Genomic DNA, 57,671 nt, shown 5'->3' on the forward strand with positions numbered 1-57,671 from the left:
CGAGCGTCGCCGCCCGTACCTCGTCGATGCGCTCGTCGGTGGCGTGATCCACCCGGTCACGCAACGCCGCCACCTCGTCGGTGAGCCAGCGGACATAACCGTCGACGGCGGCGCGCTTGAGAGTCGCCGACCGCGCCGTCGCCGCGGCGGCGAGACCGCGGGTGCCCGCGGCGACGTCGGCGAGCGACTCGCTGCGTGCCCTCGCGAGCCCGGCTCGCGCCGCGGCGAGCCGGTCCGCGCGACCCCGGTCTCGGGATTCCAGCAGAGCCCGCCGTCGATCGGCCAGCCGATCGACCGTCTCCGACGCCGCATCGGGATCGGTGGCCCGGGTGAGTCCGTCCAGGGTTCGTTCGACGGCCCCGAGCGCCGCGGCGACCCGCACCCGTTCGCGCCGGACCTCCGAGGGTGCCGCGAGACACCCGGTGATCCACTCCATCAGCGCGGGCACCCCGGACTCGTCCGCCGCCCCCGACAACGCAGCCGCCGACGAGACCGCGAACACCGGGAGTTGCTCGAACGGGTCGAGCAGGGCGCGATGCGCGCGCAGGATGCGGGGCCAGTCCCAGAAGGCGTCGATCTTGGACCCGACCAGCGCGACGATCCCGAACCGCGACCGCAGTTCGTCGACGGCCTGCTTCTCCTCGTCACCGACCGACGACGACGGGTCCACCACCATCAGTGCGATGCCGACCGACACGTCGTCGGCGCGACCGCCCCAGCGTCCCTCGACCACCGGCGACGCCGGATCGACCATCCGGCACGCCTCGATCAGGCTGGTCACCCCCGTGCCGCCGATCCCGTACACCGCGACTCCGGTTCCGTTGCCTGCCAGAGCCGCGGCATCGAATCCGGTCAGGCCGTGGACGTGGGAGACGGCGTCGGGCACGGACGGCGCGGTGCTCACGCCACCTCACCGTCCCGCAGCAGCTGTTCGATCACATCGCGGTCCCATCCGCGGGCCGCGACGATCTCCAGCCGAGACCGCAACTCCGTCAGCCGCCAGTACCGGACCAGGTCGACCCGCTCCCGGATCGACGTGACGAGCTGATCGATGCCGCTGCGCCCGTGCAGGGCCGTGTTGAGCGCCGAGACGTCGGCGGCGGCCTGGTCGTCGGCGGCCAGCAGGTCGAGCGCGACCTCGATGCCACGTCGATCGACACGGCGCAGCAGACCGGCCCGCAGTACCCGCTCGTCGCCGCGGAACGGGCCGGCGCCATCGGGGGCCGGTTGCCCGGTCAGGGTGGGGGTGAGGAACTGCCCGGACATCGACGGCATCGTCTGACCGGCAGCGACCAGGCGGCGCAGGAGGTCGAACTCGTCGTCGGAGAGATCCGCACAGGCCAGCAACTGCGACACCGCCTGCACCGGGACCCCGAGGTGTTGGGCGCACTCGGCGGCGACGTCGGCGGCGGCATCCGGGGATCCGTGGGTGTCCGCCTTGCCGAGCACCACCACCGTACGATCCGCGGGCATCTGCGCGAGCGCCGTCCGATCCGCAGCTCGCGCCGGTCCCGACAACACGTACATCCACAGGTCGGCGGTCCACGGATCGGCGGTCCACGGATCGGGGGCGTCGACATTCCCGTCGGCCTCGCCCGGGCCGATCGCCGTCACCGACAACCGCTCCCGCAGCGCACGGGCGAACGTATCGCGCCCGGTCCCGGGCCGGCCGCCGACCTGGACCTGCAGGGGTCGGCCGTAGCGACGGACCGCCACGTCGAGCTCGGCACGGGCCGGCGACGACGGGTCGACGAGCGCCACCAGACGACCCGACTCGACGACCCGCTCCAACGCGTTCGTCGATGGGATCATCGGGGCGTGCGACATGCCTGGCAATCTAGCGTCCCGACGCTCGCGCCGTGCCGCTGACCGGCGCAGAATCCGTGTCGACTGTTCCCGGCGGGCACCGATGCGCAACGATGGACCGGTGAGCGAGAGTCTCGATCAGTCACGTCGCTATCCGCGGGTCACCAGTTTCCGGTTCCGTCGCGGCTCTTTGACGTCGGGTCAGCAACGGAATTGGGAAACCCTCTGGCCCCGATTGGGCCGCGACCTGGACATCGGGGTCGACCGGGTTCCCGAGGACGCCGTCGACCTTCCCGACTTGTTCGGCCGCGACGCCCCTGCCGTCCTGGAGATCGGCAGCGGTACCGGTGTCTCGACCGCCGCGATGGCCGAGGCCGAACCCGACGTCGACGTGCTGGCGGTGGAGGTCTACAAACCCGGGCTCGCCCAGCTGCTCGGGCTCGTCGACCGTGGCGGACTGACCAACGTCCGGATGGTCCGTGGCGACGCCGTCGTGGTGCTCACCGAACTGTTGCGGCCGCAGAGTCTGACCGGGATCCGGGTGTTCTTCCCGGATCCGTGGCCGAAATCACGGCACCACAAGCGCAGGCTGGTGCAGAGCGGCACCCTGGAACTGATGGCCGACCGCCTCAAGCCGGGCGGCATACTCCACATCGCCACCGACCACGCCGGCTACGCGGAGTGGATCGCCGAACATCTCGCCACTCAGCGCCCCGATCGGCCGCACGTGATCCAGCTGACCCGGGACGCCCCGATCCTGCTGGACCGGCCGACCACGAAGTTCGAGGGCCGTGCCGAGCGCGAGGGACGCGGCGTCAACGAGTTCGTCTACGTCCGTCCGGATCTCCCCACCCCTCCAGCCACCGAAGGCGGCGACGCATGAGCGACGACTCCACGAAATCGGAGATCATCACTCCCCCACCGGTTCCGGCCACCGGAAAGGGATTCTCGGAGACCATCGCCGGCCAGAGTGCGGCGTCGCGGTTCCTCCTCGTCTGGGACGCCCCCAACATGGACATGGGGCTCGGGGCAATCCTCGGCGGACGCCCGACCGCGGCCCATCGTCCGCGCTTCGACGCTCTCGGCCGTTGGCTGTTGCAACGAACCGCGGAGATCTCCGGACACACCGCCGACAGTGAAGCGCCTCGGCGGGTGGAGCCCGAGGCGACAGTGTTCACGAACATCGTGCCGGGTAGCGCCGACGTGGTGCGGCCCTGGGTCGACGCGTTGCGCAATGTCGGATATGCGGTTTTCGCGAAGCCGAAGCTGTCCGATGACAGCGATGTGGATGCCGACATGCTCGACCACATCGAACTTCGCAGGCACACTGTGGGACTAGCTGGCCTGATCGTCGCCTCGGCCGACGGACAAGCATTCCGGGAGCCCCTGCTCGACGTGGTGTCGGACGGCATACCGGTCACCGTGATCGGGTTCCGTGAACATGCCAGCTGGGCATTGACCACCGAAGAGTTGGAGTTCGTCGACCTCGAGGACATCCCGGCCGTGTTCCGTGAGCCCCTCCCGCGCATCGGGCTCGACTCGCTGCCCGACGACGGGGCGTGGCTCACACCGTTCCGACCCCTGCAGGCACTCCTGCACTGACACCGAATGCACTGATCACCGACACGACGTGTCGACTCAGGGACAACTCAGGACGGCCTGACAGAATCAACGGTCATCCGTCGATGCGACAACGATCGACGAACCCGTACCAACGACCCCGACCCGACGACCCAGATCCCGCGACGAGGAAGGAACCACGGCGTGTTCGGAGCCATCGGCACTTTCGTCTATCGAATGCGCTTCGCCGTCATCGGCGTACTCATCGCCCTCATGGCGGGGCTCGGACTCTACGGCCTCGACCTGTCGAAGCATCTCAGCCAGAGCGGCTGGTTCGATCCGACTTCGGAGTCGTCGCAGGGTTCGGTCGTCGCCGACACCGCGCTCGGCCGAGATCACCGCTCGGACGTCATCCTGCTCATCACCCCGCCCGCGGGCACCAAGGTCGACGACCCGCAATTCGGCGCGAAGGTGGAGAACTTCGTCGACGACCTGATCTCCCAGCACGGCGACGTGGTCAATCGCGAGGATCCAGGCCTCATCGACCCGTTCTACCTGCGTGATCAGAGCGCGACGTCGAAGGCGGCCCAGGACACCATCCGGGCCAGGACATTCAGTCCGGACAAGACACATGCGTTCATCAGCATCGGCGTCAAGGGCGACGACGACACGACGGTCCTGCAGAACTACAAGACGATTCAGCCGTCCTTCGACAACATCCCGGAGAGATTCAACCTCGAGGGGACGAATTTCGAACTCGCGGGCCTGCAGCCGGTGGCAGGCAGTATGGCCGACGGCATGGACAAGGACATCCACCGAGCCGAGGTGATCGCGCTGCCCTTGGTGGCGATCATGCTCTTCTTCATCTTCGGCGGTGTGGTCGCTGCGTGTCTTCCGGTCCTCATCGGTGGTCTCACCATCGCGGGCTCGCTGGGCATCATGAAGGTGCTCGCCCAGATCACCGAGCTCAACATCTTCGCCCAGTCGGTGGTCACCCTGATCGGGCTGGGCATCGCGATCGACTACGGCCTGTTCATCGTGAGTCGCTTCCGGGAGGAACTCGCGGAGGGATATTCCACCAAGGCCGCGGTACGAAGAACCGTGATGACCGCGGGGCAGACCGTGGTGTTCTCGGCGACCATCATCGTCGCCGCCCTGGCGTGTCTGCTGATCATGCCGCAGGGCTTCCTGAAGTCGGTCGCCTACGGCGCGATCGCCTCGGTCTCGCTCGCCGCCATCCTGTCCCTCACCGTGTTGCCTGCGATCCTGAGCATCCTGGGCAAGCGGATCGACGCGCTGGGTCTGCCCTTCCTGCGCCGCACCAAGACCCGCCAGGAGGTCGAGGACGGCTTCTGGGGCCGCCTGTCCGGCTGGGTGATGCGCCACCCGATCGCCACCGCGGTACCGACGGTGCTGATCCTGCTCGTGCTGACCATCCCGTTCGGCGGCATCAAGTTCGGCGGCATCAGCGAGGCCTACCTGCCGCCCGACAACCCGAACCGGGTCGCCCAGGAGAACTTCGACAAGTACTTCCCGACCGAACGCACCGAAGAGATCAAGCTGGTCGTCGCGTATGACCCGAACGACAACGACAGCGGCGACAAGATCAACGACATCGCCAACGAGGCCAACAAGATCCCGGGCTTCACCAAACAGTTCAGTCCGTCCGCCGACAACGGCGCGCTGACCGGCCAGTACGGCGACAACGGGCCACCGGTCATCCAGATGTCGGCAGGTCTGGTGAACCGGGACACCGCCGCGGAGGCCATCAAGGAACTGCGCGGCATCGACACGCACGGCCTGAAGATGTGGGTGGCCGGTACCCCCGCGCTCACCCAGGACTCGATCGACGCGCTGATGTCGCGGCTGCCGCTGATGGCCGTGTTGTTGGTGCTGGTCACCGGATTCCTCATGTTCCTGGCATTCGGGTCGGTGGTGCTCCCGATCAAGGCGGCACTGATGTCCGCGCTCGGCCTCGGCGCCACGCTGGGCATCCTCACCTGGATCTTCGTCGACGGGCACGGTGCCGGCATCGCGAACTTCACGCCCGGCCCGCTGTTCGCCGCCGTCCTGGTGCTGATCATCGCGATCGTGTTCGGCCTGTCCACCGACTACGAGATATTCCTGTTGTCGCGAATGGTGGAGGCCAGACAGAAGGGCGCGTCCACCACTGAGGCGGTACGCGTCGGTACCGCACACACCGGCCGCATCATCACGGCCGCCGCAGCCATCCTCGTGGTGGTCACCGGGGCGTTCGGCCTCTCCGAGATCGTCATGATGAAGTACATCGCGTACGGCATGATCGCAGCGCTCATCCTCGACGCCACCATCATCCGTATGCTCCTGGTGCCGTCGGTGATGAAGCTCCTCGGCGACGACTGCTGGTGGGCGCCCCGCTGGATGCGTGTGCTCCAGCAGAAGATCGGCCTGGGCGAGACCGTTCTCGACGACGAGCCCGACGAACTCCGTGACGGTGCCGTGGCCGCCCGTTCGCGGTCGGTCGGCACGTTGGCGGCCGAGGCACCCACCTCGGCGATGTCGGCAGCACCCCGCGCCGTCGCGCGTCCGGAGACCGCCGCACGTGCGACGACGCGCCCAGAGGCGAACCGGACGGCGGCCCAGCCGGCCCGGACCGTCGCCCAGCCTGCTCAACCAGCCCAACCCGCTCAATCAGCTCAGGCGGCCCAATCAGCTCAGGCGGCTCAGGCGCGGTCGAACCGTCGGGCACCGGACCGCGGGGCCCCCGCTCCCGGCCGACCGCCTGCACCCCGCCCCGACATGGCCGCCGGCCCTCAACCGGGCGCATCCGCGGCACCGGCGAGCGGAGCACGCGTCGGCCCGTCCGCCCCGCCCTCGGGCCCGCAGGGACGGCCCGCCACCGCACCCCCGGCCCCGGCAGCGCCACCTGCCCCGCGCCTCGGGCGGACCGCGCGCGATCGTTCGTCGGGACCGGACACCGGCAGCTGGCGTCTCGGCGCAGGCGGTATCCGTCTGGCCGCCGATGAACCGGCCCGCCCGTCGGCGTCGCAGCCGGCCACCGTGCGTCCGTCCGGACCGCCACCCAAGCCACCGCAGCAGCCGCGGACGCCACCCGGCGCACCGACGTCGCATCCCGGTCCCGGACCGGTACCGCCGCAGGCCAACCCGGGGCGCGACGATTCACCGCTCGGTCGACGTCCCGCGCTCGACACCACCGGCAAGCGTCCGCTGGCCGCGTCGTTGTCGCCCGAGGGGCACCGCTCCGCTTCGCCGTCGCCGCGCTCCGGCGGATCGCCGATGGACCGCGGCCTGAGCGACTCGCACCCGTCCGCCGACGGCGACGAACGTCCGTCCCAGGACGGCCGGCGCCGCGGATCGGACCGGCACGCCCGGTCGGAGGCCGACGGGGACGGTTCGCAGATCAGCGTGCAGGACCTGTTGCGGCGCAGTCGTTCGGACAGCTGAGCTCCCCGGAGCCGCCAATGCTCGCCGGAGTCGTCAATCCCGCGCGGTGCGAGAGCCGATCGGGTTACGTTTGGCCCGAGGGGTCGTACACCGGTTGGGTCGCGGCCCCGGCACGAATCGCATGACCGTCGTCGCACGTTGACGACGGAGCGGGGGGACCACACGGCCCGACCTGCACGCGAGGAGGCACTCACATGTCCGCGTTGGATGTACCGATCGTCGCAGCGGTGGACGGTTCGGAGACATCACTCGGAGCGCTGCGCTGGGCGGCCGCGGCAGCCGATCGGGAGAAGCGGCCGCTGACAATCGTGCAGGCACTCGAGAAACCCACCGCCGAGATCGCACGCGGCGTGGTGTTCAAACAGGGTGTCGTCGACGCTCTGCGCGTCGACGCGGAGAAGGTCGTCCAGGACGCCACCACACTCGCCGAGGAGCTGGCGCCGGGCGTCACCACCACGGGCCGCGTGGTCGACGGCAAACCCGCGCTCGTGCTGCGGGAGGTCTCGGGCCACGCACACCTTCTCGCGATGGGCAGCCGCGGCCTCGGTGGGGTGCGGGGCCTGCTGCTCGGCTCGGTCAGCACCAACGTGACCGCCCATGCCGACTGCCCGGTCGTGGTGATCAGCGGAGATTCGCCTGCGACCGGACCGGTGGTGGTCGGCGTCGACGGTTCGCCGGTGTCGAAGGCAGCGATCGGGCACGCGCTCGAGCAGGCGTCGTTGTTGAACACCTCCGTCGTCGCCGTACACGGCTACCCCGGGTTCACCAGCCAGATGTTCTACGGCCAGGCCGAACAGCTGTTGCGGCAGCTGCACGAGGAAGCCATCGAGTTGGTGGGCGAACAAGTGGCCGGGCATCGCGAAGACCACCCCGACGTCGAGGTCGAAACCGTCGTCGCCGCCGAGCCGGCCGCACAGCGCATCCTGGAGGCCGCTGAGGGCGCACAACTCGTGGTACTCGGCAGCCGTGGCCGTGGCGGGTTCCGCGGGTTGCTGCTGGGCTCCACCAGCCGAGCCGTTCTACACGTCGCGCCCTGCCCGGTGATGATCGTCCGGAGTCACCCGGAGACCTGACCGCCGGGCATCCGACCCCTCACTCGTCCAACCCGTGCTCGATCGCGTACCTCGTGAGCTCCACCCGGTTGCCCAGTTGCAGCTTGCGCAGGGTGGCCTGCACATGGTTCTCGACGGTGCGGTGACTCAGTGACAGTCTCGTGGCGATCTGCTTGGCGCTCAACCCCTTTGCGACATGACGCAGCACCTCGGTCTCGCGATCGGTGAGTGAGGGCCGGAGGTGGCCGGGATCGGGTTCGGCCGACATCCTCCGGTACTCACCCAGGACCAGGCCCGCGAGTCCCGGCGTGAACACCGCCTGACCGTCGGCGATCGCACGCACTGCGGCCACCAGCTCCGCCTTCGACGACGACTTCACGAGATATCCACTCGCCCCGGCCTTGACGGCCTCGAGGACGTCGTCGCGCTCATCGGAGGCCGACAGCACCAGCACCCGTGACGACGGCGACACCTCGAGCACCGCCGCCGTCGCATCCGCCCCGGTCCCGTCCGGCAGCTGCATGTCCATCAGTACGACATCGGGTGTCACCGCGGCGGCCCGACGCCGGGCACTACCCACCCCGTCGGCGGTCGCGACCACCTCGAAGCCCTCGTCGTCGAGGTCCCGGGCCACGCCGTCGCGCCAGATCGGGTGGTCATCGACCACCATCACCCGTACCGCGCGGGCCGACCCTGCGTCCGGCGCACCGGTCCGTGCGTCGTCGGCTGTACTGTCCGTGGTCGCCATCAGGCCTCCCGCTCGACCGGAATCGTCAGTTCCCATTCGGTGCCGGCGCCGGGTCCGGAATCGAGTATCGCCGTCCCACCGAGCGCCTCCACGCGGCCGACAATCGACGTCGAGATCCCCATGCGCCCCTGGCGTCTGGCCTCCTCGACCCGGCCGGCCGGGATCCCGACCCCGTCGTCGCGCACACTCACCACCACGCGATCACCGAGATCCTCGAGCAGCACGAAGGCCTGTGCGGACGCACCCGCATGATGGATGACATTGTCGAGCACGTTCCGTACCGCCGCGCGGATCTCCTCGGCGACAACGACATCGACGACCACAGGCGTCGCGGGTGCGCTGACCGACACCCGCTCGGTGGCCGACCTCCGCAGGATCGCACCGAGGTCGGCCGTCCGCTCGGTGCCGGTGCGGGAGATGCCGGTGCGTGAGATGCCGATCCGGTCTGCGTCGGAGACGAGTTTGCGCAACGCCCGCTCCTGCTCACCCGCCAGCTCGGCGAGTTCGGTGGTGGGACCGCCGATCTCCCGGCCGCGTCTGGCGATCAGCGCGAGTACCTGCAGCACCCCGTCGTGCACTTCGCGCGACAGCCGCTCGCGCTCTTCGGTGGCCGCGGCGATGCCTGCCGCCCGGACCAGGACGGCGTGGGCACGCCGCGCGATCACCGCCGCGAGCCCGACCGCCATGCCGGTCGCCACGATGATGATGATCGTCGCGTTGCGACCGAGGTTCAGGTCGAATGCGCCCTTCACGAATGCACTGGTGCCGCCGACCAGCAGACCCGACCCCATGCCCCAGATCGGTCCGGCGAGCAGCGCAACCGAGATGACCGCGTTGACCGCCCACAGCGTGGTCGGCCACGTCTGATTGTTCAACGCCCAAGCCGTGTCGGCCACATACGACGTGGTGAGCATCAGGCCACAGGCGACCGCGACATCGGCCCCCACCCAGTACCGATTACGGCCGAAGCCCGCGTAGTAGGCGATGCCGCTGACGAGCGACCAGGCCGAGAGCACACCGAACAGCGCCCATGCCACATCGTCGTGGCGGAGGTCATCGTTGACGGCGATCTGGAAGCCGAGGGCATAGAGGTACGAGAGAAACCGGAACAGCTGCGCGGCGCGCCACAACGGGCCGACCGGGTCGGTGTCGGTCTCCGTGGCGAGCAGGCGCGCCCGGCCGGGATCACGCGGTTCGGACACTCGACGGGAGATCACCTGCGTCTCACCCGTCGTCGCGGGGCGTCTGCTCCGTGGATGTCACGTCGTCGCCCGTGTCCGACCGCCCTGATTGGTCCGGCCGGTCATCCTCACCCGACTCCGCCTCGTCGACGGCGGCCCGACGATCCCACTTCGGCTCGTCGGGCTCGGCGGTGTAGAGCGGGCCGGTGGCGCCATCGATTCGCTCGCGTGCCCGTACCGAGCTGCCGGCCAGATGCCGAACCGCGGTGTTGCCGAAAGCGATCAGCGGCACCGCGAGCAGACCTCCCACGATGCCGGCGGAAACGATCCCGGCCGCGATCGCGAGCACCACGGCGACCGGATGCAGTCGTACCGACCGGCCGAGCAGGAACGGTTGCAGCACATGGCTCTCCACCTGCATCACCCCGACCACGATGGCCAGGGAGATGACCGCCGCGATCCAGCCCTGGGTGACCAGGGCGACCACCACGGCCAGAGTGCCCGTCACCAGGGCGCCGACGATCGGGATGAAGGCCCCGAGGAACACCAGTGACGCCAGCGGAAGTGCCAGCGGGACACCGAGGATCGCCAGGCCGACGCCGATGCCCAGGGCATCGACGAACGCCACTGCCACGGTCGCGCGCACATAGCCGACGAGTGTGCCGAACCCGGCGGTGCCCGCGGCCCGCACCCGACCACGCGTCTCGTGCGGCACGAGCTTGGTGACGAACGTCCAGATCTGTCCGCCGCCGTAGAGGAAGAAGATCAGCAGGAAGACCGTGAGCAACGCGCCGGTGACGATCTCGGTTGCCGTGGTGGCGGTCGCCAGGGCACCGCTGGTGACCTTGTCCTGGTTGTGCTGGAGGAAGTCGGTGATGTCGTTGCCGATGTTGCTGACCTGGTCGTCGTCGACCTTCAGCGGGCCGTCGACCAGCCAGTCGCGCGAGCGATCGATGGTGACGGTGATCTGCTTGGTCAGTTCGGGAAAGCCGCGGATGAACTCCTGCACCACGAATGTCATCACCAGGCTGAGCAGACCCAGCGCCACGACGATCGTGATCAGCACCGCGAGCGACCGGGGCACGCGGTGACGATCCAGCCAGTCCACCACCGGCACCAGCATCGCCGCGCCGAGAATCGCCAGGGCCACCGGCACCAGCACTTCCTCGAACTCCTGGAAGGCCATCAGCAGCACGTAGACGACTGCCGCGATGACCAGCAGTCGCCAGCCCCATTCCGCACCGGCCCGAACCAGCGGATGGACCTTCTCGCGATCGACGACGGCCACGTTCAGCGGGCTTCCGATGCGGCCTCCACGACCATCGTCGGCACGGACCTGGGCGCCTCGGTCGCGGGCATCATCGTCCCGCGCGCGGCCGGCGGTGTCGGCATCGCTCACAGGTGCCAGCCTAGCTGTGGATATGGTGTGGGCTATGTCGACCGACAGACCAGAAGCGGGGCGCGTCGCGCCCCGTCGGCGTTTCTGGTGGCTGCGGTGGGTGTTGCTGACCGTCGTGGTGGCGGTCCTGGCCGTCGAGGTGGTCCTCATCTCGCCCAGCTTGGAAGAGGCGTGGCACCGGATCGGCGACCTCGACTGGGTGTGGATCGTGGCGAGTATCTTCGCCGCGCTCCTGTCGATGGACAGCTTCGCCCAGGTACAGCGCGCGCTGCTGCGATCCGCGGGTGTCCGGGTCACCCAGTGGCAGTCGCTCTCGGTGGTCCTGGCCTCCAATTCGGTGAGCCAGACCATGCCGGGCGGCCCCGTGCTCTCGCCCGCGTTCGTGTACCGGGAGACCCGCAAATGGGGCGCCACGCCCGTGGTCGCGTCCTGGCAGGTCGTGATGTCGGGCCTGCTGGCCGGTGTCGGGCTCGCAGTGCTCGGTTTCGGTGGTGCGCTCCTCGCCGGCGCCAAGACCAGTCCGTTCTCCGTGTTCTTCTCCGTCGTCGGGTTCATCGCGGTGGTCGTGGTGTTCCAGTACCTCGCCAGCCACCCCGAGTCGCTGCAGAGCACGCTCCTGCGCATCCTCGACTGGCTGAACCAGATCCGCAACAAGCCGAAGCATCATGGACATGAGCGGGTCGTCGAAGTCCTCGAGCAGCTGCGTGCCGTCCAGCTGTCCCGGCGCGATCTGACGATCTCGTTCGCCTGGAGCATGTTCAACTGGGTCGCCGACGTCGCCTGCCTGGCGTTCGCCTGCTGGGCCGTCGGTGCCCACCCGGGCATCGCGGGCCTGATGGTCGCCTACGCGGCCGGTAAGGCGGTGGGCACCGCGATCCCGCTGCTGCCCGGCGGGATCGGCGTGGTCGACGCCGTCCTGGTGCCCGCCCTGACCAGCGCCGGGATGCCTGCCGCCGACGCCATCACCGCGGTCCTGGTCTACCGGCTGATCAGCTACGTGTTGGTCGCGGCGATCGGCTGGGTCGTGGTGCTGGTGATGTTCCGCAACAGCTTCCGCAAGGGCGAGACGCTCGAGGAGGAGATGGAACACGACATCGACGACGGCACGCCGGATCAGACGACCGAGCCCGACGCGGGCGGGGAGAGTTCCCGCAGACCCGACGACCCGCTACCGTGACAACCATGTCGAGGTCCACGCCTGTCGCCGCGGACGCCGCACCGACGTCGCACCGGTCGCTGCCCATGCCGGCGACCGCGGTGATCGACCTCGTCGCGGTGACCGTGTTCGTTCTCATCGGCCGGTCCAGCCACGAGGAAGGCCTCGCGGTCGTCGGGATTCTTCAGACGCTGTGGCCGTTCGCGGTCGGCGCGGCCGCCGGCTGGTCGATCGCCTACGTGTTCTCCCACGTCCGGTCGAGCGACTGGTTCGGCCACGACTTCCGGCCCGAGCAGATCGTCCCCGCGGGCGTGGTCATCTGGTTCTGCACCGTCGCGGTCGGCATGATCCTGCGCTACCTGCTCCACCAGGGAGTCGCGGTCAGCTTCATCATCGTCGCCACCATCTCGCTCGGTGTCTTCCTCATCGGATGGCGCGCGGCCGCCGGGTTCGTCGCCCGGCGCCGGATTGCCTGACTACCTGATCCGGAAGTACTTCTGCGCGACCTGCAGTGCCGCAGTGCCCGACTTGTCGCCCTCGCAGTAGATCACCAGGACCTTGCCGCCCTGCAGGCCGAGGAACCAGCCCGGCCCCTGCGGGCCGTTGGTGCCGACGAGCGCCCGCAGGCCGGGTGCCCCGGTCAGGTCGCTGGCGTCGCCGGTCTTGGCGGTGGTCGCCATCGCCTGCAGGATCGGTGCCGTCGTCGCGGCGTCGAGTTCGCCGAGCTTGCCGCCGACGATGTTGGTCGGTGCACCCTTGATCACGAACGGCGGCACCGAGCTCATCTGGCCCATCGAGCTGCGCGCCAGCGCGACGCCCAGTGCGCCCATGTTCATCATCGAGGCGTTCAGGTCGCCGGGGCGGAAGTCCACCGTGGTCACACCCGGCTGATCGGCCGTCGGCGCGCTGGCACCGGGGACGGTGAACTGCACACCGAGACCCAGCCGATCCATGATGGCGTCGTTGGATTCCTGGTTGGCCGTTGCCGTCCGATCGACCTCGCCCAGCACGGGATTGAGCGTGCTGCCCACCGGATGAACCGAATCGGCGTTGATGCCGCGTTCGACGGCGTAGCTGTTCTGAGCCATGCCGAGGATCGCCCCGCTGCCGGCGTCGAGGGCCATGATGGTGGCGGGCTGCCCGACCTCCACAGCTGCATCACCGAGGGTGAGCTGCAGATTCTGGTCGATGGTGGTGTCCACGCTCGGTCCCGCCGGGCCCTGGTCGCCTGCCAGCTTGCGGGGCTTGATGCCCGGACCGACCATCTGGACCTGCCACCCGGCGGTCGCGTCCCGGATCGCCTGCCAGTAGTTGGTGAGACCGGGCTCGAGCGGCGACGACAGCCGACGATCGGCCATCACGAGCATGCCCGCCTTGCGTACCGTCACGCCCGGCACCGTGCCCGGATCGGACGTCATGACCTCCATGTCGGGATCACGCAGCGTGACCGCAGTGATCGGCTTGCCCTGGGACTGCGCGAGCTTCTCCGAGATCACCTGGGTCGTCACCAGCGGCGCGATCGGCGCGAGGGTACGGGCCAACGCCCGCGCGGACTGGTTGACGTCCTTGGTCCGGTTCGGATCGAGGATGATCTCGTTGACCGGCTGGAGGTACATGAACGTCTTGCCCGACTGGCTGCGAACCGTCGGGGCCGGAGTCGCATCGGTGCGGATCTCGCGCAGCTGACCGCCATAGGGCAGCCCGGGATAGATGATCGACGGCTCCCAGGTGAGTTTCCACCCGGTCGACAGATGCCGCGCAGTACCCGAGCTGGTCGTCACGAAGGTGCGGTCCTTGGCCCATCGCCATGTCGTCTTCAAGGAGAAGGACGCGGTCCCGTCGCTGTACTCCACGGGTTTCACCACGTTCACGTCGACGTGCTCGGCGTTCATCGCCTGCAGAGTCTGGGTGAGCGCCTCCCCTGCCTGCCCCGGCGCGGTGGTGAACCCGGCGGCGCCACCGGCGTCCTGCCGTTCCATCGCGGCGGCGAACTGTCTGGCCGCACCGGCCACACCGTTGTCGTCCCCGCCGCCGATGCCACATGCGCTGAGCACGACGACGGCGACGCTGCAGGTTGCCGCTGCGCAGGCCATCTTCGGCGCACGCTTCGCCCAGATCTTCATAGTCTCAATTTTCACTCTTGTCACACTGGATTTCGATGCCGCCAGCTTCCATTCGGGGATCCGAGCGGTCACGATCGGGTCTCGGAGTTCTGACGACGTGACGGGGCCCACAGACGACGGCGTCACCGGCGCGGAGTCTGCCCATAATGTGGCATGGACTTTCGAGTGATTCCGGCCGGAGACCGTGCGGTAACGACGACCGAGTGGCTCACGTCCCGCCATGCTTTCTCCTTCGGCGATCACTACGACCCATCCAACACCCATTTCGGTGTTCTGTTGGTGAATAACGATGAAATCGTCGCGCCGGGTGAAGGCTTCGTTACACACCCGCATCGCGAGTCTGAAATCGTCACGTGGGTCACGTCCGGTTCACTGGTTCACCAGGACTCGGAAGGCCACGCCGGAATCGTCTATCCCGGACTGGCACAACGGATGAGCGCCGGAACCGGGATCGAGCACTCCGAACGCAACGACCGTTGGGCACACCGGGCCCAGGCGGGCGTGGCGCCCGTCCATTACGTGCAGATGTGGGTGATGCCCGACGAGCCGGGTCTCACACCTTCCTACGACCAGCGTGACATCGACGACGAGCTCTCGCCGGGCCGACTGGTCGCGATCGCGTCTGGCGACCCCGCCCGCGATTCGGCCATCCGGATCGCCAACCGGTCGGCAACCCTCTACGCCGCCCGATTCGCGGCCGGGTCGTCGATCGACCTCCCTGCCGCACGGCACACTCACCTCTTCGTCACCCGCGGCACCCTCGACCTCGCAGGCACCCGCCTCGACGAGGGCGACGCGGTCCGCGCAGGTGACCTCGGAGGTGAGTCGCTGACCGCGCGCACCGACGCCGAAGTGCTCATCTGGTCGATGGATCGCGATCTGCGCGACCTGATGTCCTGACCCGCCGACGGCAACCGAATTCCCGCCGACAGCAACGGCATTTCCGCCGAGAGCAACTGCGCTGCCCTACCGCACGGTGTCACGTCCGTGCAGATTCTTTGCGGTCGGTGATGCCGGCACCGACGCCGGGTCCGGATACGTGCGCAGCAGGCGGTCGGCCGTACCGGACGTCGTGACGGTGAACCAATAGTGCTCGTTGCGGTAATGATGGAAACGGTGATTGCGCCATGTGGCCCGGTACAGACGCGAGCGCGGTCGGTAGTCGGTGTGGATCAGATAATGCGTCCACTCATAGACGATGCCGAGGACCCCGAGAACGACGAGGAAGGTCAGTCCTCGCTCGACGCTGCGGAATCCGAGGAACGCGACCACGAGCGCCGCGACCAACACCGGGATCAGGGCCCGCCAGGGGATGAAGATCAGCGGGATGTCGCGCGGATCGTTGTGGTGCTCACGGTGTTTGCGCGCCAGCAGGGTATCGAGCGTCACGGGCCCGAGCCGTCTGGGACGCCAGTGCAGGATGAACACGTGGATCAGCCACTCGGCCACCGGGAACACCGCGAGCATCACGACCGGCACCAGCAGGTCAGCCGGCCCCCACCGACCGACCCACACGCGGGCGACCACCGCGCCGACGAGCAGTCCGGCGATCATCCACGGCGACGGATGCCGCACGAATTCTCCGAAGGCCGACCGTAATGTGACGTTCCGGCGACTCGTCCGTAACCCTTTCTCGTCGGCATCGACGCGGCGACGCGCCCGCACCCCGACGGCCTCCCCGACCGAATACGACATCTGCGGTTTCCCTCTACTTCTCGATGGATTCATGGCCGCTCATCCGAGGCGCCAGACGAGTCGACAAGCGCTTCGCACAGTTCGAGGAGCGCCGCGGTCGCCGGCGCGAGCAACGCGCGGGCCGCCACGTCGGCGTCCGGCGACCGATGCTCGGCGATCGCGTCGACCACGGCTCGATAACCCGTGACGTTGCCGACCTCGGGTTCGAGCACCGCCGCGAGCGCGGGCAGCGCCGGCTCGTAGGCGGCCCGCAGCGAGTTGTACATCAAGCGGAAGGCGATCGAGTCCGCCGCGTCGATGACGCGGCTCCAGAACTCCAGCGCGACAACCTGTTGGGCCACCGGGTCGGACTCGGCCGCGAGATCCTCGACGCAGGTCCGGAGAGCCTCGACCTCGTCGTCGCCCGCCCGCCGCGCGGCGAGTTCGGCCACCTTCGGCCCGATCAGTGCCCGAGCCTCGACGATCGATCGCACCACCCCGGGGACCAACTGCCCGTTCCGCACCAGAAGTCGCGGCAACAGATCGAGTCCGCCGGTCATGACCGGATCGAGCACACGGGTGCCCTGCCCCTGCCTGATCGACACGAGTCCGGCGCCCGCGACCCGGCGCAGCGCTTCCCGGACCGCGGGCCTCGACACCCCGAGCACCTTTGCGAGTTCCCGTTCGCTGGGCAGCGTCTCGCCTGCCGGCAGGTCTCCCGACAGCACGCCCTCGACGATCTGCTCGTAGACATCCTCGGGCACGCTGCGCGGTGCGATCGGCTCGAACGGCATGGCGCCCACGCTACGAGCCGCCGGTCAAGTGGTCAAGTGGTCAGACCAGTTAGATCGCGTTCAATGCAACTGTTCGAGCAGCCGCAGCCACACCTCGCTGACGGTCGGATACGACGGCACCGCATGCCACAGCCGGTCGATCCGCACCTCGCCGACCACCGCGACGGTCGCCGAATGGACGAGTTCGGCGGTGTCCGCGCCGACGAACGTGGCACCGACCAGGACGTCGCGCGACCGGTCGATGACGAGCTTCGCGTGACCGGCATAGTCGGGCGACACGAGGTACGAACCGGCGACGGCGATATCCGCCTCCGCGATCACCACGTCGACGCCGTCCTCGCGAGCCTGCGCCTCAGTCCTGCCGACCGACGCCATCTCGGGCCGGGTGAACACCACCTGCGGGATGGCGTCGCGGTCGGCCGATGCGGTGAACCGTGCGCCGTCGAGCGGCCGTCCCTGCGCCCGCGCGGCGATCACGTCGCCGGCCACCCGGCCCTGGTATTTGCCCATGTGTGTCAACGCGACCCGCCCGTTGACGTCGCCGACCGCGTAGAGCCACCGGTGGCCCGGAACGGTCATGTGGTCGTCGACCCGCAGCGGGCCGGAGTCGGTGACACCCAGCACATCGAGACCCAGATCGCTTGTCGCCGGGGCCCTTCCGGCTGCCACCAGGATCTCGTCGACCTCGAGCACCGAGCTGCCGCCCCCCTCGTCCACCGTCACCCGCGCCGCACCCCCGTGGATGCGCCCGTAACCGGTGTCCGCGACGTCGGGCCGTTCGACGGCCGAGATCTGTGCGCCGAACCGGATGTCGACGCCGCGCCGGACGAGTCCCGCGGCCACCTGCTCGCCCACGAAGGGCTCGGCCTTGGGCAGCAGGCGGTCGCCGCGGATCACCATCGTCAGGTCCCGGACCCCGAGGTCGAGCAGCCAGGTGGCGGCCTCGCACGCGACCACCCCGCCGCCGAGAACCACCATCCGTCCCGGGACGTCGAGCATGTTGGTCGCATCCCGCGAGGTCCACGGCCGCGCCTCACGCAGACCCGGGATCGGCGGCACCGACGCCGTGCTCCCCGTCGCGACGACCACCGCCTCCCGCGCGACGATCCGGCGGTGACTAACCTCGACCTCCCGCTCGCCGACGATCCGACCGTGCCCGCGGATCACGTCGATCCTCGCCCCCGACGCCCACTCGACCTGGGAGCTGTCGTCGCGCTGATGAGTGATGGTGTCGCGCCACCCCAGAACGGCATCCACGTCGGGAGTGGGCTGGGTCAACCGCTCCCGCGCACCCGGCAGCCCGGACGCGGCCGCCAGCGCGGCGCCGGGACCGAGCAACCCCTTGCTCGGCATGCACGCCCAGTACGAACACTCGCCACCGACGAGCTCGTGCTCGACGATCGCCGCCGTCCGGGAGCTGCCCTTGATCGCGTACTCGGCGGCATTCTCGCCCACCGGTCCGCCGCCGATCACGACGACGTCATATGTACTCACGTCCGCTGTTCCGGTCATGACACCCACGGTAGAGCGATTGCGCCACGAGCAGAGCCGGCTGACGAATCGCGGATGCAATGCCAGGATGGACGGGTGACCGCTTCACAGACAGACACCACGCCCGATTCCGGTATCGATCTCAGCTGGGTCGACGCCGACGTCCGCGTGCAGGACGACCTGTTCACCCACGTCAACGGCCAGTGGCTGCGGAGCCACGTGATCCCCGACGACCGCTCGGTGGACGGCGCCTTCCACGTCCTGCGTGATCGCGCCGAGGAGAACGTGCGCGACATCATCACCGCGTGCGCCGGTTCCGACCCCGAGAGCGGCACCGACGCTCAGAAGATCGGTGACCTCTACGCCTCGTTCATGGACACCGATCACATCGACGCCCTCGGGATCGGTCCGATCCGCGGCGAGCTCGAGAAGATCGCCGCGATCAGTTCGACCGACGAGTTGAGCACCCGTCTCGGCCGTCTCCAGCGCCATGGCGTCGGCGGCCTCTTCGGCTTCTACGTCGACACCGACGCCAAGCAATCCGACCGCTACCTCGTCCACATCGTCCAGTCCGGTCTCGGGCTGCCCGACGAGTCCTATTACCGCGAGGACAAGCACGCCGAGACCAGGGACGCCTACGTGGCCCACGTCGGCCGGATGTTCACGCTCGCCGGGTACGACGATGCCGACGCCCGCGCACAGACGATCCTCGACCTCGAGACCGCCGTGGCGGCCGAGCACTGGGACGTGGTCCGTCGCCGCGACGCCGACCTCACCTACAACCTGATGACCCTGGCCGACTTCACCGGCGCCGCAGGTGCATTCGATGTCGACTCGTGGCTCGGCGGGCTGGGCACGACCGGCGACGCAACGTTCGGCGAGGTCGTCGTCGGACAGCCGTCCTTCATCACCGGCGCAGCGGAGTTGATTGCATCGCGGCCGCTCGAGGACTGGAAGACCTGGCTGACGTGGCGGCTGCTCAGGTCCGCCGCGGGCTACCTGTCGTCGGAGTTCGTCGACGAGAACTTCGACTTCTACGGCCGCACCCTCACCGGCGCCGAGGCGATCCGCGACCGGTGGAAGCGCGGCGTCGGCTTCGTCGAGGACGCGATGGGCTTCGCCGTCGGGAAGCTGTACGTCGACAAGCACTTCGGCCCCGAGGCCAAGGCACAGATGGACGAGCTGATCGACAACCTCGTGGCCGCCTACCGCCGCAACATCTCCGACCTGGAGTGGATGACGCCCGCGACCCGGGAGAAGGCACTCGCCAAGCTGGGCAAGTTCACTCCCAAGATCGGCTTCCCCGCCCACTGGCGCGACTACGGCACGCTCACTGTCGACCGCGGCGACCTGATCGGAAATGTCGCCCGCGCTTCGTCATTCGAGCAGGACCGCGAGTTCGCCAAGATCGGCAAACCGGTGGATCACGACGAGTGGTTCATGACACCGCAGACCGTGAACGCGTACTACAACCCGGGGATGAACGAGATCGTGTTCCCGGCCGCGATCCTCCAGCCGCCGTTCTTCGACCCCGACGCCGACGCCGCGGCCAATTACGGCGGGATCGGGGCCGTCATCGGTCACGAGATCGGGCACGGATTCGACGACCAGGGTGCCAAGTACGACGGTGACGGCAATCTCGTCGATTGGTGGACCGACGACGACCGGACCGAGTTCTCCGCGCGCACACGCAAACTCATCGAGCAGTACAGCGAGTTCACGCCGGAGGGGCTCGACGAGCAGTACAAGGTCAACGGCGAGTTCACCATCGGCGAGAACATCGGCGACCTCGGAGGTCTGTCGATCGCACTCGTCGCCTACCGACTCGCGACACAGGGCGTCACTCCCCCGGAGATCGACGGACTGTCCGGAGTGCAGCGGGTCTTCTACAGCTGGGCCCAGATCTGGCGCACCAAGACCCGCGACGCCGAGGCGATCAGGCGGCTGTCCATCGACCCGCACTCCCCGCCCGAGTTCCGGTGCAACGGCGTGATCCGCAACATCGACGCCTTTTACGAAGCCTTCGACGTCTCGTCGGGGGACAAGCTCTACCTCGACGAGTCGGAGCGCGTCCGGATCTGGTGAACCCCGTTGAGCGACAATCCGATCGGTGCGGGTGAGAGCCGGGCACTGACGCAGCGGATCGGGCGGAGACAGGTCACCCTGGCGATCGTCCGCCCGATCGTCGCCGCGGCCATCCTGCTGACCGGCTATTTCCTGCTGCCGATCGCCAAGGAGAGCTCGGCGAACCTCATCGGTCTGATGATCGGCGCACTGCTGCTCGTCGCGTTCTGCGCCTGGGAGGTCCGACATTTCGTGCATTCGGAGTATCCGGTCGCCACCGCGGTCGAGATGCTGGTGGCGATCGCCGCGTTGTACATCGTGGCGTTCGCCACCACCTACTACCTGTTCTCCGAGTACGCCGACGGCAGCTTCAACACCCACCTGACCCGGATCGATGCGCTCTACTTCTGTCTCACCGTCTTCACCACGACGGGATTCGGCGACATCGCCGCGGACTCCCAGGCGGCCCGTGTCGCGGTGTCCATCCAGATGGCCAGCACCCTGATCCTACTCGGGTTGGGCCTGCGGTTTCTCAACGTGCTGGTGACCGCACGCGTCCGGCGCTGACGGCCCTCTGGCTGCCCCGACGGCCACCGGCCTAGGCTGGGCACCGTGACCATGAACGACGGAATGATGCCCGACTTCTGGGCGTCCTGGACCGCGACACCGATCGTCTGGGCGCTGATGGCCGTCGCATCCCTGGCCTATGTCGCCGGGGCGATCCGCATCGGTCACTGGCCGGTGTCACGGACCGCGTCCTGGCTGCTCAGCATGGTGCTGCTCGTCGTCTCGCTCAATTCGGGCGTGGCGATGTTCGCTCACCACCTGTTCTGGATGCACATGGTGCTGCACCTGCTGATGATCACCGTGATCCCGCTGTTCCTCGTGCTCGCCCAGCCCATCCGGTTGTCCGCGTCGGCACTCGGCCCCCGCGGCGGCGAGACGGTCGAACGGATCATGACCAGCACCGTGATCCGGTTCATCACCGCGCCGATGTTCACTGTGCCGCTGTATGCGGCCGTGCTGGTGCTGACCCACCTGACCGGTTTCCAGCAGCAGATGGCCGAGCACATGTGGATCCACCACAGCGAGCTCGTGCTCTACCTGGTGAGCGGTTACCTCTTGCTGCTCCCGCTGATCGGCGACGAACTGACCGGCCATGACTACAGCTACGCCGCGCGGTTCGTGACACTGCTGGTGGCGATGGGCGCCGACACCTTCGTCGGGGTGATCCTGATGCTGACCAGCTACGAGATCGCGCCCGATTTCTCGGCCTCACGGGCCGGCTGGGGCGCGGAATCGGTCCTCAACCCATCGGCGATGACCGACCAGAGTGCCGCCGGAGCGATCATGTGGTGGGCGGGCGACGGACTCATGATGTGCCTGCTGGTGTTCCTCGCCTGGGAGTGGATCCGGGCCGAGGGCCTCGGCCGAGGGCGGCAGGACTCCGCGTCCCGGCATCTGGGCAAGGCCCGGCCGTCGTTCCTCGAGTCGGCCCGACGCGATGCGCTGGGCACCGACTCCGTGGACGTGGACGACGACGATGCCGTGCTGGCTGCATACAACGCCCGGCTGGCCGCCATGCACGGACAGCAGCCCGCCGGGACCGAGGGCGGCCGGCGCGCGGGGCAGGACCCGCACGCCGAACCACACCGCGATCAGTAGTCGTCGTCGCCGTAGACGATCATCCCGCGGATGTTGTTACCCGCCAGCATGTCGTCGTAGGCCTCGTTGATCTGGTCCAGACGATAGGTCTGGGTGACCAGGTCACCGAGGTTGAGCTTTCCGGCCCGGTACTCGTGGAGCAGCGTCGGGACCTGGGTACGCGGGCTCGCCCCGCCGAAGATGGCGCCCTGCACCCGCTTCTGGAGCAGCGTCAGCTCGAAGAGGTTCATCTGGGCATCACTGTTGGCGAAGTTGCCCATACCGGTCACGATCACCTGCCCGCCCTTGCCGGTGAGGCTCAGCGCAGGCTGGATCATCGAGCCGTCGATCTCGCCGACGGTCAGGATGGTGGTGTTGGCCATCTTTCCCCAGGAGATCTCACCGATCACCGGGAGCGCCTCCTCCATCGAGGAGAACGTGTGGGTCGCGCCCAGCTTCTCGGCCATCTGCAGCTTGAACGGCACCGGGTCGACTGCGGCCACGATCCGCGCACCGGCCGATGCGGCGCCCTGGACCGCGTTGATGCCCACACCGCCGATCCCGACCACCACGACCACGTCACCGGCATGTGTCGCGCCGATCTCGACCGCCGAACCCCAACCGGTCGCCACACCGCAGCCCAGCAGCGCGGCCTCCTTCAAAGGGATGTCGTCCTCGACCTTCACCAATGACGCCTCGTTCACCGTGATGTACGGCGCGAAGGTGCCGAGCAGGCACATCTGGGTGAGACCGGCACCATCGCTGGTGTGGGCACGATGCGTGTCGTCGGAGATGGCGAGCCCGCTGAGCAGGCGCGCACCTTCGTCGCAGAAGTTCTGATCCCCCCGCGAACACGGCTCGCACACACCACAGGCCGGGATGAAGGCGGTGACCACGTGGTCGCCTTCCTTCAGCCGCGTCACGCCCGGCCCGACCTTCGTCACCACGCCTGCGCCCTCGTGCCCGCCGAGGACCGGCATCGGAGCCGGACTGTCGCCGGTGCGCAGATGGTGGTCGGAGTGGCACAGACCCGAGCTGACCAGCTTGACCTGCACCTCACCGGCCACCGGATCATCGAGTTCGAACTCTTCGATCTGCCACTTCTCGCCCGGGTTCCGGAGGATTGCCCCCTTGGTTTTCATCTCGTACGCACCTTTCTCTCGGACAGCGATATGAGACCTCGTCCACATCGTTGTCCCGTATGCACCAACGCGCATACGAAATGGCTGGTCACGTTGTGGCGGTTGGGTTTTCGGCAGACCGATCGCACGTTCGGGAGACTTCGGCCTGCGCGCCCTCCCCAGCGCCATCTCGTGCCCGCCCTCCCGACATTTCGGACACCGGTTCATGGCGTGTGCCACCGGCCATGACAGGATGGCGCCATGGCGACAAGGCCCCGGCTTCGCTGGCTGATCCCCGCGCTCCTGTTGCTTCTCTGGATCGTCATCGGAGGTGTCACCGGCCCGTACGCCGGCAAGCTGGCGTCGGTCTCCAGCAACGACAACACCACGTTCCTGCCTGCATCGGCGGAGTCGACCGAGGTGAACAGCCTCCTCGGCGATTTTTCGGACACCGACACCCTGCCTGCCATCGTGATCGCCGAACGCACCTCCGGCATCACCCCGCAGGATCTGGAGTTCCTCGCCACCGCGACCCGGCCGTTGCAGGGGACCGCGGGATTCGGTCCGGCGTTCTCGCCGCCGATCCCGTCGGCCGACCGCCAGGCCGCCCAGATGTTCGTCCCGGTCGCGACCGACGGCGAACCCGAGGACGCCGTCGAACAGTTGCGAGACACCCTGGACGGGGCACCGGCCGGGCTCGTCGTGAAGGTGACCGGCCCGGCCGGTCAGGCCGCCGACCTCAGCGACGCGTTCAGCGGCATCGATGGAATCCTGCTGCTGGTGGCCGGGTCCGTCGTGATCGGAATCCTGATCGTCGTCTACCGCAGTCCGATCCTGCCGTTCGTGGTCATCGTCTCCGCGGTGTTCGCCCTCGGCCTGGCCTCCGGTCTCGTCTACCTGCTCGCCAAGGCGAACGTGCTCGAACTCAACGGGCAGAGTCAGGGCATCCTGTTCATTCTCGTGTTCGGCGCCGCGACCGACTACGCACTGCTCCTGGTGTCCCGGTTCCGCGAGGAACTCACCCGCACCGATGACAGATACGCCGCGCTTCGCGGCGCCTGGCGCGCCACCATCGAGCCCGTGGCCGCGTCTGCCGGCACCGTCATCCTGGGCGTGCTCTGCCTGCTCTTCTCCGATCTCAACTCGAATCGCAGCCTGGGCCCGGTGGCCGCGCTCGGCATCGCGGCGTCGTTCCTCGCGTCGATGACGTTCCTGCCTGCGGCACTCGCACTCCTCGGACGCACGGCCTTCTGGCCGTTACGGCCCGCACACACCGACGACTCCGAGCCCGGCAGTGCCCATCGCCTCTGGGCGCGGATCGCCGACCGCGTCGCGGCACGCCCCCGCACGATCTGGATCGTCACGCTCGTGGTCCTCCTCGTCGGCGCCGCCTTCGCGCCCACCTTCAAGGCGGACGGCATCGCACAGACGGACTTCTTCATCGGTTCGGTGGAGTCCGTCGAGGGCGCCGACATCCAGGCCCGACATTTCGACGCCGGGAGCGGCTCACCGACCTGGGTGATCGCCGACGAGGCCGCAGCAGATGACGTGCTCACCGCGGTCCGCGACGTGGACGGGGTCGCAACGGCCGAACTGGTCGAACGGTCCGGCTCCCCGCTGGTCGTCGACGGCCGCGTGGCCGTACAGGCGACGCTGACCGACAATGCCGAGTCCCTGGCCGCGCAGGACACCGTCACCCGTATCCGCGATCGCGTCCATGCCGTCGACGACGCGAACGCACTGGTGGGCGGCAGTACGGCCACCGACCTCGACACCAGGACCACGGCCATCCACGACCGCAACCTGATCATCCCCATCGTGCTGCTGGTGGTTCTGGTGATCCTGATGTTGCTGTTGCGGAGCGTCGTCGCGCCGGTGCTGCTGCTGGCGACGACGGTGCTCTCGTTCGCCACCACTCTCGGCGTGGCAGCACTCCTGTTCAACGGGCCTTTCGGCTTCGCGGGCGCCGACCCGGTGGTACCCCTGTTCGCCTTCGTCTTCCTCGTCGCCCTCGGCATCGACTACAACATCTTCCTGATGACGCGCGTACGAGAGGAGTCGCGCACCCACGGCACCCGGTCGGGAATGATCCGCGGGCTCACCGCCACGGGCGGCGTCATCACGTCCGCGGGCGTGGTCCTCGCCGCCACATTTGCCGCACTTGCCGTGATCCCGCTGCTGTTCCTCGTGCAGATCGCCTTCCTCGTGGCCTTCGGCGTCCTCATCGACACGCTCATCGTCCGGTCGCTGCTCGTACCCGCCCTGACCCTCGACATCGGCAAACGGGTGTGGTGGCCAAGTCGACTGTCCCGCTGAGGATTCCGAACTCGAAGCAACCAGATGCCGACCCACCGGCGCGATCGACATCAAATCGCGATCCTGAGAGTTCGGTGAAATAAACACGTTTGGGTGCCGCGCCGACTAGCGTCGACTTCATCTCTCCCAAATGATCGTTAGCGGGTGATCACCATGACTCTGGCCGAACACAAGTCGCGCGGGCGTGAAGACTTCGCGTCGCTACGCAGCGGCGGCCTCAACTGGGAGTCGTTTCCGTTGCGGCTCTTCATCAAAGGGAACGCCCGGTTCTGGGATCCGGCCGCCATCGACTTCCGCCGCGACAGCCAGGACTGGACCGAGATCACCGACGAGCAACGACGCAGCACCACCTTCCTCGTGAGTCAGTTCATCGCCGGCGAGGAAGCGGTCACCCAGGACATCCAGCCGTTCATGAACGCGATGGCGGCGGAGGGTCGGTTCGGCGACGAGATGTATCTGTCGCAATTCTGCTTCGAGGAGGCCAAGCACACCCAGGTCTTCCGGATGTGGATGGATGCCGTCGGGCTGACCGGCGACCTGCAGTCGTTCGTCGCCGACAATCCGTTTTACCGGCAGCTGTTCTACGAAGAGCTCCCGTCGTCGCTGCAACTCCTCGACAGCGATCCGTCGCCGCGCAATCAGGTCCGGGCGAGTGTCACCTACAACCACGTGATCGAGGGCAGCCTCGCCCTGACGGGCTATCACGCCTGGCAGACGGTGTGCACGCGGCACGACATCTTCCCCGGGATGCAGAAGCTCATCCGCTTCATCGGCAACGACGAGCGACGGCACATGGCGTGGGGCACCTTCACCTGCCGGCGCCATGTGGCCGCCGACGACTCGCTCTGGGATGTGGTCACCGCTCGGATGGCGGAGCTGATGCCCCTGGCCCTCGGCATGATCAACTGGGTCAACGAACAGTTCGAGGTCCAGCCGTTCGGCCTGGACAACAGCGAGTTCATCGCCTATGCCGCCGATCGCGGACAGCGCCGACTGAGCGCGATCGAGTCGGCGCGCGGTCGGCCGGTGGCCGAGATCGATCTCGACTACTCACCGGAGACCCTGGAGGAACAGTTCGGCGAAGAGGACCTGAGCTCCATCGGCCGCTGAGCTGCCCCTCCCCGGCTACCACCCGTGACAACAAACTAGAACACGTTCTACCCTGGTGGACGTGGATGTCTCCTTCGACGCGACCAAACGCGAACTGAACACCGACCAGGGCGTACTGCGCTATCACGAAGCAGGCGATGCCGCCGCGCCGCCGTTGATCCTGCTGCACGGGTCCGGCCCCGGCGTCACCGGCTGGCGCAACTACCGGGGCAACCTGGACTTCTTCGCCCAGACCCACCACTGCTACGTGGTCGAGTTCCCGGGCTTCGGCGTGAGCGATGCCGTGGAGGGCCATCCGGTGCTCACGGCCGGGTCGTCGGTGATCCGCTTCATGGACGCCCTCGAGATCCCGTCGGCTCCGATGATCGGCAATTCGATGGGCGGCGTCGTCGGCGTCAACCTGGCGATCAAGAAGCCCGACCGCGTGGAGAAGCTGGTGACCATCGGCGGCGTCGGGCCCAACGTGTTCAGTTCCAGCCCTAGCGAGGGCCTGCGGTTGCTGCAGGAGTTCACCGACAATCCCGACAAGGACAAGCTCGTCCGCTGGCTGACCGCGATGGTCCACGACCGGAAACTCGTCACCGAGGAACTCATCGAGGAACGCTGGGAAGCGGCGATCCATCCCGACGCCCAGAAGACCGCGCAGATGATGTACGGCTCGGCAGCCTTCGAGATGCAGCAGCAGTTCATGGCCGCCTCCGACACCCCGCCGTACTGGGCGATGATGCACAAGGTCGCCTGCCCGACCCTGCTCACCTGGGGCCGCGACGACCGGGTGAGCCCGCCGGACATGTCGATGGTGCCGATGCGCCTGATCCCCGACGCCGAGCTGCACATCTTCCCCAAGTGCGGTCACTGGGTGATGATCGAGGCCAAGGAGGCGTTCGAGGCGACGGTGCGCGCATTCTTGCTGCGTTGACCCCCTTTCCGCGACCTCATCTCGCAGGTGCGACTTCGGCCGAGGTCGCGAACCCGAGGTGAGGTCGCGGAATGCGAACTACGCAACGATGAGCCCGAGACGGACCAGCCACGGCCGCAGCAACTCGACCAGCCCACCCTTCTCGAGTACCGCCCAGGTCCACCGGATGACCATCACACCGATCGCCCGCAGGTCGTCCTCACGTCGCTTCTCACGCATCAGGGTGTCGCGCACGCTCTCACCGGACCGGAGCAGGCGACCGTACTTGGTCATCCCGTCGAACTCACCGACAAGTAGGCCGTCCCAGTCGTAATCGGCTCGATAGAGCTTGTCGCCACAGCGGTACTCGCGCTGCAACCGCGGCACAGGCAGCTCGCCCTCGATCATCTGCGCTCGGCTCCAGGATTCCCCCACACTCTCCGACAACGCATCGGCCAGTGGTAGCGCCCGTCGCGCCGGGCGCGCCCCGCGACGACGACGATCCAGGATGTCGGCCATCAGCGTCCGGTCGGCGTCGAGCCGGCACGCGGCGTCGAAGACCGTGAGTGCCTGCGCGAAGCTGCCTGCGCATGCCACGTCGACAGCGGTTCGCTCGAGTGACGTGACCGCGACGCCGTCGACGACGACGACCTCTTCCGGGTGCAGGGACCCAGGATGAACATGCCGGAGCCCACGGACGAATCCTCCCGCAGTGAGGCCGTTGGTGAAGTGCACTTTCTCGCGATCGGATGCGAGCGTCGCCAAACCGTGGATCGCGGCCGCCGAGCCGTGACTGAGCGCGGTGCCCCGGCCATCTCGCTCCGAGGTCGCGACGGCGATAGAACGCAACCGGTAGAGGGTGTCCTCTCCGGCGGGACCCTTGAACTCGTCACTCGCGGGTACCAGCACACCCGGGGCGAGCCTCACGAGGTCGCCGCGGCGCTCGGCGGCCGCGAGCTGGTCGTCCGAGATGTCGCGGGCCAACGCCCGTTCGCGCCGTACCAAACCGTAACGGTCCGTGGGAAAGTCGATCATGCAGTGTTGGACGCAGCGCGGCCGCGATCGGTTTCTGTTCGCCCTTCCTGCGACCTCGTCTCGTGCTCGCGACCTCGGCCGAGGTCGCGTCGTCAGAATGAGGTCGCACGACGACAGAGGCCCCGACCGGAACGTGTCCGGCCGGGGCCCCTGTTCAGCTCAGCTCAGAACTTTTCGCCCCTAGAACTTTTCACCACGGGCTGCCTTGTCGACGAGCGACTGCGGCGGTTCGAAGTGCTTGCCGTACTTGGACGCAAGATCCTTGGCACGGTCCACGAAGCCCTGCAGGCCACCCTCGTACTGGTTGATGTACTGGATGACACCGCCGGTCCACGCCGGGAAGCCGATGCCGAAGATCGAGCCGATGTTGGCGTCTTCGACGGAGGTGAGCACACCCTCGTCGAAGCACTTCACGGTCTCGAGGGCCTCGGCGAAGAGCATGCGCTCCTTCATGTCCTCGAACGGGATCTCGGTGGTACCCGACTTGAAGTGGTCACGCCCACCCGTCCACAGACCGGTGCGCTTGCCGTTCTCGTCGTAGTCGTAGAAGCCCTTGCCGTCCTTCTTGGCGGTGCGGCCGTTCTCGACCATCCAGTCGACGACGGCGTTGCTGCCGTGTTCCGGGATCGACTTGCCCTCGGCCTTGAGCGCCGCCTCGGTCTCCTTGCGGATCTTCTGCGGCAACGTCAGGGTCAGCTCGTCCATCAGCTGCAGCGGCGCCGCCGGGTAGCCGGCCTGGGTGCCCGCATGCTCGATGAACGCCGGCTCCACACCCTCGCCGACGGCCGCGACGGCCTCGTTGATGAAGGTGCCGATCACACGGCTGGTGAAGAAGCCACGGCTGTCGTTGACCACGATGGGGGTCTTGCGGATCGCCATCGTGTAGTCGATGACCTTGGCCAGCACCTCATCCGAGGTCTTCTCACCGCGGATGATCTCCACCAGCGGCATCTTGTCGACCGGGGAGAAGAAGTGGATGCCGATGAAGTCTTCCTGGCGCTTCACACCCTGCGCAAGGCTGGTGATCGGCAGGGTCGAGGTGTTCGAACCCAGGATCGCATTCGGCTCGACGATGTCCTCGATCTCCTGGAAGACCTTGTGCTTCACCTCGACCGACTCGAACGCGGCCTCGATGACGAGGTCGACGCCCTTGAAGTCGGCGGCGTCGACGGTGGGCGTGATCCGCGCGAGCAGAGCGTCGCTCTTCTCCTTCGAGGTCTTGCCCTTGGCGAGCGCCTTCTCCTCGAGCTTCTCGGAGTACGCCTTGCCCTTCTTGGCGGCGTCGAGGTCGATGTCCTTGAGCACCACCTCGATACCGGCCTTGGCCGACACATACGCGATCGCCGCGCCCATCATGCCCGCGCCGATGACACCGACCTTCTTGGCCTGGTACTTCGGGTATCCCTCGGGGCGCGACCCACCGTTGTTGATGTGCTGCAGGTCGAAGAAGAACGCCTTGATCATGTTCTGCGCGACCTGACCGGTCACCAACGAGACGAAGTAGCGGGTCTCGATGATGTCGGCGGTGTCGACGTCGACATAGGCACCCTCGACAGCGGCGGCCAGGATGGCCCGCGGCGCAGGCATGTTGGCGCCCTTGATCTGCTTGCGCAGCAACGCCGGCAGAGCAGGCAGGTTGGCGGCGAAGGCCGGGTTGGTGGGAGCACCACCCGGGATCTTGTAGCCCTTCTTGTCCCACGGCTGCGCGGCTTCGGGGTTCTCCTTGATCCACGCCTTGGCGGCCGGGATCAGCTCCTCGATCGAACCGACGACCTCGTCGACCAGGCCGGTCTCCTTGGCCTTGGTCGGGTTGAAACGCGTGCCCTGCAACAGGACACCCATCAGGGCGTTCTGGATGCCGAGCAAACGGACGGTGCGGACCACGCCGCCACCGCCGGGCAGCAGACCGAGAGTCGCCTCGGGCAGACCGATCTGGACACCCTTGACGTCAGCAGCAACGCGGTAGTGGGTGTGCAGGGCGATCTCGAGCCCACCGCCGAGAGCGGCGCCGTTGATCGCGGCGACGACCGGCTTGCCGAGGGTCTCCAGCCGGCGCATCACCTTCTTCATCTTGTTCGTACGCTCGGTGATCGCGGTCGCGATCTCCTCCTTGGACTGGGTCCGCTCAGCGGTCATGTCCTTGAGGTCGCCACCGGCGAAGAAGGTCTTCTTCGCCGAGGTGAGCACGACACCGGTGATGTCGTCCTTCTCTGCCTCGAGCCGATCGACGATCCCGGGCAGCGAGGTCATGAACAGTTCGTTCATGGTGTTGGCGCCCTGGTTGGGGTCGTCCATGGTCAGGACGACGACTCCGTCGGCGTCCTTCTCCCAGTTGAACATGTTGTCACTCATGTGTTTCGACGATTCTTTCTGTGAAGTGAACGGGTCAGAGACGCTCGATGATGGTCGCGACGCCCATGCCGCCGCCGATGCACAGGGTGACGAGGCCGTAGCGACCGCCGGTGCGCTCGAGTTCGTCGAGGCAGGTGCCGAAGATCATCGCGCCGGTCGCGCCGAGCGGGTGGCCCATGGCGATCGCGCCACCGTTGACGTTGACCTTCTCGTGCGGGATCTTCAGATCCTTCATCCACTTCATGACGACCGACGCGAACGCCTCGTTGAGCTCGAAGACGTCGATGTCGTCGACGGTCAGTCCGGCCTTCTTCAGAGCCAGCTCGGTGGCCGGGGTCGGGCCGGTGAGCATGATGGTCGGCTCGCTGCCGATCTCGGCGAAGGTGACGATGCGGCCACGCGGGGTGAGGCCGTTGCGCTTGCCCGCCTCTTCGCTGCCGAGGAGCACCAGACCGGAACCGTCGACGATGCCGGAGCTGTTGCCGCCGGTGTGGACGTGGTTGATCTTCTCGACCGAGTGGTACTTCTGCAGCGCCACGTCGTCGAAGCCTGCCATGTCCGCGAGCGCCTGGAAGGCGGGCTTGAGCTTGCCGAGGCTCTCGACGGTGCTGCCGGGACGGCGGTGCTCGTCCTGATCGAGCACGATGACACCGTTGATGTCACGCACCGGGACCACGGACTTCGCGAAGTAGCCGGAGGTCCAGGCCTTCTCGGCGCGGGCCTGCGACTCGGCGGCGAACGCGTCGACGTCCTCGCGGCTGAAGCCCTCGATGGTGGCGATCAGGTCGGCGCCGATGCCCTGCGGGACGATGTAGTTGTCGTACGCGGTAGCCGGGTCGGTGAACAGTGCGCCACCGTCGGAGCCCATCGGCACGCGCGACATCGACTCGACACCGCCGGCGAGAACCAGGTCGTCGAAGCCGGACGCGACCTTGGCGGCAGCCAGGTTGGTGGCCTCCAGACCGGACGCGCAGAACCGGTTGATCTGCGTGCCGGGGACACTCTCGGGCAGACCGCTGTTCAGTGCCGCGGTGCGAGAGATGACCGCGCCCTGCTCGCCGACCGGTGAGACGACGCCGAGAACGACGTCGTTGACCTGGGCGGGATCGAGACCGCCGTGACGGGACAGGACCTCGTCGATCAGCCCGGAGACCAGATCGACCGGCTTGATGCTGTGCAGCGAGCCGCCGCGCTGCTTGCCACGGGGCGTACGGATCGCCTCGTAGATGAATGCTTGATCAGCCACGTTGAGTGTTCCTTTCGCATGAACCATGTGTGGTTACTGAACCAGGCTAACGCGGAATAACTTGTTTGGCCATACCGGGTGGTCAGGTGCCCACTCCGCGAGCGAAAGATGCGCTATGGTCGATTCACCATGTCTACCCCGAAACCCGGCAGGCGCACGCGTCCGGCCGATCGCAAAGGACAGCTCGTCGACCACGCGGCGACGCTGTTCCTCGAGCGCGGCTACCCGCAGGTGTCGGTTGCCGACATCGCACGTGCCGCGGGCGTGACGGCGCCGTCGGTGTACCGGCATTTCGCCGACAAGCAGTCGCTCCTCGCTGCCGCCGTGCTGGCCGGTGTGGACGATCTCGAGGCCTGCACCGACCGGGCCTTGAGTGCCGCGCCGACACCGGGAGTGGATCGGCTCATCGCCGCCGTGTGCACCCTGGGCGTCCGGCGCCCGGAGGCGACGTCGCTGTGGCGGTGGGCCAGTCAGCACCTGACCGACGACCAGAACCGTGAGGTCGTCCTGCGCACCCGCGAGATCCTGCACCGGTGGGCGGCCGCGCTGTCCGACGGCACCGACCTCACCGATCGCGAGGCGGTCACCCTCGCGTGGGCCGTCCTCAGTGTCGCCGGGAGTCTCTCGGTGCACAACATCCGGATGTCGGCCGGCCGGGCTCTCGACGGGCTCGACACGCTGGTGCGCCGGGCGATCGCCTTGCACCCTGCGGGGGCCCCACCGCTGCCGCCGATGCCGCCGCCCGGCGCGGGACCGTCCACCCGGCGCGACGAGATCCTCGACGCCGCCGCCGCACTGTTCGCGGTGCGCGGATACGCCGGAGTCGGGGTCGACGACATCGGCGCGGCGGTCGGGATCACCGGACCGAGCGTGTACAAGCACTTCAGTTCCAAGTTGTCGATCCTGCTCGGCATCGGCCAGCGCAGCGCCGCCCGCCTGGAGGCCGGCGTGATGGCCGCCTGGGCGACCACCGCCGACCCGGCGAAGTTGCTTGCGTTGCTGGTGGATTCGTACGTCAACGTGATCACCTCAACTCCGGATCTCTCCGTCGCGTTCAACAACTCGTTCGCTCTGTCGGGGCAGCCGACGGCATCGGATCTCGTCGATGTGCAGCGCCGGTACGTCGCGCGCTGGACGGATCTGCTGCTGCAGATCCATCCCGACCTGACGCGCGACCGCGCCGCTGTCGACGTCCACGCAGCACTGAGCATCGTCAATGATGCGATCCGGATGCGACGCGGCACGCGACGAACCGAATTCGGTGCGCAGATGGCATATCTGATGAAGGGCGTGCTGGCCATCTGAGGCGCGGTCTCGATACGCCGCCTCGCTACGCTCGCCGGCTACTCGACCGGCGGTTCCCCTCGCCGTTCGAACCCACCCCCCACCGGTCGAGCAGGCACCCTCGGCCGGTCGAGCAGGCACCCTCCGCCGGACGAACCCGCCCCTCCGCCGGTCGAGTAGGCACCGAGCGCAGCCAGACCCCCCCTCCGCCGGTCGAGTAGGCACCGAGCGCAGCGAGGCGCCGTATCGAGACCGCACACCCCCACCGTTCTCTATGCTGAATCCGTGACCGGACCCGACGGCGAGACACCTGCCCGCTACACCCGCGACGAACTGATCGCCGAGCTGGGCCTCTCCCCCGAGTATGCGGAAAAAGTCTGGAACGCTTTCGGTTTCGCACGACGGTCGACGCCGGACAAGATCTTCAGCGACGCCGACGTCGCCGCGCTGCGCCTCTTCGCCGATTCCGAGTCGACCATGCCGCAAGAAGCGCAGGTGGCCACCGCCCGTGCGATCGGTCAGACCATGTCGCGCCTCGCGGACTGGCAGGCCGACCAGCTCCGTGAGCTCGACCGCAACCCCGACGTCCCGTGGTCGATCAACCAGATGGCCGGCGCACTCGGGCAGATCCAGCAACTGATCTGGCGCCGACATCTCGCGCTGACCCTCGAACGCGACGTCGAACGCGATACCGACGAACGTCTCGATCTGGTGGTGGGATTCGCCGACATCGTCGGCTACACCAGCCTTTCCCGCCGCATCGCACTCGAGGAACTCGAGGAACTCCTCGAATCCTTCGAAGAGGACACCTTCGAGATCGTCGCGACCAACGGCGGGCATGTCGTGAAAACCCTTGGCGACGCGGTCATGTTCACCTGCCATGACCCGGCATCTGCCGCAGCCATCGCGATCGCATTGCACGAACTCTCCGCCGGAGAACGGATTCCACCGCTACGCGCCGGCATGGCCCGAGGCCGCGTACTGAGCCGCCTCGGCGATGTGTTCGGCGAGCCCGTCAACATCGCGGCGCGGCTCGCCGGATCGGCTCACCCCGGCACCACCCTCGTCGACGAGGCGCTTGGCGACAGTCTCAGCGACGACGACCGTTTCTATCTGAAGTCGGTGCCCACCTTGAGCGTTCGCGGCTACAAGCGACTGCGGGCGCGCGCCCTCGAGTTGAACAGACGTCTCGACGAATCGTGAGCCTCCTGAGCCGACGCGTGGCGCTCTCAGTACACGCGCACCGCACTCGCCTTGACCGCGAAGTAGACGCGAGCACCGACCACCAGCGACAATGCCGCCACCGCGGCGCCGGTGACCTCCGCACCGATCACATGTCCACCGACATCACCCCGCACCACCATCCGATCACCGTGCGGGATCACCTGGGCGACCGACGCGGCGAACACGTTGCGGAAGCTCGCATCCGACGGAGGTGAGGTGAACACCGCGACCACATCGGGCGAGAAGACCGCCGTCGCATGACGACCGGTGTGGACGGGCTCGGCGACGGTGCCCGCGACGGCGATCCCGTCGGTGACCACGCTGGTCCCGTCCCATCGACCGGACACGAGGTTGAGACCGGCCAACCGCGCGACGAAGGAGTTGACCGGGTTGGCGAGGACCTCGGCCGCAGGCCCGCTGTCCACGGCATGCCCGTCATCAACCACCACCATCTCCTCGGCCAGCGTCACCACGTCGACCACATCATGGGTGACCATGATCGTCGTGCGCGAACGGTCGTCGAGCAGATCTCGCAGCAGGGCGCGGAGCCGTCCGGCGACGTCGACGTCGAGAGCTCGAAATGGTTCGTCCAACAGCAGGATTCGCGGCTGCGCGGCCAGCGCACGCGCGATCGCGACACGTTGGGCCTGCCCACCCGACAACTCGTCGGGCTTCCGGTCGGCGAGTTCGGCCACTTCGGCCGCCGCCATCCATCGATCCACCCGGGCGGCGACCTCGGTACGTGAAAGTCGTTGTGCAGATGGCGCGAATGCGACATTCGATCGCACGGTGAGGTGCGGGAACAGCCGCGCATCCTGAGACAGCAGCGCGACTCCGCGGCGATGGGCCGGTACGGAAGTACGCTCGTCGCACAGCATTTCGCCGTCCAGAGATATCGTCGAGCGGCCGCCGGTGACCAACCCGGCGATCACCCGCAGCAGAGTGGTCTTACCCGCACCGTTGGGGCCGACGACGGCCGTGGTGCTACCCGAGGCGAAATCATGGGTGACCCGCAACGACGGCAGCACGTTGTCGATGTCCGCGTGCAGCCCGGAACCGGGCGGCGCGCCGATCACAGCGCACCCCGCCCGACGACACGACCCCCGACGCCGCGCCGCGCGTGGACCGCGACCACGACGATCAGCGATATGGCCACCAGCACCAGCGACAACGGGATGGCTGCCTGTGGATCGTCGATCTCCGCGACGTAGATCGCGAGCGGCGCGGTCTGTGTGATACCCGGCGCGTTACCGGCGAACGTGATCGTCGCCCCGAACTCGCCCATAGCCCTGGCGAATGCGAGCACGACGCCTGCCAGGAGCGACGGCACGATCAGGGGCAGGGTGACCCGCCAGAGCGTCCGCGACGGGCCGGCCCCGAGGGTCGCGGCCACCTCCTCGTATCGCGTCCCGGCCACCCGCAGCGCCCCCTCGACACTGATGACCAGAAACGGCAAGGCCACAAAGGTCTGCGCCACGACCACCGCGGTCGAGGTGAACGCGATGTCGATGCCGACGGCACGCAGATGTTCGCCGACGATCCCGAGCCTGCCGAACGTGTAGAGCAGCGCGATCCCGCCCACCACCGGTGGCAGCACGAGTGGCAAGAGGACCAGCGACCGCAGGATCCGGGTGACGATGCCGTCGTGCCGGGCGAAGACCACTGCCATCGGCACCCCGAGCAGCACGCACAGTACCGTGCTGACCGCCGCCGTCTGCAGCGACAGCACCAACGCCTGCCGCGATGATTCGGAGCCGACCTGGTCGAGGAACGTGGCCCACGGCGTCTGCGCGAGCAGCGCGATGGGGGGCAGCACGATCAACGTGATGCCCAGCGCGGCCGGGAGATACAGCCAGGCGGGCAGCCCGGCAGGGATCGACGGTCGGCGGATCAAGGCTTTCCGAAGCCCGCTTCCTGCAGGATCTGTTGCCCGGCAGGGCTCAGCACCGCGTCGATGAACTCCGTGCCAACCGACTCGTTCGCGGCGTCGCGAACCGTGGTGATCGGATAGGAGTTGACCACTGCCGCGAAAGCCGGGTCCACCACCGTCGCGACCTTGTCGCCCGCTCCCTTGGCATCGGTCACGTACACCACACCGGCGTCGGCCTGCCCCGACGTCACCTTGGTGAGCACCGCGGTGACCGACTGTTCCTCCGACGCCGCATCGACGGTGATCCCGGTGTTGCGTTCCACGGTGTCGGTCGCGTTGCCGCACGGCTGCGCCGACTGGCACACGACGGTGGTCACGCCGGGCTTGTTCAGGTCGGCAAAGGACTTGATGCCCTTCGGGTTACCCGGTGCGGTCACGATCACCAGGGTGTTGGTCGCGAAGACCTTCGGGTCGACGGCCGACTCGCCGAGCTTGGCCATGTTCTTCTCGTCCGCACTGGCGAAGACGTCGGCGGGGGAACCCTGCTTGATCTGGTTCACCAGGGTCGAGGAGCCGTCGAACGACAGCGACACCTTTGTTCCCGGATGCTGCTTCTGGAACTCATCCGCGATCGCGCTGAACGTCTTCTTCAGTGACGCGGCGGCGGACACGTTGAGCGTCGTCTGCGTCGCGGACGACGACGGGGACGAGGCGTCCTCCGACGACGAGCACCCGGAAGCGACCGCCATCACCGATGCAGCAACCGCGACGGCGGCCAGGACCTTCTTCACTGTCCATCTCGTTTCGTCTCGACGATCACGGTGGTGGCCTTCACCACCGCGGTGGCGACCGATCCCGGCGCCAGGTGGAGCTCGCGTGCGGCATCGGCACTCATCAACGAGGTCACCTCGAACGGACCGCACTGCATCGTCACCTGTGCCATCACCCCATCGATCGACACCGCGGTGACCAGACCGGCGAACCGATTGCGCGCCGATCGCAGCACCCCGTCGTCGACCGGCGGCGCCGCGGCACGCTGACGGGCGAGTGCCGCCAACTCCGCACCGTCGACCGCGGTGACCTCCCCGTCACCGGTGGATACGGTCAGCTCGCCTGCGGCGATCCAGCGACGCACGGTGTCATCGCTGACGCCGAGCAGCCTGGCCGCGTCACGCACTCGAATGACAGCCATTCGCTCACTTTATCCGCAACTGCGCCCGAGATGCCTACCAAGATCCGCATACGCGGTGGTTCGCTGTCTGATCGTTGACTTCATGTCCACATGAACTCCTAGCGTGGACACCGGCCATCGACGACGTACCGATGAGTTCTGGATGTCTCCATGGTCTGCACTGATGCCCTCACGGCAAGGTCCCGAGGGCCGAAAAATTAGGTCGCTGGATGTCCGAATTGCACCGTAGTGTGGAGAAACATGAGCTCACCCACCGCCCCCGCCGTAGCGTCACGAGATCGACACGCGACGCAGGACGTCGCCATCGAGGCCGTCGACCTGGTCAAGAAGTTCGGTGATTTCACCGCAGTCGACGGCGTCAGCTTCACCGTGCCGCAAGGCTCGGTACTCGGCCTGCTCGGCCCCAACGGAGCAGGCAAGACCACCATTGTCCGCATGATGACCACGTTGTCGCCGCCGACCGGCGGTTCGGCCACCATCGCCGGCTACGACGTCGCGACCCAACCCGAGATGGTCCGCCGCAGTATGGGATTGACGGGTCAGGCCGCCACGGTCGACGAGATCCTCACCGGACGCGAGAACATCAGGATGATCGGGGGTCTGTACGGCATCGGTCGCAAGGAACTCAACCGTCGAGCCGATCGGCTCCTCGAGCAGTTCTCGCTGACCGAGGCCGGCAACAAACAGGTCAAGTCCTACTCGGGCGGCATGCGACGACGCCTCGACCTCGCGGTCAGCCTGTTGGCCGCGCCGCCGGTGCTGTTCCTCGACGAGCCGACCACCGGCCTCGATCCGCGCAGCCGACAGGAACTCTGGGATGTGTTGCGCAACCTCGTCGCCGACGGCACCACGCTGTTGCTGACCACGCAGTACCTCGAGGAGGCCGACCAGCTCGCCGATGACATCGTCGTGATCGACAAAGGCAAGATCATCGCGCACGGCACGTCGCTACAGCTCAAGCAGCAGGCCGGCGCGGCGAGCCTGGTTCTCACCGTCTCCGACCCCGACGACATCCCCGAGGCGGAGGCGCTGTTGCGCAAGACCGGCACCGAAGTCTTCATCGATCACGGCGCCCGACGACTGACCGCACCCGCCGACGGACTCGGCGATCTCACCCGCGTCGTCGCATGGTTCGACGAGAGCGGCATCGCCGTCGATGACCTGGGGCTGGCCCGACCCAGCCTCGATGACGTCTTCCTGTCACTCACCGGCCACCGCGCCGAGGACGACTCGGCCTCCGAGGAGGAGCAGACCGCATGACCACCACCGTCACCTCCGATCCCCTGGTCGCACAGCGACCCGAGATCCATCAGACAACCATCTGGCAACAGTCATGGATCATGGTGAAACGCAACATGATCCACACCAAACGGATGCCGGAGATGCTCTCCGACGTGACCATCCAGCCGATCATGTTCGTGCTGCTGTTCGCGTACGTCTTCGGCGCGTCGATCACCAACACGGGTGGCGTGTCCTACAAGGAGTTCCTGCTCCCGGGCATCATGGGCCAGACCATCGTGTTCACCGCGTTCATCGTGGCCACCGGCATCACCGCCGACCTGGAGAAGGGGATCATCGACCGCTTCCGCTCACTGCCGATCCGTCGATCGTCGGTGCTGGTCGGCCGGAGCATCGCGAGCCTGCTGCACTCGTCGATCGGCATCGTGGTCATGGCCATCACCGGACTCGCGATCGGCTGGCGCATCCACGGCACGTTCGGCGAGGCGGTCCTCGCCTTCGCCCTCGTCCTGCTGTTCGGCTTCGGGATGATCTGGTTCGGCATCCTCATCGGTTCGTGGCTGAGTTCGGTCGAGGCCGTGAACGGTTTCATGTTCACCACGCTGTTCCCGCTCACGTTCCTGTCCAACGCCTTCGTCCCGACCGCACCGATGCCGACATGGCTGCGGACCATCGCGGAGTGGAATCCCATCTCGGCGCTCGTCCAGGCGATGCGCGTGCTGTGGGGCAACGGGCCGGCCGCAGGACCGGATTCGCCATGGCCGCTGCAGCACCCGGAGGTCGCGACCCTGATCTGGGCGGTTGTGTTGACGCTGGTGTTCGCGCCGTTCGCATTGCGCGCCTACAACAAACGCACCTCCGACTGAGCCCCCTCCCTCCTCTCCCCCCACCTCCCGCACCCTCTCCGCAGCCGCGACGGTTCCCGGCATCCGCGACGCCTTTTCGGGGGCGCGGTTGACGGGAACCGTCGCGGCTGCGGGGTGGGTTGGGGGGAGGAGGGAGGGGGTTTGGGTTGGGGGGGTTAGGCAGTGGCGGCGAGGGCTTCGAGCGGATCGGTGTAGATCGCGTCGAGGGAGACCGCACCGGCGGCTTGCTGCTGCACGGTGGTTCCCGAATGTGACACGCGCACATCACGATTGGCCACCACAGACGTCGTCTTGACGGCCTTCGCGACGGTGGGCAGCGTGGCCGGGAAATCGGTGAATGCCTGACCACCGAGCACGATGTGATCGGGGTTGAAGATATCGGCGATCAGCGCGACGGTCCGGCCGAGGACCTCGGCGCGCTCCTCGAGCAGCGCGCGTGCGGTGGCGTCGCCGCCACGGGCGAGATCGTGCACGCCCTCGATGGCGTCGACCGAGAGCCCGAGCGCTTGCGCGGCGTCCACCACGCCGGTGTCACTGGCGGTCGGCTCGAGGCGCCCGGTCTTCTCCGGATCGAGAAGCGTGGTGGGTCCGGTGGGGAAATGTCCGATGACCGGCGGTCCTGCCGTCGGAGTGTGCACGGTGCCGTCGACGCAGAAGGCGGTACCCACCATCTCGCGGGCATAGAAGTACAGGAAGCTCGACTTCTTCTGATCGGGATTGACGACGAGTTCTGCGGCGGCCATCGCCTCGACGTGCGAGGCGACCGAAACCGGCAGACCGACGGTCTCGGCGATGATCCGGCCGACCGGCGCCGCCGACCAGCCGAGGCGTGGGTGATCCACCGATCCACCCGGAGCGACGCGACCGCCGAGGGCCACACCGGCCCAGAGCACACGGCGACCCGCCCAGCGCCCGACGAATCGGCGAGCACTGACCCCGATCGCCTCGAGGGTCTCCTCCGGGCTGTCCGCGGCAGGCGTGGGGATCTGGATGGCACCGACCACCCGATGCAGGAGGTCGTGGGTGGTGATCGAGGTGACCTTGTAGCCGATGTGGATGCCCAGTGTGAGGAAATCGGCGACGTTGAGTTCGAAGGGCAGTCGCGGGCGTCCGATGGCGCCTGCGGGGGCGAGATCGGCCCGTTCGCGGATCAGACCGGCCTTGAGCAGGGCGCCCACCTGCCGGTTCACGGTCGAGATGCTCAGCCCGGTGTGCTCGGCGGCGTCGTCGCGGAACACCGGCCCGGACAGACGCGCGGTGCGCAGTACCAGCGCGGCAGGTTTCGATGACAGCTGCAGCTGCGGCGTGGCGATGTGAATGGCGGACGCTCCCTTACGCGGTGACCCGTAGGCAAGTGGGCGGGGAACGCGGGCGGCGGGCCGGTGTCCCTGGGGACGATGTCCCTGGGGACGGGGATCTTGACTTCGGTGTTCTTGAGGTCGGGGCGCCGGCGGTCGGGCGGGTTCCGGGTTGGTGGTGCTGCGATGGTCGAGTGTTGCGGTCATCTGTGTGTCCTCATCGAATGTGCCACATCCGAGCCGGGTCGGCGCCGTGGCGCGACCGAGTCACTCGGATGAGCGGAAAGTGAGTGGGCCGCCTTTGGCCCGGGATGAATGCTGAGATCAGCGCATTCGGCAACAACACAGAACACGAGCGAACGGCAGCCGACAGCCCAGAGCGGTCGTCACATAGGTGACCTCTGGGACGTAGGGCTGGCGGCTCGTCATGTCCATCAAGCTAGCAACGGGCGAGGGCCGCTGGCAACCTCGGACGGCCCACCACCGGGTACATCGGCGGCACGCAAATATAGGCGTTCACCGGCGATGATAGGACTGCGACGACGTCCTGGCCTCGGTTGCGCGCAGCCTGATTCAAACCCGCTCCGGACGCACCCGAGCGCCCTCGATCCGCCCGGCAGGCCCGGCGATCCCCCTCACGACCGCCGGGCCGGCGCGGCTCATCCGGTGCCTGCGCACCGGACCTCCATCTGACGCAGCAGACCCGGTTTCGGTTCCGTCGAACGGTCGACTCGAGGGGCTGATCTTGTCGGACCCTTCCCGTAATCTGGGACACATGTCCACCACGACTGCGCCCAACGCGTCCGACGCCGAGTTTCTCGAGGTCACCGAACCGTTCCGGCGCGAGATCCTGGCACATTGCTATCGGATGATGGGGTCTCATCACGACGCCGAGGACCTCACGCAGGAGACCTATCTGCGCGCGTGGCGTGGCTACGCAGGTTTCGATCGGCGCGCGTCGGTGCGCACGTGGTTGCACAAGATCGCCACCAACACCTGCCTCACCGCACTGGGGAGCCGACAGCGGCGACCGCTGCCGTCCGGACTCGGGGGTGACGCCTTCGACCCGACCGACGACCTCCTGCAAGACCACGAGGTCCCCTGGCTCGAGCCGTTCTCCGGCACCGTCGACGAGATCACGCCGGGCGACGATGCCGATCCCGCCTATGTGGTGGGTGCTCGCGAGTCGATCCGCCTCGCCTTCATCGCCGCCCTCCAGCATCTGCCGGAACGTCAGCGTGCCGTCCTGATCCTCCGTGACGTCCTGCAGTGGCGGGCCGCAGAGGTCGCCGACACCATCGGGGTCACCACCGCAACCGTGAACAGTCTCCTGCAGCGGGCCCGAGAGCAGCTGAAGAACACTGCGCCCGAGAAGGATTCGCCGAGCACGCTCGACGATGCCGCAAAACGTGAACTGCTCGCCAAGTACGTGTCGGCCTTCGAACGGTACGACGTCGATGCGATCGTCGACCTGTTCACCGACAAGGCCATCTGGGAGATGCCGCCGTTCACCGGCTGGTATCAGGGCGCCGGCGCCATCGGTACGCTCATCCGCCGCAATTGTCCCGCCGAGAAAGACGGCGATCAGATCCTCCTGCCCACCACGGCGAACGGGCAGCCGGCGTTCGGCCTCTACATGCGCGAGCCAGACGGCGTCCACCGACCGTTCCAGCTCCAGGTTCTCGACCTCGACGCCGACGGCAAGGTCTCCTATGTCGTTGCCTTCTTCAGCGACACCCTGGAGGAGGATTTCGCACGGTTCGGGCTGCCCGCCACACCGTACGAGGCACCCCAGCGCACCGCGCCGAGCCCATTCCACTGACACGGATCACGAGCGTTTCCGCTGCCGAGCCCGGTGTTCGAGCTCGGGCGGCTACGTCGAGGAGTCGTCGTCCGCCGGGATCTGCGAGGCGTCCATCCAGACGACCTCCCACGCGTGGCCGTCGAGATCGCAGAAGCTGCGGCAGTACATGAACCCGAGATCCTCGGGATCACGCAGTGCAGAGCCGCCATGCGTCAGCGCCGCATCCGCGCACCGATCGACCTCGGACCGCGAGCCTGCCGACACCGCCACCAACGATTCACGTCCGACGTATGGGTCAGCCACCGCGCCTGCCGCATATCCCGCGAACCGCTGCGCGGCGTGGAGCACCACCCTGCTGCAGTCGTTGATCTCCATGCAGACGGTGCCCTGATCGCAGAACATCGCGTCGAACCGGAAGCCCAGGCACGTGAAGAACGCCCGCGAACGCGCCACATCGGCCACGGGAAGGTTGACGAACAACATCGTCGACAATTCGGACACTCCTCGATCGCGTGGTGATCCCACGATGTATCGACCGGCCGGACGGCCCGAACTCATCGCGCGCCCGCGCGAGGCCATAAGGTGTGACGCATGGGCGTGATCTATCTGGTCCGGCATGGACAGGCCGACCCCAATGCGTACGGCATCCAGGGCACCGACGATCCGGCGCCCAACGGGCCGGGTGGACTCACCGACACCGGCGTGATGCAGGCCAGACTGACCGGGGCGCTACTCGCCAGTCTGACCGACAAGGTCACCGCTGCGGTCAGCGGCGATCTCCCCCGGCAGTCGCAGACCCTGGCCGGGGTACTCGCGGCCTTCGACTCGGCCCCCACACCGGAGGTCGATCCGGACTGGAACGAATATGCGCTGCCCGCCTTGGTCGGCTCGGCCAGCGCCGAGGAATACCGTGACGGCCGCAGCTACCAGCAACGTCTCGACGCCGGTCTGGCCGAATGGATTGCCGATACTGCCGAACACCACGAGGCCGGCGGCGAGACCTACCGGGACTTCGACGCCCGGATATCCGCTGCCGCCGCCCGGGCCGTCGCCCTGGCCGGATCAGGGCAGACGGTTGTGGTGGTCTCCTCCGCCGGCTCCATCACCCGATGGCTCGGCCAACTGTGGGACATCCCGGCGCAGACCTGGCCGTTGTTGTCCCGCACGATGGTGAACGCCTCGGTGTCGAAGCTGATCGTCGGACGCAGTGGCGTCTCGGTGGTCTCGTTCAACGAACACGCCCATCTCGCGGATCGGGACGGTGGGGTCGCGACGTTCCGCTGAGGTGCATGATATCGATACGGATTCTCGCTCCGCTCGGTTCCTACTCGATCAGCAGTGGGCAGCGCCACCACACTCACGCCCGATGCAGATTGCTCCCCGGACGCGTCAGGATCACGTTGGGCAGCACCGCGAATCGCGACAGCTGGGTCACCGAGTGCGCGATGGTGGCGACATCGCCGACGGTGATCATCTCCGCACCAGGGACCTGATCCTTGAGCCACTCGGACATGTCCGTGTCGACATATCCGGGTGCGATGGTCGTCGCGCTCACTCCGTTCAACGACTCCTCGAGGTTGAACGTCTCGCACAGCGAGATCAGCGCCGCTTTCGTCGACCCGTATGCCGACAGCTCCGGCTCCGGGTAGACGCCGGTGATCGAGGCGACGGCGATCACCTTCGCCACACCGTTCGACCCGGCCGTGGCACGCAGCGTCGGCAACAGTGACTGCAAAAGGATGTACGGCGCACGGACATTCACCTGATAGAGGCGGTCGAAACGACGGACCGGCAGTTCCGCGATGGCGCCCTTCTGTCCCATCCCGGCGTTGATCACCAGGGCATCGCACCTGCCGAATGCCTCGGCATGTCCCGCCGCCAGATCGGCGACGGCATCCGCGTCGGTCATGTCCGCCGGGATCACCTCGACGTGCCTCGCCCCGAGCTCCGAGAGCTCACCTGCCCTGCGTTCCAACGCTTCTCGCCCGCGCGAACTGATGGTCAGACTCCACCCGTCCGCGGCGAATCGCTCGGCGATCGCCGCACCGATACCCCGCGAGGCACCGGTCACCAACGCGACCCTGTCATCCGACATTGCTTGTCCCCCTCAGCTGTTCGAGACCTGCGGCGATGAATTCCGCGGTCGCCTCACCGGCGCTCTCGGCGCCGTCGGACGATGCGCCGGCACGCGCCCGATGCGCAATGCCCTCCGCGACCACTCCGAGCTTCAGATTCGCCAGGGCCAGGTAGAAGTCCCAGTCCCCCAGGTCACGTCCGGTCCGCGTGGCGTAGCGCTGCGCGATGTCGTCGGCCGACGGATAGCGATCGCTGGTCCAGGCCGCTTCGAAGCCGACCACCTGGTCGAAACCGGGACGGCGGTACACACACATGAGCGCGATATCGGTGAGCGGGTCGCCGAGCGTCGACAACTCCCAATCCACCACCGCCCGGACAACTCCCGGGTCGTCGGCCGATGTGATGGTGTTGTCCACCCGGTAATCGCCATGCACGATGGTGTTGCGCGCCTCGGTCGGGACGCGCTCGGCCAGTGCGGTGACGAGCCTGTCGACATCGTCGAGTTCGCGGCTCTTCACGTGCCCCCACTGACGGGCCCACAGCTTCACCTGACGTGCGACGAAGCCATCCGGCCGACCGAACTCGCCGAGTCCGACAGCCTGGTAGTCGACCTCGTGCAGCCGGGCCAGCGTCTCCACGAGACCATCGGCGTTGCGTTCGACATCACTGTCCGACAGCGCCTTCAGATCATCGGCGGTCCGGATGACCGGCCCGTCGACGAACTCGACCACCGTGAACGGAGCGCCGAACACCTCGCCGTCGGAGTCGATCGCGACGGTGCGCGCCACCGGGACGTCGGTGTGCTGGAGGGCACTCGTCACGGCCCATTCGCGGTTCATGTCATGTGCCGACGGGGTGAGCCCACTCGTCGGCGGGCGCCGCACCACCCAGTGCGTCCGATCATCGCGCACACTGAAGGTCAGATTGGATTTGCCGCCACTGATGAGATCCACGTGGAGCCCGCCGACCACGTCGACTCCTCGGCCTACCAGGAAGTCCCGCAGCAGAACCGAATTGAGTGCCGGATGTTCGCTCACCGGTTCGACTCCGACGCAGCGGCGTCTGCCGACCGGGCCGCTTTGCGGGCCCGGCCGATCGCACGGCGCGCGATCGCCCACCGGTGCACCTCCGACGGACCGTCGTAGATCCGGAACGGGCGCAGTTCACGCTGCAGCCGCGCCAATGGCAGGTCGTCGGAGACGCCCATTCCGCCACACATCTGGATACTGCGATCGGCGATCCGCGTGTATGCCTCCGCGGCAAAGGTCTTGGCGATCGACGTCTCGTTCGACGCGTGGTTACCCAGGTCGAGTTCGTGGCAGGCCTTGACCAGCAGTGCGGTACTGGCGGCGAGGTCGATCTCGTTGTCGGCGACCATCTGCTGGATCATGCCGAGGTCACCGAGCTTGCCGCCGAACCCTTCTCGTCGTGACACGTAGTCGACGGCGACGTCGTGACAACGCTGCGCCGAGCCGAACCATCGCATCACGTGGGTCATCCGCGCCGGGCCCAAGCGCACCTGCGCATAGCGGTAGCCCTCGTCGACCTCGCCGAGGATGTCCTCGTCCGGGACGAAGACATCGGTGAAGCTGACCTCACAGTGCCCGCCGATCATCGAGCGGTCCGTCGTCACGATATGGCGATCCACGGAGATACCGGCGGTCTCTGCCGGAGCGAGGAACATCGTCGCACCGCCTCGGTCGCCGGGTGCCCCTGCGGTCCGAGCCATGATGATGAAGAACCCGGCCCCCTCGGCGCCGGTGATGAAGCGCTTCTCGCCGTTGATCTTCCAGCCGCCGTCAACCTTGACGGCACTGGTGCGCAAGGCATTGGGATCCGAACCCGCCCCCGGGGAGGGCTCGGTCATCGCGAACGCCGACCGGACGTCACCGGTCGCGAGAGGGGCGAGATACCTGTGCTTCTGCTCATCGCTCGCGACGTGCGCGAGCATGTGGACATTACCCTCGTCCGGCGCACCGATGTGCAGTGCAACCGGCCCGAACGTCGAGTATCCGGCAGCCGCGAAAACCGGTGCCCGGTCGGACATGTTCAGGCCGAGCCCGCCGAACTCCACCGGCGCGTGCGGCGCGAAGATCCCCTCCGCCTTCGCCTTGGCGTTGAGTTCCCGACGCAGTTCGTCACCACCGGCCGCGGTGATGTCTCCGCCATGGGCGTTCTCGATCGGCAGGACGTGGTCGCGCACGAATCGGCTCGTCTTGTCGACGATCGCCGAGACGTCCGGGGCGTAGCTCAGGTCAACGGGCATCGGATCTCCTCATGGTTCGCCGACCGAGCGATCGTTCGGCGACCGTCACGATGCCAGCCGGAACCGCGACGGTCAAGTCAGGAGGAGGCCACCAGTGGCCGCATCAGCCCGACCCTACGTCGGTGCGGTACCCGACGAGAGCACGCGCGAGCTGCAGGTTGCGGGAGATGAGTTCGTCGGCGCCGAGCTCACCGTCGAGTTTGAACCATGTCGACACCCCGACACACATCGTCGCGACGGCCCGACTCGCATCCTTGGGATACCGGGTGGAGAACACCCCGGCCTCCACCCCGGCGAACACCACCTCGTCGACCATGTGCTGTTGCCGGTCTCGGTGCCCGATGTAGGTCTGCCGGTAGCTGTCGTCGAGACTGCGGATCTCGGTGGACCCCACGAACGCCTGTTCGCGCCGGTACATGTGGAACCTCAGGAGCGACTCGACAACGGCGTCGAACTGGTCCACCGGACGGTCACCCGCCTCGGCGATGGCACGTTCGGACCGACTCAGCAGGTCGGTCATGGTGCGTTCCAGCAGACCCTGGAGCAACGACTGTTTCGACGGATAGTGGTGATAGAGCCCTGGTACAGAAAGATTCGCGCGCGAGGCGATCTCTCGCACCGACGTTCCGTGATAACCCTGCTCGGCGAACGCGGCCAGCGCCGCGGCCAACGGCACCGGGAGCTCCGGCTCACCGTAGTCTCGCCATTCGCCGATGGAGTGTGGACGCACCTCCGCCTCGCCGGCTCCACTACTCATGGCATCCAACATAGCGTCCTCGTGGGTATGGCGGTGCGGCGGTGACACATGTACCGATCGCTAAGCACCGAACCGTTCTACGCCGTCGGCGATGGCCATCATCAGCCCGACGCTGACCTCGACGACGCCGTCGCGGTCGAGGTACAGGTGACCGTCGAGCCACGCGGCCAGCAGGTGGGCGAGACCACCCACCTGGAAATGGGCTGCAGCCAGAGCCTTCGGATGCGACCTGACCTCCAACACCCCCGACGCCGACTGCAACGTCAGTCCGGCGAACAGGGCGGTGGACTCCATCCGCTTGGCCGCGATGGTCGGGCTGAGCAATGACTGGGAGAACAGCAGACGCCCCTTGCGGCGGTCCTCGTCGATGATGCGCACGATGGTGGCGATCGCACCGGCGACTTTGCCCTCGACCCCATCACCCGCGTCGAAAGCGGCGAGCGCATCCTCGGAGATCTCGGCGATCACCTCGTCGAACGTGGCACTCACCAGCGCCTCGATCGAATCGAAGCTCTCGTAGAAGTAGCGCGTGGTGAGACCCGCCTCCCGGCACACACCGCGTACCGTGACCGACCCGCCGTCCGAGGCACCGAGCAGTTCGAGTGCGGCGTCGACCAGTGTGGCCCGACGGCGGGCGACGCGGCTGCCGCCGTCCTCACCGCCGTAGGCACGCAATCTACCGCCGGTAGTCGATGAGCCGGTCGACCCGGTCTCGGAGGTGCTCGCCACGTGTCCATCTTGACACCGATGACCATGACATCGTTGAATGAAAGAGAATACGCACGTTGTCAGAATTCGTGACGGTCATGATCTGTCCGAGCAAACATGGGAGACCTGGTGAGCACTGAACCGATCGTCGACGTCGAGGTCGATGTGCCGACTGCGTACTCGGCGGCCGCGCCGGACACCGAGTACCTGCCCCCTGCGGCCCGAATGACCCGCGGCGAACTCGATGCCCTGCCGACCCGGATGAACGAGATGAAGGGCATCTCCGCTCTCGCCGGACCGGCCAACGTGATCATGCAGCTCGCCATGCCCGCGGTCGGATACGGCGTGTACGAGAGCCGGGTCGACAGCGGCAACTTGTTCAAGCACCCGATCAAGCGCACCCGCACCACACTGAGCTACCTCGCCGTCGCGGCCATGGGCAGTCCGGCCGACCGCAAGGCCTACCGCAAGGCGGTGGGCAAGGCACACGCGAAGGTGCGGTCGACTGCGGACAGTCCGGTGAAGTACAACGCCTTCGACCCCCGGCTACAGCTGTGGGTGGCCGCCTGCCTCTACAAAGGCTGGGAGGACATGCAGCGGATCTACGGAGATCCCGCCGACATCACCGAAGAGGCCTATCAGAACGGCGCGGTACTCGGCACCACGCTGCAGGTGCCGCGCGAGATGTGGCCGGCGACCCGGGCCGATTTCGAGACGTATTGGAACGAGACCGTCGAGGGCTTCGAGATCGATCCGGTCATCCGCGAACACCTGATGAGCATCACTCGCGCGGAGTTCATGCCGCGCTGGTTCAGCGTGCTGGTGGGCTGGTGGTTCGAGCTGCTGACCATCGGCTTCCTGCCGGAGAACTTCCGCGACAAGATGGGCCTCGAGTTCAAGCCCTGGCAACGCGTCGTGTTCGACACGCACAACCGGGTCGCCCGCGCCATCTGTAATCGGCTCCCGAAACCCATGCGCGAGTTCCCGTTCAACCTGTTGCTGTGGGATGTGCGCTTCCGGATCCGGACCAAACGACCGTTGGTCTGAGCTTCTCTGCTGCGGGACCCGGGGGTCTCGATACGCTGCCTCGCTCCGCTCGGAAGCTACTCGACCAGCAGTACGTCCCCTCCGCCGGTCGAGTAGACGACGAGCGCAGCGAGGAGTCGTATCGAGACCAGCAGGACATCACCTCCCGACCAGCAGGACATCCCCACCCGGGGGTCTCGATACGCTGCCTCGCTCCGCTCGGAAGCTACTCGACCAGCAGTACGTCCCCTCCCGACCAGCAGGACGTCCCACCCGCCGGTCGAGTAGACGACGAGCGCAGCGAGGAGTCGTATCGAGACCAACAGCGACATCCCTCCCGCTGCCCTGAGTGGCCGCTGTCACACACGTGTCCGGGGCGGAGCCCGATACGCTGACTGTCACATCGATTGGGAGGTCGCCGTGGCGTTGTGGTTGTACCGGCTCGGGCGTTTCACGTTCCGGCACAAGTGGTGGTTCGTCGGACTATGGCTCGCCGTGATCATCGCGCTCGGCGCGATCGTCAGCGCGGTCGCACCCAAGTTCTCCACCGACTTCGAACTGCCGGGCACCGACTCGGACCGTGCGATGTCGGTGATGAAGTCCGACTTCTCGGCGATCAACGACCAGCAACTCAAGGCGTCGACCAGCATCCTGGTGGCCGCCGACGACGGCCTCGCCAACCACACCCAGCAGATCGACGCCCTGGTCGAGAAGGCCCGGACCCTGCCCAAGGTCCTGGAGCCGCAGACCATCGCCAATCCGGTGACCGCAGCGCAGCAGAATCCCGCGATGGCGTCGGCCGTCCTCGGCGACAACGGCAAGGTCGGCCTGATCCAGATCCGTCAGGACATCCCGGTCCAGGACCTGACTGGTGCGGACATGCAACAGTTCCAGGATCTGCTGGCCGAATTCCGCGGCGGCGGCCTCGACGTCGAGGGCACCGGTTCCCTGATGCAGGTGTTCGAGCAGGGTGGGGTGTCCGAACTGCTCGGCTTCGCGGTCGCCTTCGTGATCATGATTGTCGCGTTCGGCGCGCTGATCGCCGCCTTCATCCCGATCGTCACCGGCATCCTCGGTGTGGGTATCACCATTCTCTTGGTCACGTTGAGCGCCAAGATCATCGACGTCCAGCAGAGCGCGACCACGATCATCACGATGCTCGGCATCGCGGTGTCGATCGACTACGCCCTGTTCATCGTGTCCCGCTATCGATCCGAGCTGAATCTCGGCGGCAGTCGTGAGGCCGCGGTCGGACGGGCGGTCGGGACCGCGGGGTCGGCTGTCGTGTTCGCGGGCCTGACGGTGATGATCGCGGTCGCCGCGCTCGCCGTGGTCGGAATCCCGTTCATCACCCAGATGGGTGTCGCCGCAGCCGTCGCCGTCCTCGTCGCGGTGCTGGGCGCCATCACCTTGATCCCTGCCCTCCTCGGCGCCTTCGGCCGATTCGCATTCACACCGCGCATCCCGGGTATCCGGCACGGCGACGAACCCGACTCGCAGCCGTCGAACGGCTTGCGGTTCGCGCGGTTCGTCACCCGCTACCCGCTGCCGGTGGCCATCATCGGTCTCATTCTCCTGGCCGTCGCCGCGATCCCGATGACCAAGATGGAACTCGGGATGGAGTCGACCACCGACAGCGAATACGCTGCCACCCAGCTCCTCAACCGTGGCTTCGGCGAGGGCGTGAACGGCCCGCTCCTGGTGGTCGTCAGCGATGCAGACGGCGGCGACGTGGCACCCGCGGCGAACGCCGTCGTCGACAAGGTCAAGACCCTCGACAACGTCGCCAATCCGGCCCAGATCACCTGGATCGGCAACGGCACCGACCCAGCGAATCCGCAGGCGGGCGCGAACGCCGCACTCATATCGGTCACCCCGCAGCAGTCACCGAGTGGTCCGCAGACCCACGACCTGATGGAACAGATCCGCGACTACGGCGCGACGTCGCCAGACGGCGCCACCGTCAACGTCGGCGGACAGACCGCGATCATGTCGGACATCTCGTCGAAGCTCAGTTCGGCGTTGATCCCGTTCCTGGTCGTCGTGGTCGGGTTGGCCTTCATCATCCTGACCATCGTCTTCCGGTCCTTGCTGGTCCCGCTCATCGCGACCATCGGTTTCCTGTTCTCGGTGTGCGCGACATTCGGCGCGACCGTGGCGATCTTCCAGGAGGGCGATTTCGGCCTGATCGACCACACCAAACCGATCATCTCGTTCCTGCCGATCTTCCTGGTGGGCGTGGTGTTCGGCCTGGCGATGGACTATCAGGTGTTCCTGGTGACCCGAATGCGTGAGGAATACGTACACGGCGTCTCGGCCAAGGAGTCCGTCATCGTCGGATATCAGCACGGTGCCCGGGTGGTCGCGTCGGCGGCGGTCATCATGATCTCGGTGTTCGCGGCGTTCATGCTGGCACCGGACACCATCGCGAAGATGATGGGCTTCGCACTCGCCGCCGCGGTCTTCTTCGACGCGTTCATCATCCGGATGGCCGTGGTTCCCGCGGTCATCACGCTGCTCGGCGACACCGCGTGGAAGCTCCCCCGGTGGCTCGACCGCATCGTGCCCAACGTCGACGTCGAGGGCTCCGCCATCCGCGAGATCCCGATCGAGACCCAAGTGGATCCGGATCTCTGGGAGCCCGAGCCGGCGAAGGTGTGACGCGCCCTCCTCGCCGGTCGAGTGGCTGACGACAGACCGCGCCCTCACACCGACGCGATCAGCATCGCCCCCATCGCGAGCATCACCACCGCGACGATCGCATCGAGCACCCGCCACGACCTCGGGGACGCGAAGTGGCGGGCCAGCTTGGTGGCTCCCCCACCGAGGGAGGCGAACCACAGGAGGCTCGCGAGGCACGCACCGATGGCGAACGCCCACTTCGCATTTCCGTGGCTGTTCGCGATGGCCCCCATGGTGAGCACCGTGTCCAGATAGACGTGCGGGTTGAGCCACGTGAGGGCCAGCGTCATCCCCACCGCCGCCCACCGGCTCACCGTGTTCGCCTCGCCCGCATTGGTCACGATGGCCTCGCTGCTCCGCAGGCACCGACGTGCCGCCATCAGCCCGAGCACGATGACATAACCGCCGCCGACGACTTTCGCGATCGTCACCACTGCCGGGTGAGCGGAGACAAGGGCGCCGAGCCCGGCGACACCCGCGAGGATCAGGACGACGTCGGAGATCGCGCACACCGCGACGACCGGGATCACATGCGCGCGGGCCACACCCTGCCGGATGACGAAGACGTTCTGCGGACCGATGGCGATGATCAGCCCGGCGCCGGTCAGCAACCCGGCGATGGCGGCAAGGACATACGTACTCATGGCGACGACGGTAAAGACGTCAGGCACAACAATCCAGCGAATGTTTTTCATGAATCATCAGAGCAACTTAAGATCGACGGATGGAGATCAGCCAGGAAGGCCTGCAGACCCTCGCCGCGGTTCTCCGTGAGGGCACCTTCGACGCGGCGGCGACATCGCTGCACATCACTCCATCCGCGGTCAGCCAGCGGATCAAGGCCCTCGAGACCTCGGTCGGACGAGTCGTCCTGCGCCGGACCAAACCGGCCACGGCCACGCCCGACGGTGAGGTGCTCGTCCGCCTCGCCAAACAATGGGAGCTGCTGCTCGAGGAGACCCGCGCCGAACTCATCGGCAGTGGGACGGACGAGGACTCCGCCCGCATCCACCTCCCAATCGCGGCGAACGCGGACTCGTTGGCCACCTGGTTCCTCCCGGTGCTCGCGCAGATGCATCACGAGCACCCGGTCGCCATCGAGGTGGTGCGTGACGACGAGAGCCAGAACACCCGGTTCCTCCGGTCCGGAGAAGTCCTCGCCGCCATCACCTCGGACCCACTCGGCATCCGCGGCTGCACCACCCGGGCACTCGGGTCGATGCGCTATCTGCCCGTCGCCACACCGGATTTCGTGGCCCGTTGGCTCCCCGACGGCCCGACTGCCGAGGCGCTGTCACGCGCCCCGATGGTACTGTTCGACCGCAACGACTACATCCAGCGGGATGTGCTGACAACTCTTGCCGCGCAGCCGGTCTCACCACCGATCAGCTACATCCCCGCCTCCACCGAGTTCCACCTCGCCGTGCAACTCGGCGTCGGCTGGGGTGCGGTGCCGGAGGCCCAGATCGCCGATGCGCTCGACGCGGGCCGGGTGATCCCGATCGTCGACCACCACGTCGACGTCCCGCTGTACTGGCAATACTGGAAACTCAGTTCGCCGATCCTCGACGCCCTGACCGAACTCACCGTCGCCGCGGCCGCCGAGCACCTCGTGGCGCCACCGGGCCCCCTCAGGTGAGGACCTTGGGATTGTCGGTGACCTGAGTCCGCAACGGATGGTCGATCTCGTCACGCCACAGTCGCGCCGCGAGGTAGAAGCACGCCGCGACCGGCACCGGCAGCAGACCGGCCAGCACAAAGGTGGCGGTCAACCCGATCGCGTGACTGACCGGTGCAGCGATCGCCATCGACACGGGCATCAACGCGACCGACACGAAGAAGTCCAGGCTCGCGACCCGCCCGAGCAGCGCAGGCGGGACCCTGCGCTGTAACAGCGTGCCCCACAAGACCATCGGGCCGTCGAACAGAACACCCATCAGGAGCCCGGCGGCCACGAACATCCACGTCCGGTCGGCGAAGCCCATGATCACCAGCGGCACACTGGAGAAGCCCCAGATCGAGAACATCACCGTCAGATAGCGTCGCGGCATCCGGATCGAGGCGAACACCAGCGACGACAGTGCCGCACCGACGCCGAACGCCGCGAGCACCAATGAGTGGTCGCCTGCACCGCCGTGCACACGCTCCCGCAGGGCGAACGGCACCAGGACCTCGATCGGCCCCATGGTGGCGAGCACCAGGATGCAGGCGAAGAACAGCGTCGCCCACAACCACGGGGTGCGCCACATGTACGCGAAGCCCTCGGCGATGTCGGTGACCACCGACCGGAACGGGTGCGCCGTGATCGCGCTGGGCTCGCGTCGCAGCACCCGGACCGGGTCCATCGCGACATAGAACAGCGACGACGCAGCGCTCGCGAGACCCGCCAGCACGATCGAGGCGGCAGGCGACGCGATCGAGATGACGCCGCCCGCCACCATCGGGCCGAGCGCCTGGAAGACCACCGGACGCAGAAACCCCTCGATCCCGTTGGCGGCCTGCAACTGTTCGGCCTCCACGATGCTCGGCAGCAGCGCCGAGTACGCGGGGTAGTACATGCCCATGGTGACGCCACCGACGAACGACGCGACGATGAGGAAGGGCTGGTTCAACGCACCGAGCAGGGCGGCGACACCCACGACGACGAAGGCCAGCAACTTCACGATCTCCAGCGCGATCATGATGCGCCGCTGGGAAACCCGGTCGGCGAGAACTCCGCCGGCGAGGGTCGACACCACCATGCCGAGCGCGGCCACGCCGGTGACGGCCGAGAGCTGTCCCGGCCCGCCGCCCATGCCGATGACCTGCCACACCACCCCGACGGTCCACACGCCGTCGGCGAACATCGCCAGTACCAGGCCGAGTACGAGCAGCCGGTACTGCCGCAGTGCGAACGGTCTCAGCGCTGCGGGCAGGCGATGGTCGGCCGCGTGCCGATCGGACCCGGTGCTCACCCATCGAGCTTGCCGGATCCCCAGGTCAACGGGCTACCGATTTTCGCAAGGGATGATCAGCTGAGCATCACCTGTCACAGGCGCCGGCCGCACCATGGGTTCGGCCCCGCGCGGACGTGATGGCGGGTCAGCGGCCGTGCGACCGGCTCCTCATGCCGACTTCTTCGCGGCCGCCTTCTTCGCAGGTGCCTTCTTGGCGGCCGCCTTCTTGGTCGGGGCCTTCTTGGCGGCCGCCTTCTTGACCGGGGCCTTCTTCGCCGGAGCGTTCTTCGCCGGGGTCTTCTCCGCAGTCTTCTTGGCCGGGGCCGACTTCGTCGCGTCGTCGTCCGACGGCGAGCTCCCGGCGACACCCTTGTCCTTCACCGACGCGCGCAGCGCGGCCAGCAGGTCGGCCACCTCGGAGTCCTCGTCCGCCGAGGATTCTTCCTCGCTTTCCGGGAATGCCTCGGCGCCTTCGGATTTCGCTTCGACGAGTTTGGCCAGCTCGACCTGATAGGTGTCCTCGAACTCAGTGGGATCGAAATCCTTGGCCATCGTCTCGATGAGCGACGCGGCCATCTCGAGTTCCTGCGGGCGGATCTCGGGTTCGTCGCCGAGGAAGTCGAAATCGGCCGCACGGACCTCGTCCGGCCACAGCAAGGTCTGCAGGGTCATGACGCCGTCGACCACGCGCAGGGCCGCGAGCCGGGTCCGGTTGCGCAGCGTGAAGTTCGCGATGGCGAGACGGTCCGTCTTCTGCAGCGCCTGGGCAAGCAGCGCGTAGGCCTTCGGGGACTTCGACGCGGGCTCGAGGTAGTAGGGCTTGTCGAAGTAGATCGGATCGACCTGGTCGGTCGGGACGAACTCGAGGATGGAGATCTCAGGACTCTTCTGCACCGGCAGCATGCCCAGGTCCTCTTTGGTGAGGATCACGGTCTCTCCGGAGTCGGTCTCGTACGCGTTCGCGATGTCGGAGTAATCGACCTCGGAGTCGGTCCCTTCGCGAACTCGGCGATACCGGATCCGTGTGCCGTCCTTCGAGTCGACCTGATACGACTTCCGGTCGTGACTTTCCGTGGCCGAATACACCTTGACCGGAACGTTCACCAGGCCAAAGCTCAGATCGCCCTTCCAGATCGAGCGCATGCGGTTCATTGTGCCACCGGTTCACCGAATCCTCGGCCCGGAACGTGGACAATGGTGATCATGGCGGGCGGTGACAGTCTCGAGGTCGACGGTCATCGCATCCCGATCACCAACCTCGAGAAGGTGTTGTATCCGGCGAGCGGTACCCGGAAGTTCGAGGTCATCGACTATTACTCGCGGATCGCCGATGTCATGCTCCCGCACCTCGCCGGACGCCCGATCACGCGCAAACGCTGGCCGAACGGCGTGGAATCGATGCCGTTCTTCGAGAAGGATCTCCCGGTGTCGGCGCCGGATTGGCTCGAGCGATTCGGCGAACAGCACAGCAAACGGGTGATCACCTACCCCCTCGCGTCCTCGCAGGCCGACCTCGTGTGGTTCGGCCAGATGGCCGCGCTGGAGTTGCATACGCCGCAGTGGCGTGTGCCGGCCTCTGACGGGACCGCGCCGAAAGCCGACCGTCTCGTCCTCGATCTCGATCCCGGGCCCGACGTCCCGCTCTCGCAGTGTGCCGAGGTGGCACTGATGATCCGTGACATGCTGTCGGCGGCCGGGCTGACCGCGTTCCCGGTGACGAGCGGCGGCAAGGGGCTGCACCTGTACGCACGGTTCGACCGCCCCGTCGCGCCGGACGCGGCCCGAACCGTCGCCAAGCAGATCGCCACCAGTCTGGCCGCCGCACATCCCGACTCGATCACCGCGACGATGTCCAAATCGATCCGGGCCGGCAAGGTGTTCATCGACTGGAGTCAGAACAGCGGCTCGAAGACGACGCTGGCGCCGTACTCGATGCGCGGTCGTGACCAGCCATGGGTGGCCGCGCCCCGCTCCTGGGACGAGCTCGGCGACCCCGACATCGGCCAGCTGTTGTTCCACGAGGTCCTCGAAAGAGTTGCCACCGACGGCGATCTGCTCCTCGACCTCGACGACTCGCACGATCCCGCAGCAGCGGATGGCGAGGGGACGCAATCCACCGAGCTCGACGCCGTCACCGCGGCGGCCACAGCTCCCCCGGGGTCGAATCCTGTTGTCAGCCTTGGCGAATACCGCCGCAAGCGCGATGCGGACAAGACACCCGAGCCGTTC

At 67.3% G+C, this 57,671-nt stretch carries 51 protein-coding genes (2 of these 51 cut by a window edge); 23 read left to right on the forward strand and 28 right to left on the reverse strand.

Annotated features, from left to right (window positions below; genetic code table 11):
• Positions 1-904, reverse strand: partial view of a hypothetical protein gene (locus IDF66_RS10165; RefSeq protein WP_190266746.1) — the 5' portion only. 581 nt of this gene lie to the left of the window's left edge; 904 of the gene's 1,485 nt are visible here — the first part of the coding sequence; the start codon lies at positions 902-904; its stop codon lies beyond the left edge, outside the window.
• Positions 901-1,827 carry a hypothetical protein gene (locus tag IDF66_RS10170; protein WP_190266747.1) on the reverse strand — a complete coding sequence of 309 codons (927 nt, stop codon included), beginning with the start codon at positions 1,825-1,827 and terminating at the stop codon, positions 901-903. The genes IDF66_RS10165 and IDF66_RS10170 overlap by 4 nt, the downstream gene beginning before the upstream one ends.
• Before the next feature lie 82 nt (positions 1,828-1,909).
• Between IDF66_RS10170 and trmB the strand changes: the two genes are divergently transcribed.
• From trmB to IDF66_RS10190, 4 genes are all read left to right on the forward strand, one after another.
• On the forward strand, positions 1,910-2,689 hold the full coding sequence (gene trmB / locus IDF66_RS10175; protein ID WP_190266748.1) for a tRNA (guanosine(46)-N7)-methyltransferase TrmB: 780 nt from the start codon (positions 1,910-1,912) through the stop codon (positions 2,687-2,689).
• Entirely contained in the window at positions 2,686-3,408 is a 723-nt protein-coding gene (locus IDF66_RS10180; protein ID WP_223309407.1) for an NYN domain-containing protein, read from the forward strand. Before trmB ends, IDF66_RS10180 begins: the two co-directional genes overlap by 4 nt.
• Positions 3,409-3,570: 162 nt before the next feature.
• Positions 3,571-6,810, forward strand: a complete 3,240-nt coding sequence (locus IDF66_RS10185) for an MMPL family transporter (protein WP_190266749.1) — start codon at positions 3,571-3,573, stop codon at positions 6,808-6,810.
• 194 nt (positions 6,811-7,004) lie between these two features.
• Positions 7,005-7,883, forward strand: a complete 879-nt coding sequence (locus tag IDF66_RS10190; RefSeq protein ID WP_190266750.1) for a universal stress protein — start codon at positions 7,005-7,007, stop codon at positions 7,881-7,883.
• Between the two features lie 19 nt (positions 7,884-7,902).
• On the opposite strand, the gene IDF66_RS10195 is transcribed toward IDF66_RS10190, so the two are convergent.
• The 3 genes from IDF66_RS10195 to IDF66_RS10205 form a co-directional block, all read right to left on the reverse strand.
• A complete protein-coding gene (locus tag IDF66_RS10195) occupies positions 7,903-8,532 on the reverse strand; it encodes a response regulator (protein WP_190267429.1) in 630 nt (209 codons plus the stop codon).
• Between the two features lie 77 nt (positions 8,533-8,609).
• Positions 8,610-9,812 (reverse strand): MacS family sensor histidine kinase, encoded by a 1,203-nt coding sequence (gene macS / locus IDF66_RS10200; protein ID WP_317628650.1) that lies wholly within the window; start codon positions 9,810-9,812, stop codon positions 8,610-8,612.
• A 22-nt stretch (positions 9,813-9,834) separates the two neighbouring features.
• A complete protein-coding gene (locus tag IDF66_RS10205; protein WP_317628706.1) occupies positions 9,835-11,097 on the reverse strand; it encodes an AI-2E family transporter in 1,263 nt (420 codons plus the stop codon).
• 127 nt (positions 11,098-11,224) lie between these two features.
• Between IDF66_RS10205 and IDF66_RS10210 the strand changes: the two genes are divergently transcribed.
• Both IDF66_RS10210 and IDF66_RS10215 read left to right on the forward strand, forming a co-directional pair.
• Positions 11,225-12,367, forward strand: a complete 1,143-nt coding sequence (locus IDF66_RS10210) for a lysylphosphatidylglycerol synthase transmembrane domain-containing protein (RefSeq protein WP_164308181.1) — start codon at positions 11,225-11,227, stop codon at positions 12,365-12,367.
• Between the two features lie 5 nt (positions 12,368-12,372).
• The gene (locus IDF66_RS10215) at positions 12,373-12,822 is read left to right on the forward strand and encodes a DUF3054 domain-containing protein (protein WP_164308180.1); all 450 of its coding nucleotides are present in this window, start codon (positions 12,373-12,375) and stop codon (positions 12,820-12,822) included.
• Here the strand turns inward: IDF66_RS10215 and IDF66_RS10220 are convergent, their stop codons facing one another.
• On the reverse strand, positions 12,823-14,469 hold the full coding sequence (locus IDF66_RS10220; protein ID WP_190266753.1) for an NTF2-like N-terminal transpeptidase domain-containing protein: 1,647 nt from the start codon (positions 14,467-14,469) through the stop codon (positions 12,823-12,825).
• 153 nt (positions 14,470-14,622) lie between these two features.
• Here IDF66_RS10220 and IDF66_RS10225 point away from each other — a divergent pair, with 153 nt between their 5' ends.
• Entirely contained in the window at positions 14,623-15,369 is a 747-nt protein-coding gene (locus IDF66_RS10225; protein WP_190266754.1) for a pirin family protein, read from the forward strand.
• A gap of 66 nt (positions 15,370-15,435) precedes the next feature.
• On the opposite strand, the gene IDF66_RS10230 is transcribed toward IDF66_RS10225, so the two are convergent.
• Genes IDF66_RS10230 through IDF66_RS10240 form a run of 3 tightly spaced genes read right to left on the reverse strand, consistent with a single transcriptional unit; the run spans position 15,436 to position 18,449 of the window.
• Positions 15,436-16,164, reverse strand: a complete 729-nt coding sequence (locus tag IDF66_RS10230) for a sterol desaturase family protein (RefSeq protein ID WP_190266755.1) — start codon at positions 16,162-16,164, stop codon at positions 15,436-15,438.
• 29 nt (positions 16,165-16,193) lie between these two features.
• The gene (locus IDF66_RS10235; protein WP_190266756.1) at positions 16,194-16,937 is read right to left on the reverse strand and encodes a FadR/GntR family transcriptional regulator; all 744 of its coding nucleotides are present in this window, start codon (positions 16,935-16,937) and stop codon (positions 16,194-16,196) included.
• Between the two features lie 60 nt (positions 16,938-16,997).
• Positions 16,998-18,449: a dihydrolipoyl dehydrogenase family protein gene (locus IDF66_RS10240; RefSeq protein WP_190266757.1), complete on the reverse strand. Its 1,452-nt coding sequence runs from the start codon at positions 18,447-18,449 to the stop codon at positions 16,998-17,000.
• A 54-nt stretch (positions 18,450-18,503) separates the two neighbouring features.
• Here IDF66_RS10240 and IDF66_RS10245 point away from each other — a divergent pair, with 54 nt between their 5' ends.
• Genes IDF66_RS10245 through IDF66_RS10255 form a run of 3 tightly spaced genes read left to right on the forward strand, consistent with a single transcriptional unit; the run spans position 18,504 to position 22,157 of the window.
• Positions 18,504-20,513, forward strand: coding sequence for a M13 family metallopeptidase (locus IDF66_RS10245; RefSeq protein ID WP_190266758.1), 2,010 nt, complete (start codon positions 18,504-18,506; stop codon positions 20,511-20,513).
• A gap of 6 nt (positions 20,514-20,519) precedes the next feature.
• Positions 20,520-21,059, forward strand: coding sequence for a potassium channel family protein (locus IDF66_RS10250; RefSeq protein WP_223309408.1), 540 nt, complete (start codon positions 20,520-20,522; stop codon positions 21,057-21,059).
• Between the two features lie 51 nt (positions 21,060-21,110).
• Entirely contained in the window at positions 21,111-22,157 is a 1,047-nt protein-coding gene (locus IDF66_RS10255; protein ID WP_223309541.1) for a cytochrome c oxidase assembly protein, read from the forward strand.
• On the opposite strand, the gene IDF66_RS10260 is transcribed toward IDF66_RS10255, so the two are convergent.
• A complete protein-coding gene (locus tag IDF66_RS10260) occupies positions 22,151-23,278 on the reverse strand; it encodes an NDMA-dependent alcohol dehydrogenase (RefSeq protein WP_190266759.1) in 1,128 nt (375 codons plus the stop codon). The two genes, IDF66_RS10255 and IDF66_RS10260, sit on opposite strands and share 7 nt — an antisense overlap.
• Positions 23,279-23,518: 240 nt before the next feature.
• On the opposite strand from IDF66_RS10260, the gene IDF66_RS10265 reads away from it, so the two are divergent.
• The 3 genes from IDF66_RS10265 (at position 23,519) to IDF66_RS10275 (ending at position 27,602) form a co-directional block, all read left to right on the forward strand.
• The gene (locus IDF66_RS10265; protein WP_190266760.1) at positions 23,519-25,573 is read left to right on the forward strand and encodes an MMPL family transporter; all 2,055 of its coding nucleotides are present in this window, start codon (positions 23,519-23,521) and stop codon (positions 25,571-25,573) included.
• A 153-nt stretch (positions 25,574-25,726) separates the two neighbouring features.
• Positions 25,727-26,683: a R2-like ligand-binding oxidase gene (locus IDF66_RS10270; RefSeq protein WP_190267431.1), complete on the forward strand. Its 957-nt coding sequence runs from the start codon at positions 25,727-25,729 to the stop codon at positions 26,681-26,683.
• Positions 26,684-26,744: 61 nt separating this feature from the next.
• A complete protein-coding gene (locus tag IDF66_RS10275) occupies positions 26,745-27,602 on the forward strand; it encodes an alpha/beta fold hydrolase (RefSeq protein ID WP_190266761.1) in 858 nt (285 codons plus the stop codon).
• 78 nt (positions 27,603-27,680) lie between these two features.
• Here IDF66_RS10275 and IDF66_RS10280 read toward each other — a convergent pair whose 3' ends face one another.
• The 3 genes from IDF66_RS10280 to IDF66_RS10290 form a co-directional block, all read right to left on the reverse strand.
• Complete coding sequence (locus tag IDF66_RS10280) at positions 27,681-28,616, reverse strand: hypothetical protein (protein WP_190266762.1); 936 nt, start codon at positions 28,614-28,616, stop codon at positions 27,681-27,683.
• Positions 28,617-28,796: 180 nt separating this feature from the next.
• Complete coding sequence (locus tag IDF66_RS10285; protein ID WP_164308169.1) at positions 28,797-30,968, reverse strand: 3-hydroxyacyl-CoA dehydrogenase NAD-binding domain-containing protein; 2,172 nt, start codon at positions 30,966-30,968, stop codon at positions 28,797-28,799.
• Positions 30,969-31,002: 34 nt separating this feature from the next.
• Entirely contained in the window at positions 31,003-32,214 is a 1,212-nt protein-coding gene (locus IDF66_RS10290; protein WP_190266763.1) for an acetyl-CoA C-acetyltransferase, read from the reverse strand.
• Positions 32,215-32,343: 129 nt separating this feature from the next.
• On the opposite strand from IDF66_RS10290, the gene IDF66_RS10295 reads away from it, so the two are divergent.
• Both IDF66_RS10295 and IDF66_RS10300 read left to right on the forward strand, forming a co-directional pair.
• On the forward strand, positions 32,344-33,519 hold the full coding sequence (locus IDF66_RS10295; RefSeq protein WP_164308167.1) for a TetR/AcrR family transcriptional regulator: 1,176 nt from the start codon (positions 32,344-32,346) through the stop codon (positions 33,517-33,519).
• Between the two features lie 264 nt (positions 33,520-33,783).
• Positions 33,784-34,701 carry an adenylate/guanylate cyclase domain-containing protein gene (locus tag IDF66_RS10300; RefSeq protein WP_190266764.1) on the forward strand — a complete coding sequence of 306 codons (918 nt, stop codon included), beginning with the start codon at positions 33,784-33,786 and terminating at the stop codon, positions 34,699-34,701.
• Positions 34,702-34,727: 26 nt separating this feature from the next.
• On the opposite strand, the gene IDF66_RS10305 is transcribed toward IDF66_RS10300, so the two are convergent.
• The 4 genes from IDF66_RS10305 to IDF66_RS10320 are packed head-to-tail and all read right to left on the reverse strand — an operon-like array spanning position 34,728 to position 37,784.
• The gene (locus IDF66_RS10305; RefSeq protein WP_317628651.1) at positions 34,728-35,798 is read right to left on the reverse strand and encodes a sulfate/molybdate ABC transporter ATP-binding protein; all 1,071 of its coding nucleotides are present in this window, start codon (positions 35,796-35,798) and stop codon (positions 34,728-34,730) included.
• Entirely contained in the window at positions 35,795-36,616 is an 822-nt protein-coding gene (locus tag IDF66_RS10310; protein ID WP_223309409.1) for an ABC transporter permease, read from the reverse strand. Before IDF66_RS10310 ends, IDF66_RS10305 begins: the two co-directional genes overlap by 4 nt.
• On the reverse strand, positions 36,613-37,383 hold the full coding sequence (gene modA, locus IDF66_RS10315; RefSeq protein WP_190266765.1) for a molybdate ABC transporter substrate-binding protein: 771 nt from the start codon (positions 37,381-37,383) through the stop codon (positions 36,613-36,615). Before modA ends, IDF66_RS10310 begins: the two co-directional genes overlap by 4 nt.
• Positions 37,380-37,784, reverse strand: coding sequence for a TOBE domain-containing protein (locus IDF66_RS10320; RefSeq protein WP_190266766.1), 405 nt, complete (start codon positions 37,782-37,784; stop codon positions 37,380-37,382). The genes modA and IDF66_RS10320 overlap by 4 nt, the downstream gene beginning before the upstream one ends.
• A 240-nt stretch (positions 37,785-38,024) precedes the next feature.
• On the opposite strand from IDF66_RS10320, the gene IDF66_RS10325 reads away from it, so the two are divergent.
• Both IDF66_RS10325 and IDF66_RS10330 read left to right on the forward strand, forming a co-directional pair.
• Positions 38,025-39,044 (forward strand): ATP-binding cassette domain-containing protein, encoded by a 1,020-nt coding sequence (locus tag IDF66_RS10325; protein ID WP_164308164.1) that lies wholly within the window; start codon positions 38,025-38,027, stop codon positions 39,042-39,044.
• Positions 39,041-39,889, forward strand: coding sequence for an ABC transporter permease (locus tag IDF66_RS10330; RefSeq protein WP_164308163.1), 849 nt, complete (start codon positions 39,041-39,043; stop codon positions 39,887-39,889). The genes IDF66_RS10325 and IDF66_RS10330 overlap by 4 nt, the downstream gene beginning before the upstream one ends.
• A gap of 155 nt (positions 39,890-40,044) precedes the next feature.
• Here IDF66_RS10330 and IDF66_RS10335 read toward each other — a convergent pair whose 3' ends face one another.
• Positions 40,045-41,394 (reverse strand): ROK family transcriptional regulator, encoded by a 1,350-nt coding sequence (locus tag IDF66_RS10335; protein ID WP_190266767.1) that lies wholly within the window; start codon positions 41,392-41,394, stop codon positions 40,045-40,047.
• A gap of 568 nt (positions 41,395-41,962) precedes the next feature.
• Here IDF66_RS10335 and IDF66_RS10340 point away from each other — a divergent pair.
• The gene (locus IDF66_RS10340; protein ID WP_190266768.1) at positions 41,963-43,009 is read left to right on the forward strand and encodes a sigma-70 family RNA polymerase sigma factor; all 1,047 of its coding nucleotides are present in this window, start codon (positions 41,963-41,965) and stop codon (positions 43,007-43,009) included.
• Positions 43,010-43,060: 51 nt separating this feature from the next.
• On the opposite strand, the gene IDF66_RS10345 is transcribed toward IDF66_RS10340, so the two are convergent.
• A complete protein-coding gene (locus IDF66_RS10345) occupies positions 43,061-43,483 on the reverse strand; it encodes a VOC family protein (RefSeq protein ID WP_190266769.1) in 423 nt (140 codons plus the stop codon).
• Between the two features lie 99 nt (positions 43,484-43,582).
• On the opposite strand from IDF66_RS10345, the gene IDF66_RS10350 reads away from it, so the two are divergent.
• The gene (locus IDF66_RS10350) at positions 43,583-44,275 is read left to right on the forward strand and encodes a histidine phosphatase family protein (RefSeq protein ID WP_164308159.1); all 693 of its coding nucleotides are present in this window, start codon (positions 43,583-43,585) and stop codon (positions 44,273-44,275) included.
• A 73-nt stretch (positions 44,276-44,348) separates the two neighbouring features.
• Here the strand turns inward: IDF66_RS10350 and IDF66_RS10355 are convergent, their stop codons facing one another.
• From IDF66_RS10355 to IDF66_RS10375, 5 genes are all read right to left on the reverse strand, one after another.
• Positions 44,349-45,086, reverse strand: a complete 738-nt coding sequence (locus IDF66_RS10355; RefSeq protein ID WP_190266770.1) for an SDR family NAD(P)-dependent oxidoreductase — start codon at positions 45,084-45,086, stop codon at positions 44,349-44,351.
• A complete protein-coding gene (locus IDF66_RS10360; protein WP_190266771.1) occupies positions 45,076-46,104 on the reverse strand; it encodes a phosphotransferase family protein in 1,029 nt (342 codons plus the stop codon). The genes IDF66_RS10355 and IDF66_RS10360 overlap by 11 nt, the downstream gene beginning before the upstream one ends.
• The gene (locus IDF66_RS10365; RefSeq protein ID WP_164308156.1) at positions 46,101-47,333 is read right to left on the reverse strand and encodes an acyl-CoA dehydrogenase family protein; all 1,233 of its coding nucleotides are present in this window, start codon (positions 47,331-47,333) and stop codon (positions 46,101-46,103) included. The genes IDF66_RS10360 and IDF66_RS10365 overlap by 4 nt, the downstream gene beginning before the upstream one ends.
• 103 nt (positions 47,334-47,436) lie before the next feature.
• Complete coding sequence (locus IDF66_RS10370; protein WP_164308155.1) at positions 47,437-48,102, reverse strand: TetR/AcrR family transcriptional regulator; 666 nt, start codon at positions 48,100-48,102, stop codon at positions 47,437-47,439.
• A 48-nt stretch (positions 48,103-48,150) separates the two neighbouring features.
• Complete coding sequence (locus IDF66_RS10375; RefSeq protein ID WP_164308154.1) at positions 48,151-48,819, reverse strand: TetR/AcrR family transcriptional regulator; 669 nt, start codon at positions 48,817-48,819, stop codon at positions 48,151-48,153.
• Positions 48,820-48,915: 96 nt separating this feature from the next.
• Here IDF66_RS10375 and IDF66_RS10380 point away from each other — a divergent pair, with 96 nt between their 5' ends.
• Entirely contained in the window at positions 48,916-49,845 is a 930-nt protein-coding gene (locus tag IDF66_RS10380) for an oxygenase MpaB family protein (RefSeq protein WP_190266772.1), read from the forward strand.
• 56 nt (positions 49,846-49,901) lie between these two features.
• On the opposite strand, the gene IDF66_RS10385 is transcribed toward IDF66_RS10380, so the two are convergent.
• Positions 49,902-50,156, reverse strand: coding sequence for a hypothetical protein (locus tag IDF66_RS10385; RefSeq protein WP_190266773.1), 255 nt, complete (start codon positions 50,154-50,156; stop codon positions 49,902-49,904).
• Positions 50,157-50,244: 88 nt separating this feature from the next.
• On the opposite strand from IDF66_RS10385, the gene IDF66_RS10390 reads away from it, so the two are divergent.
• A complete protein-coding gene (locus IDF66_RS10390; protein WP_190266774.1) occupies positions 50,245-52,485 on the forward strand; it encodes an MMPL family transporter in 2,241 nt (746 codons plus the stop codon).
• 44 nt (positions 52,486-52,529) lie between these two features.
• Here the strand turns inward: IDF66_RS10390 and IDF66_RS10395 are convergent, their stop codons facing one another.
• Entirely contained in the window at positions 52,530-53,150 is a 621-nt protein-coding gene (locus tag IDF66_RS10395) for a LysE/ArgO family amino acid transporter (RefSeq protein ID WP_190266775.1), read from the reverse strand.
• Between the two features lie 80 nt (positions 53,151-53,230).
• Between IDF66_RS10395 and IDF66_RS10400 the strand changes: the two genes are divergently transcribed.
• On the forward strand, positions 53,231-54,145 hold the full coding sequence (locus IDF66_RS10400) for a LysR family transcriptional regulator ArgP (protein ID WP_190266776.1): 915 nt from the start codon (positions 53,231-53,233) through the stop codon (positions 54,143-54,145).
• Here IDF66_RS10400 and IDF66_RS10405 read toward each other — a convergent pair.
• Together IDF66_RS10405 and ku are read right to left on the reverse strand one after the other, a co-directional pair.
• Positions 54,138-55,460 (reverse strand): MFS transporter, encoded by a 1,323-nt coding sequence (locus IDF66_RS10405; protein ID WP_190266777.1) that lies wholly within the window; start codon positions 55,458-55,460, stop codon positions 54,138-54,140. The genes IDF66_RS10400 and IDF66_RS10405 overlap by 8 nt on opposite strands.
• A gap of 150 nt (positions 55,461-55,610) precedes the next feature.
• Positions 55,611-56,585 (reverse strand): non-homologous end joining protein Ku, encoded by a 975-nt coding sequence (ku, locus tag IDF66_RS10410; protein ID WP_455428728.1) that lies wholly within the window; start codon positions 56,583-56,585, stop codon positions 55,611-55,613.
• Positions 56,586-56,645: 60 nt separating this feature from the next.
• On the opposite strand from ku, the gene IDF66_RS10415 reads away from it, so the two are divergent.
• Positions 56,646-57,671, forward strand: partial view of an ATP-dependent DNA ligase gene (locus IDF66_RS10415; protein ID WP_190266779.1) — the beginning only. It continues 1,362 nt past the right edge of the window; only the first 1,026 of its 2,388 coding nucleotides appear in the window; its start codon is at positions 56,646-56,648; the stop codon falls past the right edge of the window.

This window comes from Gordonia hankookensis (assembly GCF_014673215.1).
GTDB lineage: Bacteria > Actinomycetota > Actinomycetes > Mycobacteriales > Mycobacteriaceae > Gordonia > Gordonia hankookensis.

Bases quoted from the DNA above. Each gene is read 5' to 3' on its own strand.
- IDF66_RS10170 (WP_190266747.1), bottom strand. From the start codon at position 1,827: ATGTCGCACGCCCCGATGATCCCATCGACGAACGCGTTGGAGCGGGTC.
- trmB (WP_190266748.1), top strand. From the start codon at position 1,910: ATGCGCAACGATGGACCGGTGAGCGAGAGTCTCGATCAGTCACGTCGC.
- IDF66_RS10180 (WP_223309407.1), top strand. From the start codon at position 2,686: ATGAGCGACGACTCCACGAAATCGGAGATCATCACTCCCCCACCGGTT.
- IDF66_RS10190 (WP_190266750.1), top strand. From the start codon at position 7,005: ATGTCCGCGTTGGATGTACCGATCGTCGCAGCGGTGGACGGTTCGGAG.
- IDF66_RS10195 (WP_190267429.1), bottom strand. From the start codon at position 8,532: ATGGTGGTCGATGACCACCCGATCTGGCGCGACGGCGTGGCCCGGGAC.
- IDF66_RS10210 (WP_164308181.1), top strand. From the start codon at position 11,225: ATGTCGACCGACAGACCAGAAGCGGGGCGCGTCGCGCCCCGTCGGCGT.
- IDF66_RS10215 (WP_164308180.1), top strand. From the start codon at position 12,373: ATGTCGAGGTCCACGCCTGTCGCCGCGGACGCCGCACCGACGTCGCAC.
- IDF66_RS10220 (WP_190266753.1), bottom strand. From the start codon at position 14,469: ATGAAGATCTGGGCGAAGCGTGCGCCGAAGATGGCCTGCGCAGCGGCA.
- IDF66_RS10225 (WP_190266754.1), top strand. From the start codon at position 14,623: ATGGACTTTCGAGTGATTCCGGCCGGAGACCGTGCGGTAACGACGACC.
- IDF66_RS10230 (WP_190266755.1), bottom strand. From the start codon at position 16,164: ATGTCGTATTCGGTCGGGGAGGCCGTCGGGGTGCGGGCGCGTCGCCGC.
- IDF66_RS10235 (WP_190266756.1), bottom strand. From the start codon at position 16,937: ATGCCGTTCGAGCCGATCGCACCGCGCAGCGTGCCCGAGGATGTCTAC.
- IDF66_RS10240 (WP_190266757.1), bottom strand. From the start codon at position 18,449: ATGACCGGAACAGCGGACGTGAGTACATATGACGTCGTCGTGATCGGC.
- IDF66_RS10245 (WP_190266758.1), top strand. From the start codon at position 18,504: ATGCAATGCCAGGATGGACGGGTGACCGCTTCACAGACAGACACCACG.
- IDF66_RS10255 (WP_223309541.1), top strand. From the start codon at position 21,111: ATGAACGACGGAATGATGCCCGACTTCTGGGCGTCCTGGACCGCGACA.
- IDF66_RS10260 (WP_190266759.1), bottom strand. From the start codon at position 23,278: ATGAAAACCAAGGGGGCAATCCTCCGGAACCCGGGCGAGAAGTGGCAG.
- IDF66_RS10265 (WP_190266760.1), top strand. From the start codon at position 23,519: ATGGCGACAAGGCCCCGGCTTCGCTGGCTGATCCCCGCGCTCCTGTTG.
- IDF66_RS10270 (WP_190267431.1), top strand. From the start codon at position 25,727: ATGACTCTGGCCGAACACAAGTCGCGCGGGCGTGAAGACTTCGCGTCG.
- IDF66_RS10280 (WP_190266762.1), bottom strand. From the start codon at position 28,616: ATGATCGACTTTCCCACGGACCGTTACGGTTTGGTACGGCGCGAACGG.
- IDF66_RS10285 (WP_164308169.1), bottom strand. From the start codon at position 30,968: ATGAGTGACAACATGTTCAACTGGGAGAAGGACGCCGACGGAGTCGTC.
- IDF66_RS10295 (WP_164308167.1), top strand. From the start codon at position 32,344: ATGTCTACCCCGAAACCCGGCAGGCGCACGCGTCCGGCCGATCGCAAA.
- IDF66_RS10320 (WP_190266766.1), bottom strand. From the start codon at position 37,784: ATGGCTGTCATTCGAGTGCGTGACGCGGCCAGGCTGCTCGGCGTCAGC.
- IDF66_RS10325 (WP_164308164.1), top strand. From the start codon at position 38,025: ATGAGCTCACCCACCGCCCCCGCCGTAGCGTCACGAGATCGACACGCG.
- IDF66_RS10330 (WP_164308163.1), top strand. From the start codon at position 39,041: ATGACCACCACCGTCACCTCCGATCCCCTGGTCGCACAGCGACCCGAG.
- IDF66_RS10335 (WP_190266767.1), bottom strand. From the start codon at position 41,394: ATGACCGCAACACTCGACCATCGCAGCACCACCAACCCGGAACCCGCC.
- IDF66_RS10340 (WP_190266768.1), top strand. From the start codon at position 41,963: ATGTCCACCACGACTGCGCCCAACGCGTCCGACGCCGAGTTTCTCGAG.
- IDF66_RS10350 (WP_164308159.1), top strand. From the start codon at position 43,583: ATGGGCGTGATCTATCTGGTCCGGCATGGACAGGCCGACCCCAATGCG.
- IDF66_RS10355 (WP_190266770.1), bottom strand. From the start codon at position 45,086: ATGTCGGATGACAGGGTCGCGTTGGTGACCGGTGCCTCGCGGGGTATC.
- IDF66_RS10365 (WP_164308156.1), bottom strand. From the start codon at position 47,333: ATGCCCGTTGACCTGAGCTACGCCCCGGACGTCTCGGCGATCGTCGAC.
- IDF66_RS10370 (WP_164308155.1), bottom strand. From the start codon at position 48,102: ATGTTGGATGCCATGAGTAGTGGAGCCGGCGAGGCGGAGGTGCGTCCA.
- IDF66_RS10380 (WP_190266772.1), top strand. From the start codon at position 48,916: ATGGGAGACCTGGTGAGCACTGAACCGATCGTCGACGTCGAGGTCGAT.
- IDF66_RS10385 (WP_190266773.1), bottom strand. From the start codon at position 50,156: ATGTCGCTGTTGGTCTCGATACGACTCCTCGCTGCGCTCGTCGTCTAC.
- IDF66_RS10395 (WP_190266775.1), bottom strand. From the start codon at position 53,150: ATGAGTACGTATGTCCTTGCCGCCATCGCCGGGTTGCTGACCGGCGCC.
- IDF66_RS10400 (WP_190266776.1), top strand. From the start codon at position 53,231: ATGGAGATCAGCCAGGAAGGCCTGCAGACCCTCGCCGCGGTTCTCCGT.
- ku (WP_455428728.1), bottom strand. From the start codon at position 56,585: ATGCGCTCGATCTGGAAGGGCGATCTGAGCTTTGGCCTGGTGAACGTT.